We start from the raw sequence: 57671 nt of genomic DNA, 5'->3' as shown, positions 1-57671 counted from the left end.
GAAGGGGGGATATTTCATTTTGGTAATTGAGAGCGTTATGTTTATGTGATTATAGTAGTTTGAGAAATGATTGTAAATGGTAAGTAGAAAAGGAGATATAAGTATATGAAATGGGAATCATATTCGCATCCGATTTCGGATGTACGTGATTGGGCGGACAATGAACGTCTTGAATTAAGACCAGATTTTCAGAGGAATGAAGTATGGACACAGGCGGCACAAATAATGTTGATTGATACAATTTTGAAAGGAATACCCATTCCAAAGATATATATTAAATCAATTGTGAAGAATGAAAAGACATATAGGATTGTGGTGGATGGACAACAGCGTTTGACAGCTATTTTAAAGTTTATTCGCGATGATCTTCCATTAAAAAAGCCATACAAAGGCGAATTTCTTAATATGAGATATAGTGATTTGCCAGAAAGTGTCCATGATGATTTTATTCGTTATAAGATTGATATTAACGAGATATTTAATCCATCAGACGAAGAAATCAGGGATCTTTACTCAAGAGTAAATAAATATACGGTTCAATTGAATAAGCAGGAACTTAGAAAAGCAGATTTTCCAGGTGACTTTATTTCACTTGCAGAAAAAATATCTGAGAATTTGTTTTTTGATAATTCGAAAATTTTTAGTGTAAAACAAAGAAGAAGAATGTTGGATGTTGAATTTATTGAAGAACTATTAGCGATAATATTAGAAGGAGTGCAGGATAAAAAGGACTATTTAGATAAAGTATGCGAAAAATATATTATTTTGGATAATAAGGAAGATGTTGAACAAAAATTCCTTGGAGTAATAGAAGATATTTCGCGGATTTTTGATTTGGAAAAATTCCCGATATGCGATACCAGATTCAAACAGAAATCAGATTTTTACTCTCTCTTTGCATGTGTTTTGCTACTGAGAGAAGTAGGAGAACTGCAGACTGACAAACTAGAAGAAATACGTGATGAATTAAGAGTAATGGACGAATACATCGGTCCTCAATCAGATGATGAAGAGTATAGAGAATATGCTACACGTTGTCTAAGTGATGCCAATTCTATTGCTAATAGAAATTGGAGAACGGAGTTTATGAAAAAAAGAATGGATATTCTTTACGAGGGATGATTATGGAACTTTACTTAAAGAAAAATCGAGTGTTCTATTTTGACGGAGAAGAAGTTGTAGCAAATTCAGGACATAGCTATGAAATTAGTGATAGATTAGGTGCGGGTGGGAATGGGGTCGTTTATGAATGTATTGACCAAAATGGTTCACTCTATGCAATAAAATTTCTACTTCATTTTACTGAAAAAAGTAAAAAGCGATTTGGGCAAGAAATTTCATTGATGAAAAGATTACATCATCCACATATTATTAAATATATTGATGATGGATTCATAAAACTGAGAGAAAATAGACGGTCTTTCCAAGAACAACAAGCATTGTTTGTAATCATGGAAAAGGCAGATTTAAATTTAAAAGATTTATTGTCTCAAACATCTAAAATACCGTATGATATCTATGCGCCACAGTTTCGTGGATTATGTGAAGCTTTAACGGAAATACACCAATTTGCTATACATAGAGACATTAAGCCGGAAAATATTCTGGTAAAAGGTGAAACATGGGTTTTAAGTGATTTTGGATTGTGCGAGTTTTTGAATGCGGATGAGCATTGTGATATAACAGGAGAAAATGAAAAAATTGGTCCTGTTTTTTGGATTAGTCCAGAGGCTGTAAATAAATATTATTTTGGGATGAATGATATAGGAACATATTCAGATGTTTTTCAATTGGGAATGATATTTGCGTTTGTATTAATGAAGAGGTTCCCGGGGGGCATATTGAGTGAGAATGATTTTATAGGGACAGATGAATTTATTGGAAGCGTTATTTTAAAGACTTTAGCTAATGACTATACAAAAAGACCAGAGAATGGTAAAGAATTATTGGAATTGATAAACGATGCAACAATTAATAAATAGTCGTTGAATTGCTTTACCTAAAAGAGCACACAAGTCCCTTTATCTGTATATACAATTTGAATAAGTGTACGGCTTAGCTTGTGAGAAATTTGGTTTCCTTAGACAAAAAATACTATTTTCCGGAAATTATCAGAATAACTTTGAGTTTTAGATATGAAAAGGGGGCGCGGCTCAAGATACTTTCATTTTTGCAGGCTAAGGCCCTGTTGGTGTATGAATTTTATAAAATTGCTAAATGTATTAAAGGGATGTGATACAGGAGTCAATATGGACAAGAAAAAAGTAACGAACATGGAAGTGAAAAAACAGAATCGGAACCGGGTGTTCCGCTACATATACAGACACGGCACGGTTTCTAACCCGGACATTGCCCATGAGATGAACATGAGCCTGCCGACGGTGACGCAGATCACAAAGGAGCTGATCGAAAAAGGGCTGGTAGAAGAAAAGGGCGAGCTGCAGTCCACCGGAGGCCGCCGGGCCAAGGCGCTGTCTGCGGCTGTGAATATCAAACAGGCGGTGGGGCTGGACATCACAAAGAACCATATCAGCCTGGTACTGACCAACCTTGCCGGTGAAATTTTAAATTACGAACGGATCTACCAGCCCTATGCATCGGAGGATCTGTATTATCGGGAGGTCAATAAAAAGCTGGAACGCTTTTTAGATGAAAGCGGCGCGGTCCGGGAGCGGATACTGGGGATTGGGATCGCTTTTCCGGGAATTATTGACCTGGACAAGAGGATTGCCGAATCGCATGTACTCGGTGTGGAATCTGTGTCATTTGATCTGGTAAGCCGTTTTTTCTCCTATCCCTGCTTTTTCCTGAATGACGCGAATGCTGGGGCCTATGCGGAGGGGATCCGCCCGGATGGGCCGGACAGATTCTTTTATCTGTCATTGAGCAACACGGTGGGAGGCGCCGTATTCTACCGCAATGAGCTCATGCAGGGGGATCATTTCCGATGCGGAGAGGTGGGGCATATGACGGTGGTTGCGGACGGAGAACCCTGTTACTGCGGGAAAAAGGGATGCCTGGACGCTTACTGCTCTGCGTCGCGCTTATCCGATGCGGCGGGTGGAAAGCTGGAAAGATTTTTTGCGGCACTGGAACGAAAAGAAGAGGAGGCCGTGCGGCTTTGGGATCGATATACGTCCTATCTGGCAATTGCGGTTAACAATATCCATATGGTCCTGGACTGCGATATCATCCTGGGCGGATATGTGGGAAGCTACGCAGAGGCTCACATTCAGGATATCTGGAAAAAGGTATCGGAAAGAAATACATTTGCGGAAAGCGGTCCGTTTGTAAAGGCATGCAGCTATGAGCTGGGGGCGGCGGCACTTGGGGCGGCATTGCAGGTGACAGAAGATTTTGTGAAACAGATTTAAATAGAGCCAGGAAATGTATTTTTGTGAAGAGACTTCAGAGATGGAGTCTCTTTTTTTGACGCTATAGGACTCTTGGCTTGCCTGAATTTTTAGACATTGTGTTGTTTCCAATTGGCGCATGTACATTTTGAACAAAAAGCAGAGATCTGTTTTGTGTATATTACCGAAAATCAGATTTCGATATAGAATCTGTTGACAAAATAGATCTTCCGATATAAAATTAAAAACATAATAAAACTATTTAATAAAGTATACAACAAAGAAAGAAGGAGGACACTATCATGGAAGGAACAATGAAAACCGCAGTGATGCTGGGAATCGGCAAGATGGGATTTGAGGAGAGGGAGATTCCGAAGGCAAAGGACAACGAGGTACTGGTCAAATTGGAATACGTAGGGATCTGCGGAAGTGACCTGCATTACTACGAGACAGGAGCTATCGGCGACTATGTAGTAAAACCGCCCTTTGTACTCGGACATGAACCGGGAGGCACTGTGGTAGAGGTGGGAAAGGACGTGAAGCATCTGAAAGTGGGAGACCGGGTGGCACTGGAGCCGGGCAAGACCTGCGGACACTGCGAATTCTGCAAGACCGGACGCTATAACCTCTGCCCGGATGTGGTATTTTTCGCAACGCCTCCGGTGGACGGCGTATTCCAGGAATATGTGGCCCATGAAGCAGATCTGTGCTTTAAGCTGCCGGACAATGTGAGCACACTGGAAGGGGCTTTGATCGAGCCTCTGGCGGTAGGCTTTCATGCGGCAATGCAGGGCGGCGCAAGAGCGGGACAGACGGCAGTTGTCATGGGGGCAGGCTGTATTGGCCTGGTCACGATGATGGCACTCAAAGCCATGGGCGTGTCCAAGGTTTATGTAGTAGACATTATGGAAAAGCGTCTGGAAAAGGCACTGGAGCTGGGAGCGGACGGTGTGATCAACGGAAGCAAAACCGATGCGGTAGAAGAGGTGATGAGGCTGACGGAAGGAAAGGGATGCGACTTGGCAGTGGAGACCGCAGGAACACAGATCACTACGGTACAGACCATCCATATGACCAAAAAGGGTTCCACGATCGTACTGGTAGGCTACAGCAAGAGCGGTGAGATGACCCTGCCCATGAGCCTGGCGCTGGATAAAGAGCTGACCTTCAAGACTGTATTCCGCTACCGTCACATTTATCCGATGGCAATTGACGCGGTTGCTTCTGGAAAAGTGAATCTGAAAGGGATCGTGACAGATATATTCGGGCTGGATGAAGCGCAGAAGGCAATGGACTACAGTGTAAACAATAAGGCGGATATCGTGAAGGCTGTTATCCGTATCAGAGAAGAATAAATTATCGGATTCAGGTGTATTCAGGTACTGCGCTCAGAGCCGGAATCAGCAGGCTCTGAGCAGTCAAAACAATGAATGTCAATGAGGACAGGGAGGACCATGATGGAACAGAAGGAAACGGATGTAAAAGTACCATTGATCAGCAAGATCGCTTACGGTATGGGCGACGTGGGGTGTAATTTCAGCTGGATGTTTGTAGGAAACTTTTTGATGATATTCTATACGGATGTATTTGGAATCGGAATGGGAGCAGTTGCGGGGCTGATGCTGTTTTCCAGATTCTGGGACGCCATCAATGATCCTGTGATCGGCGGGCTGAGTGATAAGACTCATACCCGTTGGGGAAGATACCGTCCCTGGCTGCTGATTGCGGCGCCCTTGACCGCCGTCGTATTGATGTTGACCTTCTGGGCGCATCCGGACTGGCCGTCTAACGTAAAAATTGTGTATATGGCGATTACTTACTGCATTCTCGTACTGGGCTATACCTGCGTCAACATTCCCTATGGAACCCTGTGCGGCGCTATGACGCAGAACATCGAAGAGCGGGCCAAGATCAATACCTTCCGTTCCGTCAGCGCCATGATCGCGATCGGCATCATCAATATCGTCACAGTTCCGCTGATCGCGGCCCTTGGAAATGGAGATGACAAGAGAGGATACCTTCTGATCGCGGTCCTATACGGATGTATCTTTGCGGCATGCCATATCTTCTGCTTTGCAAAGACAAAAGAGGTGGTAGAGGTGCCGGAAAAGGAAAAGACCTCCTTGAAGATCCAACTGTCTGCCGTTGCGAAGAATAAGCCCTATATGATCGCGGTTGCGGGGCAGTTCCTGTTCGGAGTCACTCTCTATGGAAGAAATGCGGATGCATTGTATTATTTCACCTATGTGGAAGGCAATCAGGCATTATTCAGTACATATTCACTTTTCATCATTGTTCCGGCTATCATCGGAGCTGCCTGCTTTCCGCTTGTGTTCCGTCTGACCAATAATAAAGGCCGATCCGCTTCAATCTTTGCGCTCCTGACAGGGATCAGCATGTTCTGTATGTATTTTTTCACGGTTGGAAGCTCACCGGTTCCGTTTTACCTGTTCTCCTGCCTGGCACAATTTTTCTTCTCCGGGTTCAATACGGCTATTTATGCGATCGTACCGGACTGCGTGGAATATGGGGAATGGAAGACCGGACTTCGGAATGACGGATTCCAGTATGCATTTATCTCTCTGGGAAATAAGATTGGAATGGCAATCGGCACCTCCGCCCTTGCGGGCGTCCTAGGAGCTTTTGGATATGCGGCGAACCAGCAGCAGAATCCGGCTGTACTTGCCGTGATCAAGCATTCCTTTACCACGGTTCCGGGAATCCTCTGGATCATAACGGCTGCGGTCCTGTATTTCTACCGACTGAGCCGGAAAGCGTACAATGAGATCGTAAAAGAGATCCAGGAGAGGAAGGAAAAAGGAATCGTTCCTGGTCACACCTTAACCGGGCGTGCCCAGTAACTCAGGCCGTCATTTGAAATGTCTACGCTCCGCTTCGGTCTGCGCTAAGCGAATGTCCACTGGATGTTCAGTGCCCTGCGGCTATAATCAAATTAATGGGTTCACATCTGCTTTGTGATATGATACACTAAAAACAGTCATTCGGAAGAAATGTATGAAAATATAGACTGGACATGGAAAATATATAGATAATTTCCATATTTAAACTATGATTTTAAATGAAAGAAGGTTTTTTCATGTACATAGCAGATTTACATATCCATTCCCGTTATTCCCGGGCGACCAGCAAGGACTGTACGCCGGAATATCTGGATCTTTGGGCAAGGCGTAAGGGCATCGGGATCGTAGGAAGCGGGGATTTTACACATCCGGCATGGCGTGAGGAGCTTGCCGAAAAGCTGGAGCCTGCGGGAAACGGCCTTTACGTATTAAAAAAGGAGTACCGGATCGAAGATAATACGGCTGCAGACACCATGCAGCCGCATTTTGTCATTACCGGGGAGATCAGCTCGATCTACAAGAAATATGACCGGGTACGGAAGGTACACAGCCTGATCCTCCTGCCCGGGCTGGAAGAGGCAGAGGTAATCTCACGGAAGCTGGAAGCCATCGGAAATATTCATTCAGACGGAAGGCCCATCCTGGGACTGGACTGCCATGATCTGCTGGAGATCCTTCTGGAATTATGCCCAGAGTCGGTGTATGTCCCGGCCCACATCTGGACACCGCATTTTTCCCTGTTCGGCGCGTTTTCCGGCTTTGACACGGTGGAAGAATGCTATGGCGACCTGTCCTCCCATATCCATGCCATGGAGACCGGGCTGTCCTCTGATCCGCCCATGAACTGGCGTGTATCTGCCCTGGACCGCTACCAGCTGATCTCCAACTCAGACGCCCACTCTCCGGCAAAGCTGGGGCGGGAGGCGAATCTGCTGGATATCGGTTTATCCTATGGAGAGTTAAAGGATGCGGTCCAGACCGGAAAAGGACTGGAAGGCACCATTGAGTTTTTCCCGGAGGAGGGCAAGTATCATTATGACGGGCATCGGAAATGCGGTCTCTGCCTGGCGCCTACGGAAACGGAAAAGTACGGGGGGATCTGCCCGGTCTGCGGGCGGAAGCTGACGATCGGGGTATCCCATCGGGTGGAGCAGCTCTCCGACAGGCCGGAGGGGTATCAAAAGGAGCACGCCGCGCGCTTCGAAAGCCTGGTTCCGCTGCCGGAGATCATCGGCGCTTCGGTAGGACTCTCTTCCGCCAGCGCCAGGGTAGAGCGGGAATACCGAAATCTGCTCCAAAAGCTGGGACCGGAATTCCCCATACTTCGGGAGATCCCGTTGGAAGAGATCCGAAGCGTGTCCGGAATCCTAATCTCGGAAGGGATCGGAAGATTGAGAAAAGGCGAGGTTACAAGACTGCCCGGATTCGATGGAGAATATGGTATCATACGGCTGTTTACTCAGGGGGAGCTGGATGAGCTGGAAGGACAGCTGAGCCTGTTCGAAATGGTTGGGACATTGCCGGATGGAACGAAGTCCGGGCAGAGGTTCCCCGAGGAAGCCGGTAAGAGTACCGGTGACAACGTGCAGAAAATGGCAGAGCAAATGCAGGCTTCAGATACAGGAATCAACTGCGAGCAAATGCGGGAGCTTTCGCAAGGATCTGTAGAACCGCGGAAACGTGCTTCGGAAGTGTCGGAGAAAGGAAGGACAGCCGGAATCTCTGCGGGAATTGCAGGAACAGCGGAGCCAGCCAGATATACATGGAACGAAAACCAGCGTAAGGCCATTGAGTCGATCGACCGGGTCGCTGCGGTCACCGCCGGTCCGGGGACTGGAAAGACGGGCACGTTGGCGGCTCATATCCTTTATCTTCTGGAGACAAGGCGGGTAAAGCCTTCCTGTATTACCGCAGTGACATTCACCAACCAGGCGGCGGGAGAGATGCGGGAGCGGATACGCAGGCAGCTGGGGAAGGGGACAGCCGCGAGAAAACTGCAGATCGGTACATTCCATTCGATTGCCTGGAAGGTATTGAAAGAAAATGGGGTAGAGTTTTCCCTTGCGGGAGATATGGAGATGCGGGATCTGGCAGGCAGGATCATAAAGGCGTATGGTCTGGATATGTCAGTCTCCCGGTTTCTGATGTGGATTTCTAACTATAAGACGGGGTTGAATCCATTAGTGGATGCACGGAGAGAAACAGAATCAACGCATGACATGCCTGATGACACGGAAAAGCTGAAAACTGCATTCCACGTATATCAGAGGAGCCTTCGGGACTGGAATGCTCTCGACTTTGACGATATCCTTTTGGAAGCCTTACGGCTTGTGCGGGAGAAGGCGGAAGAAAACAGAAAACATGCGGATGCGGGGCAGTTTTCCTATCTCATGGTGGATGAATTTCAGGATATCAGCCCCCTGCAGTACGAGCTGATGAAGGCATGGAACGAGGGAGGAAAGGAACTATTTGTGATCGGGGATCAGGATCAAGCGATTTACGGCTTCCGCGGAGCCGATGCCGGGTGCTTCCAAAGGCTTTCGGAAGAATTTCCTCAGACCAGCCGGATCACCCTGGAAGAAAATTATCGTTCTGCTCCTCAGATTCTGTCAGCGGCCTCCGAAGTGATTTCCCGGAATCCGGGAGGAAAAAGGCTGCTGAGGCCAAACAGGCCGGAGGGTGTCCCGGTTCGGATCGTGGAAGCAGACAGCGAGATTTCCGAAGCGATTTTCGCGGCAAAGGAGATCAACCGTCTGGCCGGGGGAATCGGGATGCTGGAGGCACAGGAGATATTCCCGGAGAGCGAGGGGCGTGCGAGGAGCCTTGAGGATATTGCGGTATTGTACCGGACCCGGCGTCAGGCAGATCTTTTGGAGAACTGCCTGAGAAAAGAAGGGATCCCCTATGTGGTGGCCGGCCGGGATGATTATCTTATGGAGTCTGCCGTGCGGGGGACAGTGAGCTTCTTCAAGAGTCTGACACAGCCGGACAACCGCCTGGCCGGGCAGACGGCATTGAAGCTCCTGTGGAACCTGGAAGCCGGCGACATGACCGAGAGCATTTATCAAAATATGGCTGAAAAGTACCGGCCCTTTATGAAAAAGAAAAAGCCCCAGAAAATCCTGGATGAATGGATGAAAGACCTGAATCTGGAAGAGAAGAAAGGCATGGGAAAGCTGTACCGGACAGCCGTCTTTTACCAGACGATGCCGGAATTTACGGAGGCGCTGGATCTGGGAGTGGAGAGTGACCTGAAACGCTGCGGGGAGAAACGGTACACGTCGGGCGCGGTGACGCTCATGACCCTGCATGGTTCGAAGGGGCTGGAGTTTCCGGTGGTGATGATCTATGGAGCGCGAAAGGGAATGCTTCCCTTTGAAAGTGAAAAATACAGTTCGGATGAAGAGGAAGAACGCCGCCTGTTTTACGTTGGACTTACCCGGGCAAAAGAGGAATTGATCCTTACCACATCAAAAGAAGAATCTGCCTTTTTGAAAGATATTCCAAAGGAAATAGTGAGCAGGGAAAAAGCTCGTTCGCATAAGAATATGGGAAATGGCAGACAGATGAGCCTGTTTGACTTTATGAAATAAAAAGCTGCCGGGGAAGGAAATTTGCACAGAGAGTCTTGTGGAAATGCCTGCTTCCGGCGGACTCTTTTACACATCAGTTTTTTTCACAGTATCATTTTTTACGAATGTTGGATTTCAAAGTTTTTTCCAGATCCTGTCCAAGCGCTAATTCTGGAAAGTTTTGAATACAGTAATCTTTTATATTTTTAGCAATATCAGAAAAACCATCTCCAAAATCAGAAAGATTTTTCACCAGATCAAAATTTATCTGGTCTATACTAAAATAATCATGAACCAGATTATTTCGTTTCGTTAAAAAATCTACGGCTTTTTTTTCATTTTCTGTTTTCGGAATGCCTCTCTTAAAGTATTGGCGTACATAATACCGGAGAGATTCTTCGTATGCCGTTCCTTTTTCCGCTATTTCGATAAATGCCATAATGTCACGGAACGCCTGCTTTGCTGATGGATGATCACAAGGTTATTGTATACTGTTTTTTCAACACTTTCCGGTTTTATCTGCACATGAAACCCCAGCTCCTGGATCTCATTCGGAATGTCTACCATGCGCCCGTTCCTCCTCTTTTTCTAATCTTGCTTTATTGATCAGATAATCCCATCTCAAATATTTTTTTCTGATCTCCTGGCGTTCCAGATACCGCTGATAATTTCTCGTGATGACATACAATTCATCCCGCAATGCTTTTGGATAATAATCTGTCATGGGGAAGGCGTTCAAGATACCTGTTGCGAAGATATAACCTTCCGGCATGTAAGAATATTCCAGAATATCACACGGCAGTTGCTCCTGTTCGAAAAATTGGCTGCAGAAATCATAAATATCGCAGCGCTTCAAAAAATCATTACAATATATGATCAGATCAATATCACTGATTCCAGGTTTGAAATCCCGGCGTATAAAGCTGCCGAATACATATACATTGTAATCACTTTCATCAGGAAACGCCTGAATCAGTTCTGATTGAAAACGTACCAGAAGTTCCCGCCGTTTCTCCCAGGAATCCAGTTTCATTCTATCACCTCGCCGCAGTCCAGTTCCTATTAATATTGTGCCTGTTTTACGAAAGGATGTCAATAGAAAAAACTAAAGGTCAGAAATTTGGAAAAAAAGCCGTTTTTGTTCATGCATGCAAAAAATCGTGTACTATATCCAAAGGAAACAATACCAGGTCTGATAAAGGATTCTGGAACTGGACAGAGTGCCGGTACAGGAATATTACAGTGCATCTCTGATGGCAGGGATATCGGGGGTGGCTTTGGCTCTGTGCGGGGGAGATGGGGAGCTGCTACAGTTCTAAAGAGTTTTGGATACATCGAGAGGGTAGGATCGAATAAGTCAGGATATTGGAATGCAATAAAGTAAGTCCCTTACAAAAAAAGCTGCCCTACCGCCGGCAGCTTTTTTTGTTCGATCAGATATCTTCAGTCCTTCTTCATCTTCATCCTTTTGATGACCTTCAGCCGTGTAAATTCTTCTCTGTCCTTTTCCTCCAATGCATTCGTGATGCTGCTGACCAGCTCAGTATACATGGGGATCGTGATGTTCTGCAGCGCGTTGGCGCGCTTCTGTGTCTTTTTGATATTGGAAGCCAGCCGGTAGGCCGCATTTTCCACCATGGACAGCTTTACGGTCAGATCCTTTACCTTCTGGAATGCCTTGGTCGCCTGATCAATGGATTCCCGGGTGGTACTGAATGCGTACGTGGGCAGGTCATGGACCGGGGTGTACTTCACATGGGGAATCTCGGTTCCCATGATGCTTCGGGTACGGATCGAAATGGAATTTTCGATCGGAACCGTATAGGCGAGCTGAGAGACCATATTGATCCCGTGCTCGATATTGGCACGCTGCAGGCACTGGTAGGCATAGGTAAAGGTGCTGTCGATCTCATCCTGGATATCCCGGGCTTCGTCGATCAGCGACATCAGCTCGCGGATCAGGATATTCCGCTTCTTATCCATCAGGTCATAGCCCTGTCTTGCAAGCGCCAGTGAGTTCTTCGCCAGCATTAGATTTCCTTTGGTTGGAAATGTTCGTGGATCCATAGGGCACAGCCTCCTTTACTCGTCTTCCTCCGGCATCGGCTTGTAGTATTTATCCAGGATCTTCGTGTCCACACGGTCCAGTTCTTCCCTGGGAAGGCGGCCCAACAGCTCCCAGCCAAGATCCAGAGTCGCTTCCATGCTCCGGTTTTCGTTCACGCCCTGCCCGATGTAGCGGGTTTCAAAATCCTTTCCGAATGCCAGGTATTTCTTGTCTGTAGGCGACAGCTCGTCTTCGCCGATTACAGAGGCCAGATTCCGGGCGTCACCTACCTTCGCGTAAGCGGAGAACAGCTGGTTGGCCAGATCCTGGTGGTCCTCCCTGGTGTAGCCGGCCCCGATGCCGTCCTTCATCAGACGGGACAGGGAAGGCAGGATATTGATGGGCGGATAGATGGACTGCCCGTGGAGCGTCCGATCCAGTACGATCTGCCCCTCCGTGATGTACCCGGTCAGATCCGGGATCGGATGGGTGATATCGTCATTGGGCATGGTCAGGATGGGCAGCTGTGTTACGGAGCCGCTCACGCCCTGGACGATGCCGGCGCGCTCATACAGGGTCGCCAGCTCACTGTACAGATATCCCGGGTATCCCTTTCGGCTTGGGATCTCTCCCTTGGAGGAGGACACCTCACGCATGGCCTCGGCAAAGGAAGTCATATCCGTCAGGATGACCAGGATATGCATATTTTCTTCAAATGCCAGATACTCCGCAACCGTCAGCGCCACCTTGGGCGTGATCAGACGTTCCACCACCGGGTCATTTGCCATATTCAGGAACATGGCTACATGATCGGCCACGCCGCTGTCCTCGAAGGCACGACGGAAGAAATCTGCCACATCATGCTTGACGCCCATAGCGGCAAATACGATGGCGAACTGTTCGTCCGACCCCTCTCCCAGGGAGGCCTGCTTTACGATCTGCGCCGCAAGCTGGTCGTGGGGAAGGCCGTTTCCGGAGAAGATCGGCAGCTTCTGGCCGCGGATCAGGGTGGTTAGTCCGTCGATGGCGGAGATTCCGGTATGGATATAGTTTCTTGGATATTCCCGTTTTACCGGGTTCAGGGGCAGGCCGTTCACATCCCGCCGCAGAGCGGAGGTGATGGGGCCCAGGTCATCGATGGGCTGGCCGATGCCGTTAAAAGTACGTCCCAGCATATCCGGGGAGAGCGTGATCTCCATCGGATGCCCGGTAAGCCGGGTGTGGGTATTTTTCAGGGACATATTTTCAGAACCCTCGAATACCTGGATGACCGCGCGGTCCTCGTAGATCTCCACGATACGCCCGATCTTGCGCTCCTTGCCGCCGATCACAAATTCCACGATCTCGTCATAGAACGCACCCTGCACGCCCTCCAGGACGATCAGAGGGCCGTTGATACTGCTTAAGCCTAAATATTCAATTGACATGGCATCATTCCCTCCTTATGCATTCTTTTCCAGGACGCGCTGGTAAAATTCGTCGATATCGCGATGGTACTGAGTGAACATTTCCAGGCGGTCATTGGGTACATCATACTTGATGGAAATGACCCGGTCGAAGATGTTCTCCGACTTCAGCACGGACATCGGATGCCCCATGGTCACAAGCGCACGGGACTTTTTATACAGGTACAAAATGGTTTCCATCATCAGGAACTGCTTTTCCATGGACACGCAGGTATCGTCCTTGTGGAAGGCGTTCTGCTGCAGGAATCCCAGACGGATGACACGGGCGATCTCCAGGATCAGCTTCTGGTCGTCGGGAAGCACGTCGCTTCCGATCAGCTTTACGATCTCCAGCAGGCTGCTCTCGGAGTTCAGAAGGGCCATCAGCCGGTTCCGGTAGTCTACGAACTTCGGTGACACCCGGTCCTGATACCAGGGCGCCAGGTCGGTCAGGTATTCGCTGTAGCTGGTGAGCCAGTGGATGGCCGGGAAATGTCTTGCATAGGCCAGGCTCTTATCCAGCCCCCAGAAGCAGCGGACAAATCGTTTGGTGTTCTGGGTGACGGGCTCGGAGAAGTCTCCGCCCTGGGGGGAGACCGCGCCGATGATGGTCACGGATCCGTCCGTATCGTTCAGGTTGTGCATCATGCCGGCCCGCTCATAGAATGCGGACAGCTTGGATGCCAGGTAAGCCGGGAAGCCTTCCTCGGCGGGCATCTCCTCCAGACGTCCGGAGAGCTCTCTTAAAGCCTCCGCCCAACGGGAGGTGGAATCCGCCATGATGGCTACGTCATAGCCCATATCCCGGTAATATTCCGCCAGCGTCAGTCCGGTGTAGATGCTGGCCTCACGGGCAGCCACCGGCATGTTGGACGTATTGGCGATCAGGGTGGTCCGGTCCATCAGAGGATTGCCGGACCGGGGGTCGGTCAGCTCGGAGAATTCCTCCAGAACCTGCGTCATCTCATTTCCGCGCTCGCCGCAGCCGATATAGATAATGATATCTGCGTCAGACCACTTTGCGATCTGATGCTGGGACATGGTCTTACCGGTTCCGAATCCGCCGGGAATGGCGGCTGTACCGCCCTTGGCGATGGGAAACATGGTATCAATGATTCGCTGTCCGGTCACCAGCGGAACCGATGCCGGGAAACGGTTGTTGGTGGGTCTTGGCACACGGATGGGCCAGTGCTGGGTCATGGTCAGTTCCTTCGTGGAGCCGTCTGCCAGCTGCAGGGTGACCAGTGTCTCGTCAATGGTATATTCGCCGTCTGAAACGACGCTGATCACGTCTCCCTCCACGTCCGGGGGAACCATACATTTGTGTACGATGGCACGGGTCTCCGGCACCAGGGCAATGATCTCGCCCGGGGTCAGATGATCGCCGACGGAAGCGACGATATGCGCGCGCCACTTTTTCGCGCGGTCCAGAGAATCCACGCTGACACCGCGGGTAATGAATGCGCCGCCTGTCTCGGAAATCTTTTCCAGGGGACGCTCAATCCCGTCGAAGATATTGTTCAGAATGCCGGGAGCCAGGGTCACGGACACGGCGCTTCCGGTCGCAATGACCTGGTCGCCCGGACGGAGCCCGGTGGTTTCCTCATATACCTGGATCGTGGTCATGTCCTTATCCAATGCAATGACCTCGCCTACCAGCTTTTCCTTTCCGACGTATACCATTTCCTGCATATGGAAGCCTGTATTGCCCTTCAGATAGATGACGGGGCCGTTGACACCATAGATTGTTCCGATATTATCCAATTCCGTCACCTCCTGTAAAGATAAATCTGTCATACTCGTTGCGGAGCAGGGTGGAAAATGAGTTGTCGATCAGGATATTGCGATCCCGGATGACAGCCCGTGTCCCGCCGATAAAATCCTCTGAGCTCAACGTCAGCCGTGTGCCGGTTGCCGCCTCCAGTGCGGCCTGCCGCGGCTCGTCAGAGGGATTGATATAGATGGTCATCTCTTCGCCCGGGGCAAATGCGGTTGCCTTGCGGATCGATTTGATGAGATAGTCCTCATAGGCGTCTGTCTGCATATATTCTTCCGCCAGCTCATGCGCTTCTTTAAAAATCTTGTCTTTCAGCTCGACCTGTACCTTGCCGGTCTTTCTTTTCAGCTCAAGCTGTGTCCTGGCGTTTGCCTGATTCAGCATATGCCTGGCGTTGGACTGCTCCGCCTTGATACGCGTCTCAGACTGCCAGCGCATTTCCTCTTTATGGTCCTTCAATACCTTTTCCAGGGCTTCGCGGTAGTTGTCAATGATCGCATTGCCTTCCGCCCGCGCCTCTTCCATGGAGGATGCCTGTAAATGTGAGAGTTTTTCTTCCAGAGTCAAGAGGGGTACCTCCTTTTATATATGTTCTTGCTGCTGCCGTTTGGGGCCCCTGCCGTGTATTCACAGGGAACCGGCTGTTTACTGTGAGCATCCGGCCGGGGTGCGGACAGTAACACAAACGGCTCACTTATAGCTTTAGTCCGATTGCTTCGGTTACATAGGATGTGATAAAGTCTTTCTTACGGCCGGTTCCGTGCCTGTCAGGAATCTCGATCAGCAGGGGCATCTGCCGTTCCAGACGGAACTGGTCCAGGATCTCGGGAAATTCCTGCCCGAACTTTTCCGTCAGAAGAACGATGCCGATGGATTTATCCGTCAATGTTTTTTCCAGTGCCTCCCGGAGCTCGTCGCGTTCATGCACCACGACGCCGTCCACGCCTGCCAGACGCATTCCTGTATAGGTATCGACATTATCACTGATCAGATACATCTTCATCTTACAGACTTCCCAGGATCATGAAGGAGATGATCAGTCCGTACAGACATACACCTTCTGCCAGACCTACGAAGATCAGGGACTTACCAAGAACACTGGAATCCTCGCTGATCGCGCCCAGCGCCGCACTTGCCGCGCTTGCTACGGCGATACCGCCGCCGATACAGGATAAACCGGTAACCAGTGCGGCTGCGATATAGCCAAGGCCCGTTGCCATAGCTGCCTGAGATGCCGCGTCCTCTGCCGCGTGTACCTGCGGGCCGCCCAGCAGCATGATGGACGCGATGGCAAATGCTCCGAAGAAAAAGAAGGCATTGACTCCGATGGCTGTCTTATAGCGGTTCTTGTTCTTTTCACCGATCAGATAATATCCGAAAGGAATGATGATGCTCAGAATCAATGCAGCGATAAATACGATTTTTGTTGCGGTTGTCATAATAAAATCCTCCTAAATATCAAATAAATTTTTTAATGTGTATTTTTCTTTTTGCTTGTCTTTGTATATGGATCAAATGCACGTCCGGAACCTTTGTAGAACCGGCTGAACATCTCATAATATTCCAGTCGGAGCACCTGGATTCCGACGATCAGTCCTTCCATGCCGCATACGAACAGGTTGCCCAGGATCACAACGATCCAGTTGGGATTGCCTTTTTCCACGCCTGCCAGCATCAGGACGACCTCCATCATGGCCGCGTGGCTCACTGCAAACGCGCCGATACGCACGAAGGAGAGGGTGTTGGAAAAGTAGCTCAGCATCGTCTCGAACAATTCGAAGAAGCCCTGTACCAGGAACATGGCCTTGCTCTCTTCCATTTTTTCCGCCCGCTTCTCGATCTTTTTGGTCAGGGGTTCCTTGAACAGGATCACAAGCAGCGGCACTCCGAACATCACAGCCATGACGATACCGCCCGGTGTCTTGTGTCCGGTCATGAATAATACAATGGTCACAACAATGGACGCATAAAATACGAGTCCTGCCACGCCGTTCACGTCAAACCAGGCATCGCCCAGATCATGGCACCGGAACGCGTTGATGATATGCAGGATCATGGCCAGTATGATGATCCCCATACCAAAGGCGACGGCGACAACGAATACGGTGTTCAGCTTGCCGACGAAGGGCAGCATGGTCATATGCTCGATGGGCCTCAGCCAGACCGCGTCAATGATATCCTCAAATCCGAAGATGCTTCCGAACATAAAACCGAATATCGTGGAAAAGATACCTGCCGTGGCCACGATGCCTGCCAGCGGGATCCTTTTGAACCAGTACAGCAGTCCGCCTCCGATGAGCAGCAGAAGCCCCTGCCCCACATCTCCGAACATGGCGCCGAAGATGAAGGAATAGGTCAGGCCCACAAACACCGTCGGGTCCATCTCGTCATGGGACGGAAGCCCGTACATCTGGACATACATCTCAAAGGGCTTGAACAGCTTCGGATTTTTCAGTTTGGTCGGAGGCGCGCCGAAGTGGGTCTCACGGTCGTCTACGACCACAACAAAGACCTTGTCGTCGTTTGCGATATCCTTCTGGAACTTTTCCAGATCCCCCTCGGACATCCATCCGCACAGGATATAGTAGTCTTCCTGATTGTCCTCCATCCGTGCGGCCATCTTGCGGACATCAAAGTTATTGGACAGCTCTTCCAGACGCTTTTTCGCTGCCACAAGCTGGGGTGCCCGCGCGGAAAGCAGCTGCGCGGCTTCCTTTTCCAGCTCTTCGATCTGGTTCATATTTTTGCTGACCTCACGCTGCAGCTTGTGGTAGGCATCAGCCGGAGTTCCCTCAAAGATATCCGTCAGCGTGATCCGTTCAAAGTGCAGGGAACGGAAAATGGCATCGGACTTCTGCGCGTCCCTGGGAGAGACGAAGTAGGCGCCGTATACATAGCTTTCATCCCGTTCACCTTCCACGAAGATGGACTCCAGGTCCTCCATCAGATATTTCTGCATCTTATAATAATATTCTACCGGGATCTTTCCGAAGCGGTAGGTAATGTACTTGTAGTTCAGCACCTCGCTCAGATTACAGTCCAGCGGCCGGAAAGGAGCGATGACCAGCTGGCGGTTATGAAGCTCTTCGATCTTCTTTTTTAACTTTTCTTTTTTCTCCTGCAGGCTTTGATAGTCCGTGCTTGTATTTCGGATCAGCTCAAACATGCCGTCCAGTCCCAGCTTGGTGTCCGGTGTGATCTGGTCCGGGTCTTCCAAAAGGGCGGTAAACTGTTCTGCCTGTCCCAATGCCTCCCGGTACGGATTGATCTCCATAAAGGGCCTCAGATTATCGACGGTCTTCAGCTCGGAAAGCGCGGATTCCAGCTGGATCTCGTACTTGGAGAGATAGAGATCAATCACGCGGTCGATATCATCGCGGGGGCCGGAGATATTGATGAATTTCATTTTTACAATCATTGCGTCTTACCTCCAATATAAGCCAGCGTCTCACTGGATGATAAGCCGTAGCGGATACATTCCAGGGCGGTCGTCAGCTTTCGTAGTTCTTCCTCTTTTAAAAACAGATAAGTAGTGATCGCGGCGATGGAATACGGGTTCTGCCGCCGTTCCCCCCTGTACAGGCGGTCCAGGCATTCGGAGTACATCTGCTCGATGGTAAGCTTCTGCCCGAAGTCATAATGCCGCGCGTAGGATGTCTTCCGGAGCAATGCCTCATATTCCTCGATGCCTGGGGCCTCGATCATCTCCTTGATCCCCTCGGCCGATACCTTGTAGTGGATCGGGACGAGAAGGGTGTAGATGTTGGCGGGTTCCATATTGTAATACTTTTTGGCCCTGTAGATCCACTGCAGATTCAGCAGGTCGATCTTGGAACCGCATATTTTTGTATAGAACGCCAGCTCTTTTTTTCGTAATATTTTTTTTCGCTTTTTCCACAGTGTGGAAAGATTGTATTGGCTCAGTGTCAGGTCGTAATCATAGAGCGTGACCGCCGGATTGTCCAAAAGCCTGTGCAGAGGCTCATAGTACTCGGTATCCTTCAGATTTTCGATCAGCTCATTGGTGGTCCTTGAGGTGATCAGCTTCTCGATGGAGATCTGGGTATACCGGTCAAAAAACTCCTTTTTGTAGTTCAGGTCAAAGGGCTCGGCATAGCGGTTAATCACGATACGCAGGCAGTAGTTGATCAGATCGATCTCGTAGCGCTTCACGTAAAGTGAAAGAAATTCCCGCTGCTTTAACCCACAGAAGCGGTAGATCTTGGAGTATTCGTGGTAAAGCTGCCGGGTCAATATCTTTTCGATATCGCCGCGGTGCAGCCGGCTTTCGTCCAGCAGATTCAATACGTAGGCGTAGGAGGAATTATCGCGCAGATAATTGACTGCGTCCGGTACGCTCTGCAGTGAGGCGATCTCTTCAAAATTCTCCGTTGTCAGAAGCCTTGCTTCCATGGCTTTCAGCTTGGTTACGATTCCACTGTAGGCTAGTAGATTTCCCATGCTTTTATACCTCTGTGATCCGTTTTAAAATTGTCTGTGCATACCATGTGTGCCGTTCCTCGTATTCCTTTTCGAGAGCAGCGATGGTATCGTTGCGGCCGCCGATCTGCGCCTTTAACAGCGCGCTGGTCTTCTCGGCAAGGTCATGCTGGATCTCCAGGATTTTTTGGTTCGTCCTCGTTTCCAAATCCGTGTCAAAGCGGTTTCGCTTTTCGCGGTACTCGTGGTCGAGGATTTCCTTTTGCGCTTCCGCATGCTCAACAATTGCAGAAGCGGCAGATTCTATCTCAGATAGCTTTTTTACAATAGATTCCATAGTAGCCTCCCCATGTAGTTTGTGAGTGTGAAAAAGTTTATAGTTTCTTTCTTGTTTTTTCATTATTATCATACTCTTTTTTTCGAAAAAAGCAATGTTATTTTTTACAAGGTTAAACAGAATTTTAAATTCTTTTTTGTTTAAAATGCGAAAAGATATTTTAATAGGTAGAAACAGGGGCGGGAAGAATTGTGGTTTTGGGGAGGGGATGGTATAATAGATTCCGTCCCAAAATGATTCAGATTGTGTCGGGATGGCAGCCTGCTCCAAGAAGCGAAAGAGCTGTCGATGATAAGAGAAGGAGAAATGCTATGAGACTTCGAAATATACCCCATGCGGACAGTGTGGTGCAGTCCCATGAGGCTGTGATTATGGATGCGGAGAGCCGGAGGGGCCGCTGGCAGCAGGTGTTTGGGAATGACCGTCCCATTCGGATTGAGATCGGTATGGGAAAAGGGCGGTTTTTGCTGGGAATGGCACAGGAGCATCCGGAGATCAATTATATAGGAATGGAACGGTATTCCAGCGTGCTTCTGCGGGCGCTTGAAAAATATGACAGATACGGACAGAAGGGAGCGTGTGAGGAACCGAAAGAGTCTGACGGAAAAGGCTTCCATGCCCTGGACAATGTACGCTTCCTTTGTATGGATGCCTGTGAGCTGGAACAGGTCTTTGCGCCCAGAGAGGTGGACAGGATCTATCTGAATTTTTCAGATCCATGGCCCAAGGCGCGGCATGCGCGGCGGCGTCTCACCTCATCCGGTTTTCTGGAAAGATACGCCCGGGTGCTTGTGCCAGGCGGAGAGCTGGAATTTAAGACGGATAACAGGGCGCTCTTTGACTTTTCGCTGGATCAGGTGGAAGGAACGGCCGGATGGGAGCTGAAAATGCATACACGGGATCTGCATCATAATGAAGTGATGAACGCGGGAAATATCATGACGGAGTATGAAGAAAAATTTTCTGCAATGGGGAACCCGATCTTTAAGCTGATCGCTGCCGTAAGCTGCTGATATCGGATGCATAAAGTGAGGAATGGATGCATTTAATAAGTATCGGGAATGAATTTGCAAAGTTACGGATCCGCGCTTTCCTGCATATAATAAGCATGGGAAGAAAATTTTATTAGAAGTGGGAAGGGATGTGGATGAAAAGAAGAAAAGGATGGCAGAACTGCATTTGCGAAAAGCTGTACTGCAGGCCGGAGTGGAACCGGAAGCTGATGTGCCTGAAACGCTCGCTTGACGAGGTTTACAGGATCTTGAATATGGACAGCTGCCATGGAAGCTGAGAGGAAAAAGCAGGTGATGTCGATGAAAATAAGAGTGACCTCAGAAAATTACCGGCAGGAGGTCCTGGAGTCAGACATACCGGTCCTTGTAGAGTTTTTTGCCGACTGGTGCTCAAAATGCGCCATGATGGAGGACACGGTGGATCTGGCTGCCGCAAACTGCGGAGGCTGCTTCAAGGTCTGCCAAATCGAGATCGAGGATTCGGCGGACTTAGCGGAGCAGTTCCAGGTAGAGATCGTGCCGACCTTTGTCATATTCCGGAACGGAGAGCCGGTATCGGCCGCGGCCGGGGTTCTGAACCGGGAGGTGGTCCTGGATATGATACGGGACGAGATTGGACTGGAAATTTCCGGGTGAGCTGGAAAAAATTATTCTGTGTTTTTTTCGTGACCTCCGGCAATATGGGTTGACAAATATTTTCAAAATGTTAAGATGTATTATGTATGAGCTATATGCTGACAGAGGGTTCACGCCCGGGCAGGGCGTGGACCATAACTATAAATTTATACGGCAGAAAGAAGGGGAACAGACATGGGTGAATGGAAAAACCGATTCAGACGCGGTATGGTCATGGCTCTAACGCTTGCTGTGGCCGGCGGCGGAACGGCTTCCGCAGTTTCATCAATGCCAGGGGGAGAGCTTCCCGGTAATGAGGATGCGCTGGTCGGGGTATCGCTGGAGGATATCGAGGATGCCGTGCAGGGCGAGAGGAACGTCTCCCAGGAACGCTCGGAAGCTGTGGCATACTCTGCGGACGGGAAGGGCTTAAAGAGTGCGGACGCGGCGATCTATAATGCGCTCAAGCTTTCGATAGGGGAAGTGGCAAGGGGAGAAGAGACTTCGACTGCGTTTGCGCTGAAGACAAGGTATTCCGCTTCGACTCTGGCTCAGGTGGATGTCAACACGATCGTGACATACCTTCTGAATGACTGTCCGTTCGACCTCTACTGGCATGACAAGACCAAGACGATCGAGAACGGCAAAGAGACTGACGGTGTTTACTGCAAATACTATGACGACGGGACGATCGTGTTCAGCTTCAAGGTTTCCGCGCCTTACCGGGTGAGCGACGCGGAGCTTTATAAGGTGAACAGCGCATATATGGGCACGGTGGACGCGGCGAGGCAGAAGGCCCAGTCCATTGTGGATACGAACCAGAACTGTACGGATTATGACAAGCTGCTGAACTACCGCAACGCGATCTGCGATCTGGTCACCTATGATTATGAGGCTCAGCAGAGTCCGCTCTATGGGAATTCCTACCAGGTGATCAATGTATTTGATGATGATATGTACTCGAATGTGGTATGCGAGGGCTATGCGAAGGCGTTTCAATATCTGTGCGACCTGTCGGACTTTGATAACGACGTGGAATGCCATACGGTGACCGGTGTCACGGACGCGGGTGCGGGGGCCGGCGAACATATGTGGAACATTGTCAAGGTCGGCGGCAGTGACGGCGAGAGCTATCTGGTGGATGTGACCAACTGTGACGCAGGGACGATCGGTGAAGGCACCGGACTGTTCATGACGGATGAGCTGTCAGGCAGTGTGGATTCCGGTTATACATATAACAATGGGTGGTCGTCGATCACATACCAGTACGGCGGCGAATCGAGAAAGGTATACGGCAGTCAGATCCTTTCTCTGGCAAATGAAGATAATAATGAGGAAGCGAAGCTCTTTGTGAAGGGCAGCGGCAGCACCGAAACACCGGATCAGGAGGATCCGGAAGGGATCATGAGGGTGGATGTGCCGGAAGACGAAGAGGAAGAAAAGACGCCGGGGCAGTCCGACGAAGTGAAGACAGAGGGTGAAGATAAGGAGAAGACGACGGAAACTGCGTCGGAGTTTAAGTTTAATGTCACGGAACCGGTGGAAAAGGTTTACGGGGATGATTCCTTTATAGAAGCTGTGGCCGGTTATGAGGAAAGCAATAAAGTCAAGTATTCCAGCAGCGATACAACGGTTGCAACGGTAAGCAAACGCGGAAAGGTGACGATACAGGGAGCGGGTACGGCTGTGATCACGGCGGAAAGTACCGGCGGAGATAAAGCTTCTTATACGCTGAATGTCGGCAAGAAACAGTTGGCTTGGGATACAAGCGGGCTGTACGCGATAGACCGGGCAGACCGGATTACGGACAAGAATGCGACGCTTTACGGAGAGATCAAGCTGGAAGGAATCCTGCCAAATGACAAGGACCGAAATTCCGAGTTCAGCTTTGGCAGTGAAAATCTGACCGGCACATATTCGGAAATCGTGCCGGGAAGGCAGACGGTGACCCTGAACTGGAAGAAAGACAAGGAGGTTCGCCTGAGCAAGAGCGAGAAGGCTGATAATTATGAGATGCCCGAGAAGCTTCCGGAGCTGAACGGTAAGATCACATCCATCACCAGGCTTCCGGATCCGCAGATTGAGACTTCGGAGCCGGAAGACGGGTTAAAGTATAAGCTGGAGATGGAAGACGGCGTTTCTTCGGTGCCTGAGACGTTGCAGAAGGACAGGAATCTGAACACACCGCCGAAGATTGAGTCGGCGCTGAGGGAGGATCTCAGCCAGGAAGGGATTCCGGAAGAAAACGTTGCGGTTTATGATGTATCGCTGTATTGGCAGGACAAGGCAACGGATCCGGCGGAGAGCGAAGACGAAGAGAGCCTGAGTGAGGACGGCGCGGACGAGGAGAATGCAGATGCAGGAAGCCTGAGTGATGAGAGTGCTTCCGATTGGGTCAAAGTGACGGATGAAACCTTCCCGGAGGGAGGACTGACGGTTACGCTGCCGTATCCGGGCGGTATGCCGAGAAATGTGAAGGATATTGTTATAAGCCATATGTTTGTGGAAGATATGTATACATCTTCACCGGGAGAGATTGAGCATCCGGCGGATATCGAGGAAACGGTAGACGGAATCAAGTTCACGGTATATGGATTGTCTCCGATCGCCATCGGGTGGTCCTCAGAGACGACAGATACACCGAAACAGAATCCTCAGGATACGACAACTTCCGGAACGACAGGTTCGCAGAATAACCAAAATAACAATAATCAGAACAACCAGACCAATACGAATAACCAGACGAACACCAATACGAATATGAACAGGAGTCCTGTGACCGGTGACACGATGCAGATCCTGATCTATGCGGTTCTCGTCATTCTGTGCGGCGCGACGATAAAAGGGATACAGGTTTTACGCCGTACCGGAAAGAAGAACGAAAGGTGATTTTGACAGGTTCGGGCGAATAGGATGGCAGATTCAAAAATCCCCGCGGTTTCCGCGGGGATTTTTTTCTAAAGACAAGCAGGAAACTTTTGGCGAAAGGAAAACAGAATTGGAGTGGGTCATATGCCAGAAACAGCCATTTTGTGCATGTCCCGACAGGGAATTCAGAGGGATTTCAACGAACTGTTACAAATAATTTAGAAAAATTTCAAAAAAATAAAAAAAGTACTTGATTTTTTTGTCGTCATCGGATATAATAATTTTTGTGCTGTTGAGGAAACAGTACAAGATAAGAAAAATCACATATATGCGCGATTAGCTCAGTTGGAAGAGCACCTGACTCTTAATCAGGGTGTCCAGGGTTCGAGCCCCTGATCGCGCATTAGAAATCACTGTTTTTGCAGACAATAGAAGCTGTGGGGACGGTGGTTTTTTTTACCCAAGAGCCTTGAAAACACTGGGGTGGTGAGAGAGCGAAGTGAAATGCTCAGGAAAAATCCAGAAGGGATAGAAAGGAATGATACGGCAGGAATTTTTTGGGGGAATCCGGATGCTGCCGCCAAAATGGCCGCCGAAGAAATCCAGAATACGATATTGCGTTCGTATATACAGAAAAAAAGCCTTGGAAACATCAAGTTCCCAGGCTTTTTTGAGAGGCGCAGACCGGATTTGAACCGGTGAATCAGGGTGTTGCAGACCCACGCCTTACCACTTGGCTACTGCGCCTTAATCTAAAATATGCAATTGTCTCACAAACGTGCATCAATGACTCCGACGGGAATCGAACCCGTGTTACCGCCGTGAAAGGGCGATGTCTTAACCGCTTGACCACGGAGCCTTAATCATAAACAACCGCCGCCTTCATGGTGACCGATAATTATACTAGCACATAATCACCTGTTTTGCAAGCATTTTATTTATTTAATTTTGGATTTTTTTTGTGAGGCAGATTTTCCGCTTGAATTCATGCGATTTTCAGGACAAAAATTTTTTACTTTACAGTCTTTTTCTGTTATAATGAATTGCGCCGATGCGCAAGCAGGTCATCAATTTCTTAGCAGAAATTGGTGACAAATTATAATGAATTGCGCCGATGCGCAAGCAGGTCATCAATTTCCTGGCGGAAATTGGTGACAAATTATTACGAGGAGGGACACATGCAGAGGATTTTGATTGTGGAGGACGATGCGGAGAATAATCAGATCATCCGGGATTATCTGGAGGGGCATGGATATTCCTGCGCACAGGCCTATTCTGGCAGCGAGGGGAAGCTTCTGTTTTTGATGGAAAACTTTGATCTGGTGCTCCTGGATCTGATGCTTCCCGGGATTCCGGGGGAGGAGCTGGTCTCCCTGTTTTCCAAAACCGTTCCGGTCATCGTACTGTCCGCGAAGAGCGGACTGGACAGCAAGGTAGATGTGCTGTCTGCCGGGGCGGAGGACTATATCTGCAAGCCCTTTGACCTGCCGGAGCTTCTCGTGCGGATCCAGATCCGCCTGCGCAGCCGGAACCGGGACCGGAATGGGACAGAAGCGGGAGCGGCGGCAGCAGAGCAGAGGAAAAAAGCGTCCGGGAAGGAAGGCGCGGAATATGAGCGGCATGCTTACACCTACCGGGACTGGACACTGAATCCGGATACCTGGGAAATGACGGCAGACGGGCAGCTGGTGGAGCTGACCAGACATGAATTTCTGATCATGGAGCTGCTGATCCGCAATCCGCGGCGTGTCTTTACCAAACAGATGATCTACGAATACGCGTGGGGAGAGGAGTATCTTGCCGAGGACAAAACGATCAACGTACATATCAGCAATATCCGTTCCAAACTAAAAAAGAGCGGTACGGATTCCTACATCCAGACGGTGTGGGGAATGGGCTTTAAACTTTCTTAAACTTTTCTGAGCACTTTTTAAAACCTGGAGGATTATACTTGCTTTTGTAAGGAATCAGTATAGCGGAAGGGAGAAGCATTGATGAAGGAGCAGGAAAAGGGGCTGGCCGTGGAAGCGGTCTGCCTGACGAAAATGTATCAGAAAAAGGCCGCGGTGAATCGGCTTGACATGTCTGTACGGGAGGGAGAGATCTACGGATTTATCGGCAAAAACGGGGCTGGAAAATCGACCACTATGAAAATGCTCTGCGGGCTTGCAAGACCTGCGGAAGGAGAGATCCGCCTTTTCGGAAAGCCGGTCAGCGATCCGGCAGTCCGCAGGCGGATGGGCGTGCTGATCGAGGCGCCGGGACTGTACCCCAATATGACGGCAAGGCAGAACGCGGTGATGAAGGCAAGGTGTATGGGCCTTGCGGATGAAAGGAGCGTGGATGAAGCACTGCTCCTGGCAGGGCTTGCGGATACCGGGAAAAAGAAGGTAAAGCATTTTTCCATGGGGATGAAGCAGAGACTGGGAGTTGCGCTGGCAATGCTGGGGAATCCGGATCTCCTGATCCTGGATGAACCCATCAACGGCCTGGACCCGGAGGGAATCCGAGAACTGCGCCGGCTCGTGCTGCGGCTCCATGAGACGGGAAAGACCATTTTGATCAGTTCCCACATCCTGGGGGAATTGAGCAAGATCTCCACTGTCTACGGGATCATCAAGGACGGGCAGATGATCGAGCAGATCACCAGTGAGGCTCTAGAAGAAAAATGCATGGACTATTTTCAGATTGAGGCAGATGACGTCAGCCGGGCCCTGGTATTGATCGGGGAGGCATTTCCGAAGGTCCGGGCAGAGGTGGCAGACAGCCGCCTGGTACGCGTCTATGGGCTGTCAGAAGGGGCAGGACTGATCCGGCTCCTGGTAGAAAAACAGGTTCAGGTGTATGCTTCGGGTTTCCACCATATGGACTTGGAGGAATATTTTATCAGCCGTATGGAAGGGGGAAGGGCAGATGTTTAATTTATTTCGTATGGATCTGTACAGGATGAAACGAAGCAGATCGGTGTATGTCTGCCTGGGGCTGCTGCTCCTGGCATCTGCCTTTGTATATACCATGATGTGGCTGCTGGCTGTGCCCCAGGGACAGAAGACGGCGATCCGCATCGGGATGCTCACGGCTGCAGAGGCGCAGGATTATCAGATGATACTGGATGGTGTGGATACGCTGGAGATGTTCCGGCAGATCAGCCTGGACGGCGGAGCGTATTGCGCGATATTCGGGATCTGCGTGATCCTGTTTGTATGCATGGACTATAAGAACGGTTTTGTGAAAAATATCATGGCACTCTACCAGAACCGCTGGGTATATGTGGGGAGCAAACTCTTGGCGGCAGCGACCCTGAATATTCTGTATCTGCTCCTGAACTATCTGTTTGTATTGCTACTGAATGGTTTGTTTGGAAAGATGATTCCCTTGGCAGATCTGAGAGCTGTGTTGTTTTATATGGCCTGGATATGGCTTTTGACCACGGCATTTGCAGGGCTCCTGCTCCTGATCTGTGTGTGCGCCCGGAGCACTGCGGCAGGGGTGCTTGCGGCTATCCTGCTGGGAAGCGGGACGATTGTGGATATTCTGAATCAGATCTTCGCCCTCTTCCATCTGGGAGACTGGATGAAATACAGCATTTATATGACAATCTCTGCGGGGCCGTCCAAGTATACGTCCCTGCAGGATCTGCGGGTGTTCGCTCTGGGCGCGGGATTCCTGATCCTGTATTCTCTGCTTGCGGGGATCGTGCTGCAAAAGCGGGATATCTGACCGGATTCGCCTGCAGCAATCTGTGAAGGGAGGCGTTTTGTTATGATCGCTGCACTGATAATATTCATGATCCTGTGCGTGTGGCTTCTGGCGCAGCATATCCGCAGTATTCTGGAGCTTCGTTCGATCTGTGGACAACTGGAGGAAATGGAACGGGGAAGCCATATGGAGCTGGGAGTGTACAGCCGCCGGAGAGAAGTGCTGAAGCTGTGCAGAACCTTGAACAGACTGCAGAGGAAGCAGGAGCGGGACCGGATTCTATATGAAAAGGCGGAAAAACAGCTCAAGCGGAATATTACCGCCCTGGCCCACGATATCCGGACTCCCCTTGCCGGAGCTTCCGGTTATGTACAGCTTGCCGGGGAATGCGGGGAGGAGGACAGGAGGGCATATTATCTGCAGGCTGCGCAGGGCAGGCTGAAAGAGCTTGGAGACATGCTGGAGGAACTTTTCCTGTTTACAAAACTGACCGGCGGTGATTTTGAACTGTCGGTTCAGGAGGTGCAGGTGCTTCCCCTGCTCAGCGACTGTCTGGTGGGGATGTATCAGCAGTTTGAGGAAAAGGGGATCTCGCCGGAGGTTCTGTTTACATCAGAGGAACTCCGCGTATGGGCGGATGAAGAATGTCTGAGACGCATTTTCCATAACCTGATCCGCAACGCCCTGTTGCATGGTACGGGAAATCTCGTGATCACTCAAAATAGCCGGCGCCTGATTTTCGAAAATACCGTATCGGAAACCAGCAGGCCGGATCCAAAACAGATTTTTGAACGGTTTTATAAGGCAGATTCAGCCCGGAGGAAAGGATCCTCCGGGCTTGGGCTGTTTATCGTAAAAGAACTGATGGAAAGAATGGGCGGGAGCGCGGCGGCGGAGCTGGAAAGGGAAAAACTGCGCGTTATACTGGAATTCTCGAAATAATTTGTGGCTGAAAAAGGATTAAGTGTATTTGAGTCTGGACATTTTTCTTTGGTATGGTATAATATAAACGGGTTTTTATAGATGAATGGACAGATGACCCTAAAGTATTTATTTTTCAGGGCGATATTACATACGCGAAACTGACAGGTCAGAAATCATGGTTATGGAGGATGATTGATTTATGAATGAGAAAAGTAAAAACAAAGAAAGGATTTTGATCGTCGATGATTCTGAGATGAATCGTATGATCCTGGCGGATATGCTGGAGGATCAGTATGAGATTTTAGAAGCGGCGGACGGTGCACAGGGAATTTCAATCCTGCAGCAGATGAGTTCTCAGATTTCACTGGTCCTTCTGGACATTGTGATGCCTGAGATGGACGGATTCGAAGTCCTGGCGGTCATGAATCAAAAGAAGTGGATCGAAGATGTGCCTGTGATCATGATTTCCGCAGAGAGCATGCCTTCCTATGTACAGAGGGCTTATGAGCTGGGCGTTACGGACTATATCAGCCGTCCGTTTGATTCGTTGGTTGTACAGCGAAGGGTGATCAATACCATCATGCTTTACGCAAAGCAGAGGAAGCTCATCAAGATGGTCACGAACCAGATGTTTGAGAAAGAGAAGAATGCCAGCCTTATGGTTACGATCCTGAGCCATATCGTGGAATTCCGGAATGGGGAAAGCGGCCTTCACGTGCTGCATATCCAGACGATTACGGAACTTCTGCTGAAAAGCCTGCTTGGGAAAACGGACAAATATCAACTGTCCCACGAGGATATCAATATGATCACCATGGCCTCTGCGCTGCACGATATCGGTAAGATCGCCATTCCTTCCGAAGTCCTGAACAAGCCGGGACGGTTTACGGCAGAGGAGTACGAGGTGATGAAGACCCACTCCGCAGTGGGCGCCTCCATGCTGAAGGATCTGCCGTTCCATCAGGATGAGCTGCTGGTCAAGGTGGCTTACCAGATCTGCCGGTGGCATCATGAGCGGTATGATGGCCGAGGATATCCGGACGGCCTGAAAGGGGAGGAGATCCCGATCAGCGCCCAGGTTGTTTCCATGGCGGATGTCTACGACGCGCTGACCAGCGAACGGGTGTACAAAAAAGCATTTTCACACGAGACGGCCCTGCAGATGATCCAGAACGGAGAATGCGGTACGTTCAATCCGCTTTTGATAGAATGCCTGCTGGATGTGGCGGACAGCCTTCTGGAAGAGATGAAGGCTGCTTCTCTGACCAGTAAAAATGAGAAGGAGATCCGTAGCATTGTAGACGAGATCCTTCATCATGAAGAGCTGGATGATTCCAACAGCGCGCTGCAGTATCTGGAAGAGGAAAGGATGAAATATCAGTTCTATGCGTCGATTTCGAGAGAGATTCAGTTCGAGTATACGGTTTCCCCGTCCGTGCTGACGCTGACGGAGTGGAGCGCGCAGTGTCTGGGGCTCGACGAGATCACGATGGACCCGCTTAATAAAGAGAAGGTTCTGGAATCTATGAGCAGCCAGGACCGGCAGAACCTTCAGGAGCTTCTTCACAATGCGACGCCGGAAGAGCCGGATGTGCGCTTCAAATGTAAGACAAGTGTGGGCGGAAAGGTACGCGCCCGTGAGATCGTCTGCCGTTCGATCTGGTCTGACGATGAAAAGCCGCAGTATCTCGGCGTGATCGGCAAGGTGCTCGCCGACCATGATGAATAGCAGTTCATGAAAAGGCAGAATCTGACAAAAGTGGTTGGAAGAGGAAGCTTTTATATAAAAGAATTTTTTTAACAAATAGTTTTTTTGGAAGGAGTAATAATAGAGATGACAGTAAAAGAGTGTTATGAACAGATCAATGGAGACTACGAAGGCGTATTTGGCCGCTTCCGTGGAGACGAGAGGATCAAAAAGTTTGCGTTAAAGTTTCTTGCCGACGGAAGCTATGACAGTCTGTGCAGGACCCTGGAGGCCGAAGACTACAGCGAGGCCTTCCGTGCCGCGCATACGTTGAAGGGAGTCAGCCAGAACCTGGGATTCACCGGACTTTATATGGCCAGCGAGACATTGACGGAGATGCTGCGCAGCCATCCGGAGGATTATACTCCCTCCATGCTGGACGGACTGAAAGCAGAATATGAAAAGACATTCGCGGCAGTTCGGAAATTACAGGCAGAATAAAGAGGAATAGTCTATGTACCAAAAAACGAAAAAGAAGCTGTGGGTTAGTTTCTTATGCCTGATCGTGATCTGTATCGTTATTTTTGCATGGATGTACCAGTTCCTGGGTGAAAAAAATGAACAGACAGTCAACGAGATCGGAATGATCTACATGTCAGAGATGAACAGGCAGCTGGAGCAGAAGTATTCCACGATCATTGATCTGCGGAAGTCGCAGGTGGAAGGGATCCTGAAGCGTACCTATCCGGAAACTGTCAGCTACGATGAGCAGATGCTGGAGGAGATGCGTCTCAATGCCAGTGTCCGCAGTGCCGTATATATGGGCTTTTATACGGAAAACGGAGCGAATGAGGTGATCTACGGAGAGCCGGTGGAGATGGAGAATACGGAGGAGTTCCAGAGATTTCTGAATGGGGAGATTCAGATCACCTCCGGTCTGTCCGCGGACGGGGAAAAGATACTCATTCTGGGGGTGGAAGCGGAATATCCGATGAAAGACGGCGGAAAAAGCGAGCTTCTGGTTGTAGGATTCAGTATGGAGGATCTGGAAAAAGTACTCGTCACACAGGAAGAGAATGCGTTGGTATATACGCATATCATTGAGGAAGACGGAAGCTTTGTCGTAAGAACAGGATATGACGGATGGTCCAACTATTACGACTACATTCAGGACAACATCGGAGAATTCAATGGGAAGACACCGGACGCATATGTGACGGAGCTTCAGAATTCAGTCGGGAGAAATGAACCATTTTCGGAACTGGTAGTCGTGGGGAAGAGCCACAGGCATCTGTATTGTACGCCCCTTCCCGGTTCCGGCTGGTATCTGGTAAGTGTCATGCCCTATGATGTGCTGGACAAGATCATAAGCAGCTTGGGTGAGCAGCGTATCGGGCTTGTATTGGGAGCTTGCGGAACGCTGATATTCGTAGTGCTGATTGTTTTTGCGGTCTATCTGCGTGTGATTCATCAGCAGATGGAAGAGCTGGACAGGGCAAGGAAGGACGCAATCCATGCCAATCATGCGAAGAGCGAGTTCCTGTCTAACATGAGCCATGATATCCGGACTCCGATGAACGGGATCGTAGGGATGACGGCCATCGCCATGGCGAACATTCAGGATCCGGTCCGGGTTCAGGACTGTCTGAAAAAGGTTACATTATCCAGCAAGCATCTGCTCGGGCTGATCAATGACGTGCTGGATATGTCGAAGATTGAGGACGGCAAGCTGTCTCTGAATATGGACGCCCTTTCCCTGCGCGATACGATGGACAGCATTGTAAATATCGTGCAGCCGCAGATCCACAGCAAGAAGCAGCATTTTGATATTTTTGTGCAGAAGATACAGACGGAGGAGGTATACTGCGACGGAGTGCGCCTGAACCAGGTGCTTCTGAACCTCCTGTCAAATGCAATCAAGTTCACGCCGGAGGACGGCAGGATCAATATCTATCTTTCCCAGGAGGACTCTCCGGCAGGAAAGGACTATGTCAGATGCCATTTCCGGGTAAAGGATACCGGCATCGGAATGTCGCCGGAGTTTGTGGAAAAGGTTTTTGACAGCTTTACCAGAGACGAGGAGCAGGTCCGCAAGATTGAGGGGACTGGCCTTGGAATGGCGATCACGAAGTGCATCGTAGAGGCAATGAAGGGAACCATTGAAGTTCAGAGCAAGCAGAATCAGGGTACGGAATTCCATGTGACGCTGGATCTGGAGAAGGCGGAGACCCGGGTGGAGGATATGCTGCTCCCCGATTGGAATATGCTGGTTGTGGATAATAACGAAGACCTCTGTCAGAGTGCGGTGCATGCTCTCGGTGAGATCGGGGTCAACGCGGAATGGTCAGTGAACGGCAGACAGGCGCTTCGGATGGTGGAGGAACGTCATGCCAGACATGACGATTATCAGGTCATTCTTCTGGACTGGAGGATGCCGGGAATGGACGGGCTGGAGATGACCCGTGAGATCCGCAAGCTCGTGGGAGATGAGATTCCGATCCTGATCGTATCGGCGTATGACTGGAGCGATATCGAGGAAGAAGCGCTTGCGGCGGGGGCGCATGGATTCATTTCCAAGCCGCTGTTCAAGTCGAACCTATATGTCGGCCTCAGCAAATTTGCCGGAGAGACTTCCGCGCCGGAAGAGAAGACCCATGATACCCATAACTTTACAGGAAAGCGCATCCTTCTTGCGGAGGACAACGACCTGAATTGGGAGATCGCGGAGGATCTTTTGCTGGAGGTTGGATTTAAAGTAAACAGGGCGGAGAACGGGCAGATCTGTGTTGAGATGTTCGAACAGTCGGAGATCGGAGAATACGACGTGATCCTGATGGACATCCGGATGCCTGTGAAGAACGGATATGAAGCGGCGAGGGCGATCCGTGCTCTGGACCGTCCAGATGTAAACCTGCCGATCATCGCAATGACGGCGGATGCGTTTTCGGATGATGTACAGCATTGTTTGGACAGCGGCATGAATGCGCATATTGCAAAGCCGATCGATATGGACAAGCTTCTCGTCCAGTTGGAAAAGTATATAGAGTGGGGCGAATCTGCGCAGTAAGACGGACGGCGATATACTGAGCGGCAGATAAAATCTGACGCTCAGTATATTTTTGCCGTCCCTGTTGATTGGAAATAAGAAAGGGAGACGTGCATTTATGGAAATGGTACAGGCACGGGAGCTGATCTATGAATATGAAAAGCGCGACGATGAAGGCAATGTCATCGGCATGAACCGCGCGGTGGACGGGATAGATATTGACATCAGCCCGGGACAGTTTGCTGCAATCCTGGGGCACAACGGTTCGGGAAAGTCCACGCTTGCCAAGCACATGAATGCGATCCTGGTGCCGACCGGCGGAACCATGTGGGTGAACGGAAGGGATACAAAGGATCCGCGGGAGCTGATGCAGGTGCGCCAGTCGGCGGGAATGGTGTTCCAGAATCCGGATAACCAGATCATCGGTACGGTGGTGGAGGAGGATGTAGGGTTTGGGCCTGAGAATCTTGGAGTTCCCACAGATGAGATCTGGAAACGGGTGGAGGACAGTCTGAGAGCAGTAGGAATGCTGGAATACCGGACACATTCTCCCAACAAGCTTTCCGGCGGGCAGAAGCAACGGGTGGCAATTGCAGGGGTGATCGCCATGGAGCCCCAGTGTATCGTATTGGATGAGCCGACCGCAATGCTGGATCCTAACGGAAGGAAGGAAGTCATCCGCACTGTGCAGGAGCTTAGAAAGCGTCGGCATGTGACGGTGATCCTGATCACCCACTATATGGAGGAGGTCATTGACGCGGATCAGGTGTATGTGATGGACAACGGCCATATTGTGATGAACGGAACACCCAGGGAGATATTCAGCCGAGTGGAGGAATTGAAAAAATATCGTCTGGATGTGCCCCAGGCAACCATGCTGGCGGAGGAGCTTAAGAAACGGGGGCTTCCGATTCCCAGAGGGATCCTTCGGAAGGAAGAACTGGTAGAAGCAGTTGCGGGCCTCGCGCGATACGGACGGCAGGAGAACGGATAGACGCGGCGGCGGGACCGCCGCGGATCTGCGGTTTTAGATACCATCGTATGCAGAAAAGCTGCCAGTGGCAGGTTTTCTGTATGAAGCTTGGAAACAGGGGGATATGATGTCGATTCGATTGGAGCATATCAATTATATATACAGTGAAGGTACTGCCTATGAAAAGCACGCATTGAAGGATGTGTCTCTGGAGATCCCCCAGGGGCAGTTTGTGGGCGTGATCGGGCATACCGGTTCCGGGAAGTCCACGCTGATCCAGCATTTGAACGGATTGATCCGGGCATCCTCGGGGACACTCTACTATGAAGAAAAAAATGTCTATGACAGCGGATATCCGATGAAGGAGCTGCGTAGCCAGGTGGGTCTGGTCTTTCAATATCCAGAGCACCAGCTGTTTGAGGTGGACGTATTTACGGATGTCTGCTTTGGCCCGAAGAACCAGGGGCTCTCTGCGCGGGAATGTGAAGAGCGGGCAAGAGAAGCACTGGAGCTGGTTGGATTTCCGGAAAAGTATTACCGGCAGTCGCCCTTTGAACTGTCCGGCGGTCAGAAGCGGCGGGCGGCCATCGCCGGGGTACTGGCAATGCGCCCCAAGGTTCTGGTGCTGGATGAGCCGACGGCAGGCCTGGATCCGAAGGGACGGGACGATATCCTGGATCAGGTGGCGCACCTTCATGCACAGACCGGGATGACGGTGATCCTGGTATCCCACAGTATGGAGGACATTGCAAGGTATGTGGAGCGGATCATTGTGATGAATCACGGGCAGAAGATGCTGGATGATACGCCGAAGAATGTATTTTCTCACTATAGGGAGCTGGAGCAGGTCGGGCTGGCGGCTCCCCAGGTTACGTATATCATGCATGATTTAAAAGAAAAGGGGCTTGGCGTGCGGACCGATGCCACGACGGTGGAAGAGGCGGCGGATGAGATCATGCGGGCTCTGAAGCGTGTTTGAAAAACGCAGCCATGAGCATCAATGAAAAATCTTACAGCTTTGATGTTCTGAACAATATTTGAGAATGAAAAAGGAGTTTCCATGATCAGAGATATTACAATCGGGCAGTATTATCCTGCAAAAAGCTGCATACACCGGCTGGATCCCCGGGTGAAGATCGTCTGTACGCTGCTGTTCCTGGTTTCCCTGTTTGTGCAGAACAGTGTGCTGGGATACGGCATCGCGACGTTGTTTCTGGCAATGGTCATCAAGACCAGCAGAGTGCCGCTGAAATTTATCGTGAAAGGGCTGAAAGCGATCGTAGTGCTACTTTTATTTACCGTGTGCATGAACCTGTTTCTGACAAAGGGCGGTAAGGAACTGGTTCATTTCTGGATCTTCCATATCACGGAGAACGGCCTGCGGACCTCTGTATTTATGGCGGCGCGTCTGATCTATCTGATCATGGGCTCATCAATTATGACATTTACCACAACACCTAACGGTCTGACAGACGGGATTGAAAGCCTGCTGCGTCCGCTGAACCGATTCCGGGTTCCGGTGCATGAGGTGGCGATGATGATGTCCATTGCCCTGCGTTTTATCCCGATCCTGCTGGAAGAAACGGACAAGATCATGAAGGCGCAGATTGCCCGCGGAGCCGACCTGGAAAGCGGAAATATCATACAGAGGACAAAGGCCATGGTGCCGATCCTGATCCCGTTGTTTGTCTCCGCCTTCCGGCGGGCCAACGATCTGGCCATGGCGATGGAAGCGCGCTGCTATAACGGGGGGGAGAACCGGACGAAGATGAAGCCTCTGATCTATAAGACAAGGGATCATATGGCATATTTGATCACGGCGTTCTACATGGCAGCAGTGTTCGGTCTGGGAAGATTTGTACCCTTCCATTTGTGGATATTCTGAGCACCAGATAAATCTGCCGCCCAGTATAACATGACGCGCACGGCCGCATGAGGAATTATGCCGCCTTGCGGTTGCGGCTGGCGCGATACTTATGGCAGACTTCATCGGCTGTGAGTATATTAAAAAAACAGTTACGGAGGTTTTTATGAAGCGGATCAGGATCACCGTCGCCTATGACGGCACGGACTACTGCGGCTGGCAGATACAGCCCAACGGGATCACGGTGGAAAAGGTGCTCAACCGTGAACTGTCCAGGCTCCTGGGGGAGAAGATCCGGATCATCGGCGCGAGCCGTACCGATTCCGGAGTCCACGCACTGGGAAACGCGGCGGTTTTTGATACGGAGACGCGGATCCCGCCGGAGCGCATCTCCTATGCGCTGAATCAGCGGCTTCCGGAGGATATCGTGATCGTCCGGTCGGAGGAGGTGCCTGCGGACTGGCATCCGAGATACCAGAGCTGCGTCAAGACCTATGAATATCATATCTTCAATGCCGATGTACCGGATCCAACCAGACGCCGGAACACATATTTTGTATCATATCCTCTGAATCTGGAGGATATGCGCCGGGCGGCAGGATATCTCACGGGAACTCATGATTTCGTCAGCTTCTGCAATATCAGGACCAGCGTGGAGGATACGGTGAGGACAATTTATGATCTGGAGATCTCCAGGCAGGAGGTATATGGAGCAGGCAGCGGCCGGGACGGAAGGGAGATTACGATTCGGATCCGCGGAAACGGATTTCTCTATAATATGGTCCGGATTATCGTGGGTACGCTTCTGCGGGTCGGGCGCGGGTTCTATACGCCGGAACAGGTGAAGGATATCCTGGAAGCAGAGAACCGCCAGGCGGCAGGAGTAACGGCGCCTCCTCAGGGGCTGGTGCTGGTGGGGATTGAATATTTGCCACCTGTACGGTTGGATGCTCTTTGAGCATCCAACCCACCTCATTCATTCGTAAAATCCGTGCTTCGCACTTTTGTGCCTGCTAACGCAGTCACATTTTACTCATTAATGAGGTAGGCTGCTAATCCGCAGTCGCATTTTCATTGCAATAAATTGCATAAAAATGTGACTTCGGATTGCAACCGTACAGGTGGAATATTTGTAATTTCTGTGACTATTCAGGACAGCGGCAGACGGATCTGCGGTCTTTCGTTCTGAACAGCGATTGAATTCTATAGAATATATGGATCAGGAGTGTTTGCCGTACGGCAGTCATCAGTCAGGGTGACTGCCTTTTTTCAAACATAAAGGAGGGCGGACGCATTACATTTCTATTCTCAGCTATTTTATATTGTAAAAATGCACAAAAAACCGCTGGTTGACGATGGAAAAAAGATGCATATTTGTTGCATTTGCCGTATTTTTAAAATACCGCAAATTCAGGTCATTCGTCCTTTTTATTTTCAAGGCGGATTCTGTATAATAAGTAAAAAGAGGTGAGGCCTATGGACGTATTTAAAGAGCTGCCGCTGAAAAAGCAGACGTACATGGAAATGCTGTTCCAGAACTGCACGGAGGAAGTCAAGTACTATATGAGAGTCATGGAGGTGGCGGAAAATGAGACGCTGATCAAAGCCGGGGAAAGGTGCAGCAATATTTACATCATTTTATCCGGAAAGGTGACCGGAATCGAATGGCCCATGAATGAAAGGCCTTACTATTTTAAGGACTATGGGCCCGGGGATTTTTTCGGAGAGATCGAGTACTTTGCGGATCTTACCAACTACCGGATCGGGGTGATCACGGCAACAAAGTGCCGGGTACTGGTGATTCCGATGGCGCCTTATATGGATTGGCTCTGCAGCGATGTGGACGCGCTGTACCTTCGGACGAAGGAAAACATGAGCAGGCTGATCTCCCAGACGGCAGATGCCCGGAAGTATCTGTTCATTGAAGGCCGGGAACGGCTGATGATGCATCTGATTCGAAAATACGAGCAGAAGCAGCCGCTGAAACAGGTGCTGGAGCTTAAGGAAAGCCGGGACCAGCTTTCAGAGGAGATCGGCTTTTCCGTTAAGACGCTGAACCGCAATATCAAAAAGTTGAAGGAGATTGATCTGATTGATATCCAAAAGGGGAAGATCGTGATCACAGAAGCTGGATATCAGGAAATGAAGCGGCATATCGGACAATACATTTATGGTGAGATCTGAAAATGTTAGAAAGCATAAGGAGGGAGAAACGATGTATGTAGGAAAAAAAGTAACCCGTGTGGATGCCTATGACAAGGTGATCGGGCGTACCAAGTATACGGATGACCTGTGCGACAAAAGCGCGTATATTGCACAGGTACTGCATTCCACGATTGCTCATGGAAGGGTGGTATCCATAGATACGAGCGAAGCGGAAAAAATACCCGGCGTGATCAGGGTATTCACTTGTTTCGACGTGAAGGAGAAGCATTATTTTCCGACGGCAGGCCATCCATGGTCCACGGATCCGGGGCATCAGGATGTGGCGGACCGTCTGGTCCTGACGGAAGAGGTCCGCTTCTATGGAGACGACATCGCCGCGGTGGTGGCGGAGGATGAAGTGTCCGCCGCACAGGCGATCCGCGCGATCAAGGTGGAGTATGAAGAGTATCCGTTTGTTCTGGATGTACAGGAGGCCATGAAGGACGGGGCGCCTCAGATCCATGAGAAGTACCCGAACAATATTTTGAAGCATACGACCATCCGAAAGGGGAATTATGAGGAAGCGATTCAGGAACCGGGACTGACCAGGGTGGAAGGCTGGTATGAGACGCCGACCGTGCAGCACTGCCATATCGAGAACTTCATCTGCTACGCGGAGATGGAGGGAGAACGCATTACGGTGGTTGCCTCTACTCAGATCCCGCATATTGTCCGCCGCGTGGTCGGCCAGGCGCTGGGCATCGGCTGGGGGCAGGTCCGGATTATCAAGCCTTATATCGGCGGCGGATTCGGCAATAAGCAGGATATCCTCTATGAGCCGCTCTGTGCATGGCTCTGTATGCAGGTGGGAGGACATCTGGTGAAGCTGGATGTTCCCAGGGAGGACACCTTTGTATCCAACCGGGTGCGACATTCCATCCGCAGCCATATCATTTCCTGGGTACGGCCGGACGGCACCTACGCGGCCCGGAAGCTGGAAGCCTTTTCCGACCAGGGGGCATATGCTTCCCACGGCCACAGCATCGTGGCAAAAGGGGCCGGCGCATTCCCGCAGCTGTATCCCTGCGACAATGTAGAGGTTGACGCATATACGATATTTACGAATAAATCCGTGGCAGGAGCCATGCGCGGCTACGGAATCCCGCAGGCTATGTGGGCGGTGGAATGCCATACCGAGGACGTGGCGGCCAAGATGGGCATGGATCCGCTGGAATTCCGGCGGAAGAATCTGATGCCGGTGGGGTATATGGATCCGTTTTCCAAAAATGAACTGTATTCCGATACCTTTAACCAGTGTCTTGACAAGGCCATGGAAGCCATTGATTATGAGCGAAAGTTCAAGGAGTATCAGAACCAGACCGGAGATATCCGGCGGGGGATCGGCATGTCCGTATTCTGGTACAATACGGCGGTGTGGCCCATTTCCCTGGAAACCTCGTCCTGTCGGATGGTATTGAACCAGGACGGCTCCCTGCAGGTGCAGCTTGGAGAGACCGAGATCGGCCAGGGGGCGGACACGGCATATACACAGATGACAGCAGATGTGCTGGGTGTGCCGCTGGAGAGTGTCCATGTGGTATCCTGCCAGGATACGGACGTGACGCCGTTCGGAACCGGGGCTTATGCGTCCAGGCAGACCTATACGGCAGGCTTTGCGATCCGCCAGACCGCGCTGCTTCTGCGGGAGCGGATTTTGAAATACGCCCAGGAGCTGACCCGGATGCCTCCTTACAATCTGGATATCGTGGACGGGAATATCGTCCGCACGACAGACGGAAGGGAACTGATGACATTGGGAGAGCTGGCCACCGAAGCACTGTACAGCCTGACGAACAGCCAGCATCTGTCGGCGGAAAGCACGTCCCAGATCAAGTCCAACGCGTATTCCTTCGGATGCACCATGGCGGAAGTGGAAGTGGATATCCCCATGTGCAGGGTGAAGCTTTTGGATATCGTCAATGTGCATGACGCCGGAAAGCTGATCAATCCGGCACTGGCAGAGGCCCAGGTACACGGCGGCATGAGCATGGGGATCGGCTTCGGGCTGTCGGAACGGCTGATGTTTGATCCGAAGACAGGGCGCGCGCTGAACAATAACCTGCTGGATTATAAGCTTTCCACCTTTATGGATCATCCGCGGCTGAAAGCGCTGTTCGTAGAGAATCCGGAGCCTACCAGTGCATTCGGGACGAAAGCGCTTGGAGAGCCGCCGACCTGTTCCGTAGCACCCGCGATCCGGAATGCGGTGTATCAGGCAACCGGGGTCGGAGTCAATGAGGCACCTGTGAATCCGCATAACCTGTTCCGCAGATTTACGGAGGAAGGTATTTTCGAGAGTGAAGGGAGGTAAAACATTATGTATGATATAAAGGCACTTTACGAGGCGGAAAGTGTGGAGCATGCGATCCGTCTTCTCATAGAACATCCGGAGGCGCAGATCATTGCGGGCGGAAGCGATGTTCTGGTACAGATGCGGGAAGGAAAGCGCGCGGGCAAGGAGCTGGTCAGCATCTACGGTCTGGATGAGATGCGCGGCGTCAGCTATGAAGCGGACGGAGCCATCCGCATCGGTTCCCTTACCAGCTTTTCACATATCACCAGAGATCCGATCATCCAGAAGCATATCAATGTGCTGGGTGAGGCGGTGGATATGGTAGGCGGTCCTCAGATCCGCAACATCGGGACCATCGGAGGAAATACCTGCAACGGCGTGACCTCCGCAGATTCGGCTTCTACGCTCCATGCGTGGGACGCGGTGGTGGAGATCACCGGACCGGACGGGGCGCGCAGGATTCCGATCCATGACTTTTACATAAAGGCAGGCGTGGTGGATCTGCGGCCGGGAGAAATACAGACGGCGATCATCATTCCGAAGGAAGCCTATGAGGGCTATTACGGGCATTATATTAAATATGCCATGAGAAATGCCATGGATATTGCGACTACAGGATGCTCGGTCAATGTCAGGCTGTCCGCAGATAAAAAGACCATCGAGGACGCGCGGATCGCATACGGCGTTGCAGGCCCGGTGCCCATGCGGGCGCCGTCGGCGGAAAAAGCGGCTGAGGGAAAGCCGGTGTCTGAGGAAACGGTGAAGGCATTTGCAGAGACGGTCCTGGAGGATATCAATCCCAGGGACAGCTGGCGCGCTTCCAAGGCGTTCCGGCAGCACATCGCGGTGGTACTTGCCAAACGGGCGCTGAAAGAGTCTATTCGTCTTGCGGGAGGTGAGGTCAATGAGTAAACAGTATAAGCTGGTTTCCTGCACCATCAATGGGAAGCAGGTGGAAAAAATGGTGGATGTCCGTGCCTCTCTTACGGATATGCTTCGGGACGATTATCGGCTTACCAGTGTGAAAAAGGGCTGCGAGGTCGGAGAGTGCGGCGCGTGCAACGTGATCATAGACGGGGAATGCTTCAACTCCTGCATCTATCTTGCGGTATGGGCCGAGGGCAAGGAAATATTGACTCTGGAAGGTTTGGCCGGACCCAATGGAGAGATCTCCGATATCCAGCAGGCGTTTATCGATGAGGCGGCGGTGCAGTGCGGATTCTGCAGCCCCGGATTTATCATGAGCGCGGTGGAGATCCTGGAAGCAAAACGGGAATTTTCGGATGACGAGATCCGCAAGCTGATGTCCGGACACCTGTGCAGGTGTACGGGATATGAAAATATCTTCCGGGCAGTGAAGAAGACCATGCTCCGCAGACTGGGAAAAGAGAAGGAAGCGGACGAGGTTTAAAAATGTATCCAAGGCAAAGAGCCGGATGTTGAGAATCGCTGGGAGAAGCGGTCATTGACAGACCGCTTCTCCCTTTTTGACTTTTTTTCGGGAAAATCGTCATTGTCCGGCATGAGGCAGACATAAAATAAGATAGGAAAAAGGTAAAAGACCATAAGAGCTTGAGAGAGGAAAAATCTATGGAGAATAAAGAAGAAATCATCACCACCGTAAGTGAAGAAAATATTTATAAGTTAAACGGAAGGGTGCCGCTGACGAAGGCGATCCCCTTCGGACTCCAGCATGTGCTTGCCATGTTCGTGTCAAATCTGGCGCCGGTGCTGATCGTGTGCGGCGCCGCGGTTGTCCGGGGAACGGGAGAATCCCTGACCGCGGTGGAGATCACAAGGCTTTTGCAGTGTGCCATGTTTGTGGCCGGCATCGGAACCTGTCTGCAGCTGTACCCGGTCTGGAAGATCGGCTCGAAGCTGCCGATCGTTATGGGTGTCAGCTTTACCTTCCTGGGAAGCCTGCTGATGATCTGCACCAATCCGAATCTGGGTTATGAAGGCATGGTAGGAGCCGTCATCCTCGGCGGTATCTTTGAGGGCGTAGTGGGACTGAGCGCAAAGTACTGGAAGCGGTATCTGACGCCGGTGGTCTCTGCCTGTGTGGTCATTGCGATCGGACTTTCTCTCCTGCCGGTGGGAATGAATTCCTGGGGCGGCGGCAGCGGCGCGGATACCTTCGGATCCTGGTATCATCTGTTTGTGGGAGCGTTTACCCTGGTGGTATGCCTTGTATCCCGCTATTTATTGAAGGGTGTGTATAAAAATCTGAATATCCTGGTGGGGCTGATCCTGGGATATATCCTGTCCGGAATCTTCACGATCGCGGGGATCGCGCCTATGATCGATTTTTCCGGAATTACAAAGACGATCGGTGAGGTCGGATTTTTCAGTATCCCGAGACTGGTATTTTTCACAAGCCACAAGCCGGTCTTTGATATCGGCGCGTTCTTTACGATCGCCATTGTATTCCTGGTGTCTGCGGCAGAGACGACAGGGGCGACGACAGCCGTATGTACGGGGACTTTAGGGCGTGACATTAAGATCGAGGAGCTGCAGGGCTCTCTGGCTGTGGACGGATTTTCCAGTACCATTTCCGGGTGCTTCGGCTGCCTTCCGCTGACCTCTTTCAGTCAGAATGTAGGCCTGGTGACCATGACAGGAGTCATTAACCGATTCACGATCCTGATGGGGGCTATGATCCTGATCCTGGCATCCCTGTTCCCGCCGCTGGGGGCGTTCTTCAACTCATTGCCTCAATCGGTGCTGGGCGGATGTACGGTCATGATGTTTGGGTCTATCATGTACGAAGGGATGAAGATGCTAAAGGAATGTGAGTTTGATGACCGGACCATGATCCTGGTGTCCCTGGCATTCTGCATCGGCGTGGGACTGACACAGACGGACGGCAACTTTTTTGCGGCATTCCCTCAGGCTGTGGGAGACATCTTTAATGGAAACGCGGTAGCAGGCGTGTTTGTCGTATCGCTGTTGCTGAGCTTCGTTCTGCCGAAGGAGAAGAAAGAAACAAATAACGAATCATGAAATATTGTAAAGTGCGTATCCAGGTGGTGCGCGCTTTATTTATGGTGTGCTCGGCGGGTTTACGATCTAAGGGGTGAAAGTCCTTAATCCGCTCGGCAGAGGGATTGACAACGCAGAAAAAACACAATATACTGAAAAAAATGGAATTGCAAATCTGCGAATTCAATTTTAAGCCTTAAAGAGCACTCTAATAGATCAACCCAAAGTTCCAAAGAATTAGGGTGATATTTTGGAGAATGGAACGATAGAACCTATCAGAAAAAGCAAGTATTAAGAACTGTGATTTGAGAAAAGAAAGGATGTGAGATTTTATGAATTATTCGGAACAGGAAGGGAAACAGTATCATATCCAGGTGGGAAAAGGTGATGTGGGAAAATATGTGATCCTGCCGGGAGACCCGAAGCGCTGCGCGAAGATCGCGAAGTATTTTGACCGGGCGGAGCTGGTGGCGGACAGCAGGGAATATGTGACCTATACCGGTTATCTGGACGGGGTGAAGGTGAGTGTGACCTCCACAGGTATCGGCGGCCCTTCGGCAGCGATCGCAATGGAGGAGCTTGTCATGTCCGGGGCGGATACCTTTATTCGGATCGGAACCTGCGGCGGCATGCAGACGGATGTGAGAAGCGGAGATGTGGTGATCGCAAGCGGCGCGATCCGAATGGAAGGGACGAGCCGGGAATATGCGCCCATCGAATTTCCGGCAGTGGCGGATGTAGAGATCGTAAATTCTCTGATTAAAGCAGCGAAGAAGCTGGAACAGGATTATCATGTTGGCGTCGTACAGTGCAAGGATTCCTTTTACGGACAGCATTCTCCGGAATTGAAGCCTGTGAGCTATGAGCTTCTGGATAAATGGGAGGCGTGGAAACGGCTGGGATGCCTGGCATCGGAAATGGAATCGGCGGCATTGTTCGTTGTGGCCAGCAGTCTGGGCGTCAGGATCGGCTCCTGCTTCCTGGTCATGGCCAATCAGGAGCGGGAAAAAGCCGGGCTGGATAATCCGGTGGTGCATGATACGGATATGGCAATCCGCATTGCGGTGGAAGCGATCCGGAATCTGATCCGGGAGGATCAGGAGTGATTCTAAATGAAAAGCGGAGAGAAATTGCTATCTGTGAAGCAGATTGGTTTGTAAAAGGAGGACATCGTATGAAGCATGAGCAGATCATGGAACTGATCGAGACAGCGGCGGACCAGCTTCAATATTCCTATGTGCCGTACTCCGGTTTCAGAGTCGGCGCAGCTCTCCTTGCACAGGATGGGAGCCTGTATACAGGCTGTAATATTGAAAACGCGGCGTATACTCCGACAAACTGTGCGGAGAGGACCGCGTTTTTCAAGGCGGTCAGCGAAGGGGTCAGGAGCTTTCGGGCAATCTGCATTGTAGGCGGCCCGGATGGGAGACTGGAATCCTATACGCCGCCCTGCGGAGTCTGCAGGCAGGTGATGATGGAATTCTGTGATCCGGAGGAATTTGAGATCATACTGGCTACCGGAAAGGAAGACTATAAAATATATAAGTTAAGAGAGCTGATTCCGTTGGGCTTCGGGCCTGAAAATCTGGCATAGGAGATGCTTTTGGCTTGGCGGGACTGCCTGAAAATGGCTGTATCCCTGCGATATATCACAGTGCTATATCGCAGGGATACAGCCATTTTCAGGCAGTTTTTTTGTGAAACGGTTGCCGGAGCAGGCTTTCCTGTTTACTCCTGCGATGCGTCAGGCAGCCATGCCTGTGTGGATATTCGTCGGCTGACGTGAGGGCCACAAGTATCCAGCGGCTTACTGAGCAAGTATTTTGAGGCTGCCTCATCCTGCATCCTGGATTTAAAGATGCAACAACGATGTAAGAGATTACATTATTGAAGTGAATTGAATTATGAAATAAATAGGTATAATTGCACAAAAAACAGGATCAAATCGAGCAATATAAGAGCCAAAAATAAGCAGATTGATGAAAAATATTTTGGATATTGACTTTTGAATATACTATACTTACAATAAAAGTGTAAGTGCTTACATCATGAGGAATGGTTCACCTGATGATGTGAAAAATGGAGACGAAAAACATAGAAAAAAGAAAGGAAAGAGAAAGATGAGTCGTATGAAAAGATGGTTATCTGCAGCCTTATGTATCTGTATGGCGGCGGGGCTGGCGGGATGTGCTTCATCGGGCACCGGCGGGACATCAGGGCGCAGGAGGATTGTGCGGATCTCACATGCGCAGTCGGAGACCCACCCGGAGCATCTTGGACTGCTTGCGTTTAAGGAATACGTGGAGGATAATCTGGGAGATCGGTATGAGGTGCAGATTTTTCCAAATGAGATCCTGGGGGCGGCCCAGAGGGCGATCGAGCTGACCCAGACGGGCGCCATTGATTTTGTTGTGGCCGGCACGGCCAACCTGGAGACCTTTGCCAGTGTCTATGAGATATTCAGTATGCCTTACTTATTTGACTCTGTGGAAGCTTATCATGAGACGATGATGGACACGGATTATATGGAGCAGATCTATGAATCCACGGACGAGGCAGGCTTCCGTGTTATGACCTGGTACAATGCGGGGACCAGGAGCTTCTACGCCAAGACACCTATCGAGACGCCGGATGACCTGAAGGGCAAGAAGATCCGTGTACAGCAGTCGCCGGCCAGCGTGGCCATGACACAGGCATTCGGCGCGGCAGCGTCCCCCATGAGCTTTGGAGAGGTCTATACGGCAATCCAGCAGGGGGTGATCGACGGGGCGGAGAACAATGAGCTTGCACTGACCAACAATAAGCACGGCGAGGTCGCGAAATATTATGCCTACAACAACCATCAGATGGTGCCGGATATGCTGATCGCAAATCTGAAATTCCTGGAAGGGCTGTCGGATGAGGAACGGGAAGTATTTACAGAGGCAGCAAGGATTTCTACAGAAGTAGAGATGGAGAACTGGGATGAGCAGGTAGCAGAGGCGAAGCGGATCGCGGAAGAGGACATGGGAGTCCAGTTCTCGGAGGTCGATGTGGAGGCATTTAAAGAGAAGGTGCTGCCTCTGCACGAGGAGATGCTGGAGGAGAATCCGAAGATCAGGGATTTTTACGACCATATCCAGGAGGTCAACAAGGAAGCAGGTCAGGATAAGGAGGCAGATGAGTCATGAATGCATTGAAAACACTCCGGAAGGGGATGGATTGGGTATTAAGCTCCGCATGTTTTGTCATATTTGCGTTTATGGTAAGTATCGGGACATACCAGATCGTAGTACGTTATTTCTTCAACAGTCCCAGCACGGTCTCAGAAGAGCTGCTGACATACAGTTTCACCTGGATGGCCCTGCTGTCATCCGCCTATGTATTTGGAAAAAGAGACCATATGCGTATGGGATTTTTGGCGGATAAGCTGACTGGGAAAAAGAGGCTGGCGCTGGAAGTCGTGATCGAAGCGTTGATCCTGGCATTTGCCGTGATCGTACTGATCTTCGGCGGAATCCGTATTATGAACCTGACCATGACACAGGTGACGGCATCCCTGGGAATCCCTATGGGAACCGTCTATACGGTGGTGCCGCTGAGCGGCGTCCTGATCGTGATTTATACGGTTCTCAACATCATTGACCTGTGTGCGGGAAGGATAGAGCTGGGCGATACGGAGGAGGCCCAGGAATAAAGAAAAGGAGGATTTCTCTATGGATATAGCAGTATTATCCGGACTGATTATTTTAGTAATGCTTGTGATCATGCTTGTAGCCGGTATGCCGATCGCGGTGGCTCTCGGAGTTTCATCCATCTGCGCGATCCTGCCGATCCTGAATTTTGAGGCAACGGTTGTAACAGGGGCGCAGAGGATATTCTCGGGAATCTCGGTGTTCTCACTTCTGGCGATTCCTTTCTTTATCCTTGCGGGAAATATTATGAACAAGGGTGGGATCGCCGTTCGGCTGATCAACCTGGCAAAGCTGGTGACCGGACGCGCGCCGGGAGCCCTTGCCCAGACAAATGTAGTGGCAAATATGCTGTTTGGCTCCATATCTGGTTCCGGCACGGCTGCCGCGTCCGCTATGGGCTCTATCATCGGACCGATTGAAAAGGAAGAAGGGTATGACCCCAACTTTTCCGCGGCTGCCAATATTGCCACCGCGCCAACCGGGCTTTTGATCCCGCCCAGCAATGTGATGATCACATTTTCTCTGGTCAGCGGGGGAACATCCGTAGCCGCGCTCTTTATGGCGGGATATGTGCCGGGATTTCTCTGGGGGCTTGCGTGTATGCTGGTGATCTATGTACTGGCAAAGAAAAAAGGATATCAGAGTACCTCCCGGTTTACCGGAAAGGAAGCGATGCAGGTGCTGCTCCAGGCGATACCATGCCTGCTGCTGATCGTAATCGTGATCGGCGGGATCATATTCGGGATCTTTACGGCTACGGAGGGGTCGGTCGTGGCAGTCGTATACAGCCTGATCCTGTCCCTGTTTTTCTACAAATCCATCAAGCTGAAAGAGCTGCCGCAGCTTTTTAAGGACAGTGCGGAGATGACGGGGATCATCATTTTCCTGATCGGTGTTTCCAGTATCATGTCATGGGTCATGGCATTTACCGGAATCCCGACAGCGATCTCCAATGGCCTGCTGGGACTGACAGACAATAAGTTTATTATCCTGCTGATCATCAATATTCTGCTGCTGGTGGTAGGCACATTTATGGATATGACTCCGGCATGTCTGATCTTTACACCGATTTTCCTGCCCGTGTGTACGGCACTGGGAATGAATACGATTCATTTCGGTATCATGATGATCTTCAATCTGTGTATCGGAACGATCACGCCTCCGGTGGGGACCACGCTGTTTGTGGGCGTCCGTGTGGGAAATGTAAAGATCGAGACGGTGTTCAGGCAGCTGCTGATTTACTTTGCCGCGATCTTTATCGTGCTGCTGCTGGTAACTTATATCCCGCAGATCTCGCTGTGGCTGCCGGGCCTGATGGGATATGTATAAGTATTGATTGGATAGAACTACAGACAAAAGTGCTCCGGCAGGCTGCAGTTTGAAAGCCGATATGCCGAAGGGGAATCCTGCCGGAGGTCGGTCCCGCCGGAGCATGTCCGAATGATGGAAAAGAATTATTTTAGTTTTGGAAAGAAAGAGAGGGATTAGAATGAAGCAATTTATGGATCAGGATTTTTTGTTAAGTACGGACACTGCAAAGACATTATTTCATGAGCATGCGGCAAAGATGCCGATTCTGGATTACCACTGTCACATCAATCCGGAGGAGATCGCGAAGGACAGGAAGTTTGAGAATATCACCCAGGTATGGCTGGGCGGGGATCATTACAAATGGCGGCAGATGCGTTCGAACGGAGTAGACGAAAAGTATATCACCGGGGATGCCTCTGACCGGGAAAAGTTCCAGAAATGGGCGGAAACTCTGGAGAAGGCCATCGGCAATCCGCTGTATCACTGGAGTCATCTGGAGCTGCAGAGATATTTCGGCTATCACGGGTATCTCAATGGAAAGACAGCGGAAGAGGTGTGGAACCTCTGCAACGCAAAGCTGCAGGAGGACGGGATGAGCGTGCGCAACTTGATCCGTCAGTCCAATGTGACGCTGCTGTGTACTACGGATGATCCGGCGGATTCCCTGGAATGGCATAAAGTGATCGCAGAAGATGCCACATTTGATGTCCAGGTGCTTCCGGCATGGAGACCGGATAAAGCGATGAATATCGAGAAGCCGGATTATGCGGAGTATCTCGTAAAACTGGGGGATGCGGCAGGCATGGAGATCAGGAGCTTCGGGGATTTGAAGACAGCTCTGAAAAAGAGGATGGAATTTTTTGACAGCATGGGATGCAAGGTGTCGGATCATGCTCTGGAATATGTGATGTACGCTCCGGCGGAGGAGAGCCGGATCGAGGAGCTTTTCTCGAAGCGTCTGGAAGGCAAGGCTCTGACAAAGGAAGAGGTATTGCAGTTTAAAACAGCATACATGATCTTCGTGGGAAAGGAATATCACCGCCTGGGATGGGCGATGCAGCTTCATTACGGATGCAAGCGGGATAATAATGTGTTCCGCTTCGGACAGCTTGGGCCGGATACGGGGTATGATTGTATCGATAATTATGCGCCGTCCGCGCAGATGGCAGATTTTCTGAATGCGCTGAATGCGACGGACCAGCTGCCGAAGACCATCATTTACAGTCTGAATCCCAATGACAATGCGGCCATCGGAACTATCCTGGGATGCTTTCAGGACGCAGGGACCGTGGGGAAGATCCAGCAGGGCTCCGCGTGGTGGTTCAATGACCATAAGACCGGCATGACGGAACAGATGACTTCTCTGGCAAACTTAGGACTGCTGGGGAACTTTATTGGGATGCTGACGGATTCCAGGAGCTTCCTGTCCTATACCAGACACGAATATTTCCGGAGGATCCTGTGCGAATTGATCGGCGGATGGGTTGAGAACGGGGAATATCCGGCAGATATGGGAGTGCTGGGAGGCATGGTGGAGGATATTTCTTACCGGAATGCGGTACGGTATTTCGGATTTGATCTGTAAAGAAAAACGGCATTTGATAAAACTGCAGCACCGGTGGCTCGGGTGCTGCAGTTTTTTTATAAAAAAGGAAGAAAAATATGTTGCGTATATTCTCCAAAAGCGGTTGTAATAAAAATGCGCATAATCATGTTTTGACAATAATGTAGGTGCGTATAATCAGAATGAGGGGATGCTGTACTAGTACAGCATTGCATTGTACGAGGCAGATGCAGTACAGCAATTTGCAAAAAGCGAACGGCTGGAAATGATTCATTACTATTCACGGCCATGAATTGTAACGATTATTTTGCCAGACAGCCCTTCATAACTTCATAAGCGCCCTTTGTCCGGATCTCTTCCAGATATCCGGCAACCGCAGACTCGAATCCATCCAGCCGGCTTAAGTCCTCGCCCCAGAAACTCTCATTGGCGCATACGGCATGTGCCAGCTCTGCGGAACTGTCATCCCTGTGTGCTTCAAAAAATTCTAAAACATAGCGGTCATCCTTGATCGGATATTCTTCCGCACCCCGGTGTCCCATCAAGGCATCCTCCGTCAGATGGTTCCCATTGAAAAATGCAATGTAAAACGCGAGGGATGCGGTGATGCATGCCGGAAGCTTTCCTGTTTTTTCTAAATATCCTTTCAGAGAAGGCATGACGCGCGCTTTCCATTTTGAGGTGGAATTGAGAGAGATTGCCAGCAGCGCATGATCAATAAACGGATTTTTAAACCGCTCTGTCACGGACGCGGCGAAGTCCTCCAATTCTTTCTTTGGAAGCGTCAGTGTGGGGATGATCTCCTCATAAATAGTCTTATTCATGAATCCCTGGATCACATCATCATTCATGCAGTCACGCACGATATTCTGCCCGGCCAGATAAGCCCCCAGTACAAAAGAGGTATGCGCCCCGTTCAGGATACGAACCTTGCGCTGCTTATAGGGCTTGTGGTCATCAGTGATCAGCACCGGAAGCCCGGCCTCTTCAAAGGGAAGCTCTGTTTTCAGGGACTGCGGGCCTTCGATCACCCAGAAGCCGAAGATTTCTCCGGTATCGATCAGCTGGTCGATATATCCGTTCTCTTCGTTGATGGATTCGGCCTCGGCGCGGGGGTATCCTGTAACGATCCGGTCTACCAGTGTGGAACAGAAGATATTTTCACTTTGGATCCAGGCTGTAAAATCCTCGCCCAGGTTCCATTGCTCCGCATATTGGAGGACACATTTTTCCAGTTCTTTCCCATTGTTGTCGATCAGCTCACAGGAAAGGATCACGAATCCTTTTCCGGTTTTCTTTCCGAATGTCTGGAAACGGCGATAGAGGAACTGTGTCAGCTTGCCGGGATAGCTGTCTGCCGGGGTATCGGTAAACCGGCAGGATGGATCATACACGATCCCGGCCTCGGTCGTATTGCATGCGATGTATCTCAAATCCGGATTTTCCGCGCATGCCAGCAGTTCGTCGAATTCTATATAAGGGTTCAGGCATCTGCTGACACAGGAAATGATCCGCTTCCGATTCACCTTCTGTCCATTCTGAAAGCCGCGCAGATAAAGGGTATAGAGTCCTTCCTGCTCATTGATCATATCGGCAAGCCCCGGCGCGATGGGCTGGCACAGGACGACCTTGGAGTTGAAGCCTGTCTTTTCATTTAATACATCGATAAAATAATCTACAAAGGCACGGAGAAAGTTGCCTTCTCCGAACTGCAGTACCCGCTCCGGTGCTTCGTGAAGCAGGTAGCCGTCATAGTTTATATCTTTTAAGGTCTGATAGCATAATTTTTTCATGATGATTCCTTTCTTTCAATAAGTAAATTAAAAAGCAGAATATGTTACTGTCTGCACGGTCTGTCTGCTGTGGCGTGAGGGCGGCAGTACAGGCAATTCACGCAGTTCGCTTTATAAGGTCACACCCTGCTTGAAGATCGCAAAATCATGGAAGCCTGCTTCCTCAGATTTTACCTTTTCCCCGGAAGCGGTTCGGATCACCTTGTCAAAAAGCCGCTCCGCCAGTACATTCAGCGGTGTCCCCTCTACCATAGTCCCGCAATTGAAGTCGATCCAGTTGGACTTCCGCTCATAGAGCGCGGAATTGGTGGAGATTTTCATGGTCGGCACCGGGCAGGCAAAGGGAGTGCCCCGTCCGGTCGTAAACAGGACGATATGCGCTCCGGATGCCGCCAGAGCCGTGGATGCCACCAGGTCATTTCCCGGGGCGCTTAACAGATGCAGTCCTTTGCCGCGGATCGGCTCCCCGTAGGAGAGGACTCCGCATACAGGCGCACTTCCGGACTTCTGTGTACATCCCAGAGACTTATCCTCCAGGGTGGAGATGCCGCCCTTCTTATTTCCGGGGGATGGATTCTCATAAATCGTCTGATTATGGCTTTTAAAATAATCTTTAAAATCGTTGATCAGGTCCACGGTCTCTTGAAACAGTTCTTCCGTCTCGCAGCGGTTCATGAGCTGAGTTTCCGCTCCGAACATTTCCGGAACCTCGGTCAGGACGGTGGTGCCGCCCTTGGAGATTAAAAGGTCGGAAAACGCGCCCACGACAGGGTTCGCCGTGATGCCGGACAGACCGTCGGAGCCGCCGCACTTCATGCCGATGACAAGCTCGCTGCAGGGGATGGACTCCCTACGGAACTGCCCGGCATATTCCGCAAGCTCCCGGATGATATCAAGAGCATCCGCAATCTCATCCTGGGATTCCTGGCAGACAAGGAAACGAACACGCTGAGGGTCATAGTCTCCAATGTATTTTTTCAGTTCTTCAATATTGCTGTTCTCGCATCCCAGGCCGAGGACCAGTACGCCTCCTGCGTTGGGGTGGCAAATCAGGTCGGCAAGAATCTGCCGGGTATGCTCCTGATCATCGCCCATTTGGGAGCAGCCGTAGGGATGAGGAAATGCGGAGATCTCGTCAATCTGTTCCGTAAGGTAGGCCTGGGCCTGCCGCTCAATAGACGTGGCTATATTATTGACACAGCCTACGGTCGGGATGATCCAGATATTGTTGCGGACACCGACCTTTCCGTCTGCCCTGCGGTAGCCCTGGAAGAAGGTTGGCGCGGAAGGCGTAAGGGAAGAAGCCTGCGGTTCATAATGATAAGTCAGTACATCACCCAGACCGGTCCTCAGATTATGAGTATGGATCCAGGAGCCGGCTCCTACCGATTCTTTGGCAAATCCGATGGGACTTCCGTACTTGATGACCTGTTCACCCTCCGAAAGGGGCGTCAGAGTAAACTTATGTCCCTGGGGAATGTCTTCGGCCAGTATAACGGTCTGCGAGTCCACCTGGAACGTACTGCCCGCGGACAGGGGACACAGGGCAACCGCTACGTTATCCTGGGGATGAATTTTGATAAATTCCTGCATAAAGATTCCTTTCTGAAATAGAGAGCTTCTGTTAATATGTGATAATTGGTTCGGTTCGTTTCTTACTTAATGTAAGCGCTTACATTAAGTTTACTATAAAACAGGAAAGGAGTCAATAGAAAAAGCAAAAAAGTTGAAAAAATGTGAAAAATCTAGAGATAAGGTTTGCTTTTTTGTGAAAAATATTATAAAATTTAGAGTAGTGATGGAATCAAAAATGAAAGAACTTACAACCATAGCGTTTGCGAGTGCCGGAAAGGATGGAATGTTAAGCAGGTGTTTTGAACTGTGCGATCGGAGAGATTGACCAGTCAAGATGTATAAGCTATTTCCATACAGTGCCTAAGAGGTGACAGGATGAATATTTACGATATAGCAAAGCTGTCGGGGGTTTCGATCGCTACCGTTTCCAGGGTTGTGAACGGAAGTCCCCGTGTCAGTGAAAAAACAAAGCAAAAGGTTCTTGCGGTGATGGAAGAATCGGAATATACGCCGAATGTATTTGCGCGGGGACTGGGGCTGAACTCCATGAAGACCATCGGCATCCTCTGCCCGGATATCTCCGATCAGTACATGGCGGAGGCGGTTTCGCATCTGGAAAAACGTCTCCACGAATGCGGATACGACTGCATCCTGGGCTGCAGCGGGAGCATGCAGGAGGCCAGGGAACACCATACCAGGCTGCTACTCTCCAAGCGGATCGATGCACTGATCCTCGTGGGGTCTCTGTATGCAGGATCGGGAAAGGACCCAGAAGAGACGGAGTATGTCCGTGCGGCAGCACAGCAGGTTCCGGTATTCATGATCAACGGATATGTGGAGGGGGAAAACATCTACTGCTCCTATGGGGATGACCGGCAGGGGGCATACGATGTGACCCGGGCGCTGATCCGCCGGGGGAAAAAAAGGATTCTCTTTTTATACGATTCGCAGACATACAGCGCTCGGCAGAAGATGGAAGGATATGAGAGCGCGCTGACGGACGCGGGATATCCCATACTCGGGGATCTGAAGTATTATATCCGTCCATTCGGCATGCATCAGCCGGAGGAAGCCGGTTTTGCTGAATTTTCAGAAAATTCGGCGGGCTATGTGCAGAACAAAGTGCTGTATGTAAAGGAAATGCTGCTGGCGCACCGGACACTGGAATTTGACAGTGCATTTGCATGCAATGACGGCCTGGCTGTCGGAGTGCTCAAATATGCCAGGGCAAAAGGGCTGGCCGTGCCGGAGGAGCTCAGCGTGGCAGGATATAACAATTCCACGATGGCTGTCTGCTGTGAGCCGGAGCTGACATCGGTGGATAATCAGGTGAAGCGGCTCTGCAACGACGCGGTTGACCGGATGCTGGAGGTGCTCCAGGGAAAAGAGGATGTGGAGCAGGATCATAAGGTGCGGTGTGAGATCGTAAGAAGATGCTCTACGGATTTTTGAGTGTCATTTAAAATTGGTTGTAATTTACAATTAAATTCACATAAGGAGGTACATCACATGTTACACGAAGTAAAATTCCAGTCATTCAACGAGCGCGACGAGGTCTACGGATGGATCTATGTTCCGGCGGCAAAGCCGAAGGGCATCGTTCAGGTGATCCACGGCTACGGCGAGCATTCCAGGCGGTATCTGCATATGATCGTGAGGTTCATGGACGCCGGATTCATCGTGGCGGCCGACGACCACGTAGGCCATGGCAAGACCGCCCTGGAGAATGACACTTGGGGCGACTGGGGAGACAAGGGCTGTCATACGATGATGGAGGACGAGCATAAGCTGAAAGAATTGGTATGTGAGAAATATCCGGAGCTTCCCTATTTCCTGTTCGGCCACAGCATGGGCTCCTTTATCGTAAGGGACTACATCGCAAAATACGGAAGCGAGCTTGCGGGCGCGACCATCTGCGGGACATCCGGTGTATTTCCGGGAGCGGAGGACGTGGCAAAGGAACTGGAAAAGGCAGTTGCCGACGGAAAAGGAAAGGAATCCGACCCGGCGTACGCGGGCAGCCTGCTTGGATGGATGTGCGAACGGTGCGGGGAGGTCAGCATCGGAAATGAATGGATCTGCGCGGATCCCTACGTACAGAGAGACCATGCGGAGGATCCTTTCGACGCGTTTACAAAGCCTACATCGAACCAGTCTCTGCTTTACTTTGTACAGATGATGCATGTGATCAACGGTACGGAATGGGCCGAACAGGTTCCAAAGGACCTGCCCATCTACAACATCGGCGGCGACCAGGATCCGGTAGGACAGTACGGGAAGGGAATCTATGAGGTCAGCAACTGGCTGTACGAGACCGGGCATACCGTGGATACAAAGATATATTCCGGCTTCCGCCACGAGATCCACAACTACGCAGAGATCAAGGATGAAGTAGAATATGGTGTCATTGCATTTATGAACCGACATCTGTAGAATGCTCTGTGGTCTCCCGCCGGAACAATATGGGGGGGACCACTTTGTGAACCGGCTTGTCTAAAGGAACCGGTTTTCTTTTTTTCTGTTCCGTCATCTGCTCTACAAGGAGGCGCACGGCTTCGTAGGCGAGTTGATCGATCTGCTGTCCGATCGTGCTGATGGGAAGGACAGCTTCACGGGATATGGGGGAATTGTCAAAACCAACCAGGAGATAATCATCAGGCAATGTGCCGTATTTCCTGATGAGCAGATTCAGCATCACATTGGCAAGCGTGTCGCTGGAGATGAAAATTCCCTTCTTCTGTCCCAGATAAAGACTTTCCAGTCCATCAAGGATTGTCTGGATCTGCGTCAGTGCACTTTTGTAGTCATGTCCAAATTCTTTTTGGATGATCTGGTAATTCAGGCCGTTTTCACGGCAGAAATCGGCAAAGCCCCTGAGGCGTCCATAAGCAGGAATATCTTCTGATGCAGGGGAGTTGATATGGATCAGGATGTCACATTTATGCCTGGCAAGAAGGGCAGCCGCCTGATATCCGCCCATGTGGTTATCCGTATTTACGCTGCATACATACCGGTCCTCACGCTCAATCGTAACGATGGGGATCGAGAGTCCGGCAAGCGCTTTCGATGATATCGTATGGCTTAAAATGATCATCCCCTCAATCTTATAGGCAAGAAGTTCCTGAATATAACGGCGTTCCGTTTCTTCACTTTTATTGCCGACAAATATCAGGAATTTATAATTGAAAACCTCATATGTGGACAAAATCTGATTCAGTATTTCCGAATAGAAATGGTAATACAGGTCCGGAATGATGATACCGATAAATTCTGTTTTGCCATTTGCAAGGATTCGCGCTACTTTATTCTCTTGATAGCCCAGTTTAACAAGAGCATCAGAAATAATCTGCTGGTTTTCCAGCGTAAGAGAGTCCGGGTTATTAAAATATCTGGAAATGGTAGTTTTCGAAAAGTTCGTGTAATTTGCGATATCGCTGAAGGTCACATTCTTTTTCTCTTTCATAGTGGTAATGCCTTTCTTTACGAGCAGATCCTGCTGTATGCTCCCTTGCGGAGCAGATGCAGGCTCTATACAGATCAGTATATCAAAAACAAAAATTACAGACAAGATGTAATCGGTAAAGTAACCGGTTTTGTGAAATGTGCATAAATACAGGCGGACAAAATCGTCGCTTTTCATAAAAAGGAAATTGCAGAATAAACGCATGAATGAACATGTAGGGATATTACAGAAAAAATTATGCATATTTACGAAGGTATATTTTTCCAATACTCTTTATCTGACATCGAAAA

The 57671-nt window shown here is 50.3% G+C and carries 50 protein-coding genes and 3 tRNA genes; 36 read left to right on the top strand and 17 right to left on the bottom strand.

Going from position 1 to position 57671, the window contains the following annotated elements; translation table 11 throughout:
• The first annotated feature begins 105 nt into the window (after positions 1-105).
• The 6 genes from ACTOY7_RS13040 (at position 106) to ACTOY7_RS13015 (ending at position 9807) form a co-directional block, all read left to right on the top strand.
• On the top strand, positions 106-1122 hold the full coding sequence (locus tag ACTOY7_RS13040; RefSeq protein WP_305182629.1) for a DUF262 domain-containing protein: 1017 nt from the start codon (positions 106-108) through the stop codon (positions 1120-1122).
• Between the two features lie 2 nt (positions 1123-1124).
• Complete coding sequence (locus ACTOY7_RS13035; RefSeq protein ID WP_305182630.1) at positions 1125-1982, top strand: serine/threonine-protein kinase; 858 nt, start codon at positions 1125-1127, stop codon at positions 1980-1982.
• A gap of 267 nt (positions 1983-2249) precedes the next feature.
• Complete coding sequence (locus ACTOY7_RS13030; RefSeq protein WP_300822205.1) at positions 2250-3374, top strand: ROK family transcriptional regulator; 1125 nt, start codon at positions 2250-2252, stop codon at positions 3372-3374.
• A 281-nt stretch (positions 3375-3655) separates the two neighbouring features.
• The gene (locus tag ACTOY7_RS13025; RefSeq protein ID WP_300822206.1) at positions 3656-4708 is read left to right on the top strand and encodes an NAD(P)-dependent alcohol dehydrogenase; all 1053 of its coding nucleotides are present in this window, start codon (positions 3656-3658) and stop codon (positions 4706-4708) included.
• Between the two features lie 102 nt (positions 4709-4810).
• Complete coding sequence (locus ACTOY7_RS13020) at positions 4811-6214, top strand: MFS transporter (RefSeq protein WP_482670712.1); 1404 nt, start codon at positions 4811-4813, stop codon at positions 6212-6214.
• Between the two features lie 236 nt (positions 6215-6450).
• Positions 6451-9807 (top strand): UvrD-helicase domain-containing protein, encoded by a 3357-nt coding sequence (locus tag ACTOY7_RS13015; RefSeq protein WP_482670700.1) that lies wholly within the window; start codon positions 6451-6453, stop codon positions 9805-9807.
• Positions 9808-9898: 91 nt separating this feature from the next.
• Here ACTOY7_RS13015 and ACTOY7_RS13010 read toward each other — a convergent pair whose 3' ends face one another.
• The 3 genes from ACTOY7_RS13010 to ACTOY7_RS13000 are packed head-to-tail and all read right to left on the bottom strand — an operon-like array spanning position 9899 to position 10819.
• On the bottom strand, positions 9899-10225 hold the full coding sequence (locus ACTOY7_RS13010) for a hypothetical protein (RefSeq protein ID WP_482670701.1): 327 nt from the start codon (positions 10223-10225) through the stop codon (positions 9899-9901).
• Entirely contained in the window at positions 10207-10353 is a 147-nt protein-coding gene (locus tag ACTOY7_RS13005) for a hypothetical protein (protein ID WP_482670702.1), read from the bottom strand. Before ACTOY7_RS13005 ends, ACTOY7_RS13010 begins: the two co-directional genes overlap by 19 nt.
• Positions 10334-10819, bottom strand: a complete 486-nt coding sequence (locus ACTOY7_RS13000) for a nucleotidyltransferase domain-containing protein (RefSeq protein WP_160280320.1) — start codon at positions 10817-10819, stop codon at positions 10334-10336. The genes ACTOY7_RS13005 and ACTOY7_RS13000 overlap by 20 nt, the downstream gene beginning before the upstream one ends.
• Before the next feature lie 87 nt (positions 10820-10906).
• On the opposite strand from ACTOY7_RS13000, the gene ACTOY7_RS12995 reads away from it, so the two are divergent.
• Entirely contained in the window at positions 10907-11170 is a 264-nt protein-coding gene (locus tag ACTOY7_RS12995) for a hypothetical protein (RefSeq protein WP_160280319.1), read from the top strand.
• A gap of 59 nt (positions 11171-11229) precedes the next feature.
• On the opposite strand, the gene ACTOY7_RS12990 is transcribed toward ACTOY7_RS12995, so the two are convergent.
• The 9 genes from ACTOY7_RS12990 to ACTOY7_RS12950 form a co-directional block, all read right to left on the bottom strand.
• On the bottom strand, positions 11230-11853 hold the full coding sequence (locus tag ACTOY7_RS12990; RefSeq protein ID WP_394683525.1) for a V-type ATP synthase subunit D: 624 nt from the start codon (positions 11851-11853) through the stop codon (positions 11230-11232).
• Between the two features lie 15 nt (positions 11854-11868).
• The gene (locus tag ACTOY7_RS12985; RefSeq protein WP_160280317.1) at positions 11869-13260 is read right to left on the bottom strand and encodes a V-type ATP synthase subunit B; all 1392 of its coding nucleotides are present in this window, start codon (positions 13258-13260) and stop codon (positions 11869-11871) included.
• A gap of 15 nt (positions 13261-13275) precedes the next feature.
• The gene (locus ACTOY7_RS12980) at positions 13276-15075 is read right to left on the bottom strand and encodes a V-type ATP synthase subunit A (protein ID WP_394683526.1); all 1800 of its coding nucleotides are present in this window, start codon (positions 15073-15075) and stop codon (positions 13276-13278) included.
• Positions 15035-15622 carry a V-type ATP synthase subunit E gene (locus ACTOY7_RS12975; RefSeq protein ID WP_300822217.1) on the bottom strand — a complete coding sequence of 196 codons (588 nt, stop codon included), beginning with the start codon at positions 15620-15622 and terminating at the stop codon, positions 15035-15037. Before ACTOY7_RS12975 ends, ACTOY7_RS12980 begins: the two co-directional genes overlap by 41 nt.
• Positions 15623-15749: 127 nt before the next feature.
• The gene (locus ACTOY7_RS12970; protein ID WP_016297594.1) at positions 15750-16058 is read right to left on the bottom strand and encodes a V-type ATP synthase subunit F; all 309 of its coding nucleotides are present in this window, start codon (positions 16056-16058) and stop codon (positions 15750-15752) included.
• 1 nt (position 16059) lies between these two features.
• Positions 16060-16494 (bottom strand): ATP synthase subunit C, encoded by a 435-nt coding sequence (locus tag ACTOY7_RS12965; protein ID WP_125128484.1) that lies wholly within the window; start codon positions 16492-16494, stop codon positions 16060-16062.
• 32 nt (positions 16495-16526) lie between these two features.
• Positions 16527-18473: a V-type ATP synthase subunit I gene (locus ACTOY7_RS12960; protein ID WP_482670703.1), complete on the bottom strand. Its 1947-nt coding sequence runs from the start codon at positions 18471-18473 to the stop codon at positions 16527-16529.
• On the bottom strand, positions 18470-19516 hold the full coding sequence (locus ACTOY7_RS12955) for a V0D/AC39 family V-type ATPase subunit (protein ID WP_300884239.1): 1047 nt from the start codon (positions 19514-19516) through the stop codon (positions 18470-18472). The genes ACTOY7_RS12960 and ACTOY7_RS12955 overlap by 4 nt, the downstream gene beginning before the upstream one ends.
• Positions 19517-19520: 4 nt before the next feature.
• Positions 19521-19832, bottom strand: a complete 312-nt coding sequence (locus ACTOY7_RS12950; RefSeq protein ID WP_394683527.1) for a hypothetical protein — start codon at positions 19830-19832, stop codon at positions 19521-19523.
• Positions 19833-20143: 311 nt separating this feature from the next.
• Here ACTOY7_RS12950 and trmB point away from each other — a divergent pair, with 311 nt between their 5' ends.
• From trmB to ACTOY7_RS12925, 5 genes are all read left to right on the top strand, one after another.
• Positions 20144-20845 carry a tRNA (guanosine(46)-N7)-methyltransferase TrmB gene (gene trmB / locus ACTOY7_RS12945; protein ID WP_160280311.1) on the top strand — a complete coding sequence of 234 codons (702 nt, stop codon included), beginning with the start codon at positions 20144-20146 and terminating at the stop codon, positions 20843-20845.
• A gap of 134 nt (positions 20846-20979) precedes the next feature.
• On the top strand, positions 20980-21123 hold the full coding sequence (locus tag ACTOY7_RS12940; protein ID WP_300822223.1) for a hypothetical protein: 144 nt from the start codon (positions 20980-20982) through the stop codon (positions 21121-21123).
• Positions 21124-21139: 16 nt separating this feature from the next.
• Positions 21140-21481, top strand: coding sequence for a thioredoxin family protein (locus ACTOY7_RS12935; RefSeq protein ID WP_300884241.1), 342 nt, complete (start codon positions 21140-21142; stop codon positions 21479-21481).
• Positions 21482-21655: 174 nt separating this feature from the next.
• Positions 21656-24349 (top strand): immunoglobulin-like domain-containing protein, encoded by a 2694-nt coding sequence (locus tag ACTOY7_RS12930; RefSeq protein ID WP_482670704.1) that lies wholly within the window; start codon positions 21656-21658, stop codon positions 24347-24349.
• Positions 24350-24658: 309 nt separating this feature from the next.
• Positions 24659-24731, top strand: a tRNA-Lys gene (locus tag ACTOY7_RS12925).
• A 272-nt stretch (positions 24732-25003) separates the two neighbouring features.
• Here the strand turns inward: ACTOY7_RS12925 and ACTOY7_RS12920 are convergent.
• Positions 25004-25075: transfer RNA gene (locus tag ACTOY7_RS12920), tRNA-Cys, on the bottom strand.
• A 40-nt stretch (positions 25076-25115) separates the two neighbouring features.
• A tRNA-Glu gene (locus tag ACTOY7_RS12915) sits at positions 25116-25187 on the bottom strand.
• A gap of 319 nt (positions 25188-25506) precedes the next feature.
• On the opposite strand from ACTOY7_RS12915, the gene ACTOY7_RS12910 reads away from it, so the two are divergent.
• The 22 genes from ACTOY7_RS12910 (at position 25507) to uxaC (ending at position 50571) form a co-directional block, all read left to right on the top strand.
• Positions 25507-26241: a response regulator transcription factor gene (locus ACTOY7_RS12910; RefSeq protein ID WP_300884244.1), complete on the top strand. Its 735-nt coding sequence runs from the start codon at positions 25507-25509 to the stop codon at positions 26239-26241.
• Between the two features lie 81 nt (positions 26242-26322).
• Positions 26323-27249, top strand: coding sequence for an ATP-binding cassette domain-containing protein (locus ACTOY7_RS12905; protein WP_160280308.1), 927 nt, complete (start codon positions 26323-26325; stop codon positions 27247-27249).
• Positions 27242-28048 carry an ABC transporter permease gene (locus ACTOY7_RS12900; protein ID WP_482670705.1) on the top strand — a complete coding sequence of 269 codons (807 nt, stop codon included), beginning with the start codon at positions 27242-27244 and terminating at the stop codon, positions 28046-28048. The genes ACTOY7_RS12905 and ACTOY7_RS12900 overlap by 8 nt, the downstream gene beginning before the upstream one ends.
• A 42-nt stretch (positions 28049-28090) precedes the next feature.
• Complete coding sequence (locus tag ACTOY7_RS12895) at positions 28091-28969, top strand: sensor histidine kinase (RefSeq protein WP_482670706.1); 879 nt, start codon at positions 28091-28093, stop codon at positions 28967-28969.
• 181 nt (positions 28970-29150) lie between these two features.
• Complete coding sequence (locus ACTOY7_RS12890; RefSeq protein WP_300824254.1) at positions 29151-30680, top strand: HD domain-containing phosphohydrolase; 1530 nt, start codon at positions 29151-29153, stop codon at positions 30678-30680.
• Positions 30681-30785: 105 nt separating this feature from the next.
• Complete coding sequence (locus ACTOY7_RS12885) at positions 30786-31139, top strand: Hpt domain-containing protein (RefSeq protein WP_394684622.1); 354 nt, start codon at positions 30786-30788, stop codon at positions 31137-31139.
• A gap of 13 nt (positions 31140-31152) precedes the next feature.
• The gene (locus ACTOY7_RS12880) at positions 31153-33705 is read left to right on the top strand and encodes a response regulator (protein WP_482670707.1); all 2553 of its coding nucleotides are present in this window, start codon (positions 31153-31155) and stop codon (positions 33703-33705) included.
• A 97-nt stretch (positions 33706-33802) separates the two neighbouring features.
• Positions 33803-34678: an energy-coupling factor transporter ATPase gene (locus tag ACTOY7_RS12875; protein ID WP_300884251.1), complete on the top strand. Its 876-nt coding sequence runs from the start codon at positions 33803-33805 to the stop codon at positions 34676-34678.
• 106 nt (positions 34679-34784) lie between these two features.
• A complete protein-coding gene (locus ACTOY7_RS12870; protein ID WP_300884267.1) occupies positions 34785-35636 on the top strand; it encodes an energy-coupling factor transporter ATPase in 852 nt (283 codons plus the stop codon).
• An 81-nt stretch (positions 35637-35717) separates the two neighbouring features.
• Entirely contained in the window at positions 35718-36542 is an 825-nt protein-coding gene (locus ACTOY7_RS12865) for an energy-coupling factor transporter transmembrane component T family protein (protein ID WP_394683913.1), read from the top strand.
• Positions 36543-36687: 145 nt separating this feature from the next.
• Complete coding sequence (gene truA, locus ACTOY7_RS12860; protein WP_482670708.1) at positions 36688-37479, top strand: tRNA pseudouridine(38-40) synthase TruA; 792 nt, start codon at positions 36688-36690, stop codon at positions 37477-37479.
• A gap of 518 nt (positions 37480-37997) precedes the next feature.
• The gene (locus ACTOY7_RS12855; RefSeq protein WP_160280299.1) at positions 37998-38705 is read left to right on the top strand and encodes a Crp/Fnr family transcriptional regulator; all 708 of its coding nucleotides are present in this window, start codon (positions 37998-38000) and stop codon (positions 38703-38705) included.
• 31 nt (positions 38706-38736) lie between these two features.
• The gene (gene xdhA, locus ACTOY7_RS12850; protein ID WP_160280298.1) at positions 38737-41037 is read left to right on the top strand and encodes a xanthine dehydrogenase subunit XdhA; all 2301 of its coding nucleotides are present in this window, start codon (positions 38737-38739) and stop codon (positions 41035-41037) included.
• A gap of 6 nt (positions 41038-41043) precedes the next feature.
• Positions 41044-41931: a xanthine dehydrogenase subunit XdhB gene (xdhB, locus tag ACTOY7_RS12845; protein ID WP_160280297.1), complete on the top strand. Its 888-nt coding sequence runs from the start codon at positions 41044-41046 to the stop codon at positions 41929-41931.
• The gene (gene xdhC, locus ACTOY7_RS12840) at positions 41924-42430 is read left to right on the top strand and encodes a xanthine dehydrogenase subunit XdhC (protein WP_160279282.1); all 507 of its coding nucleotides are present in this window, start codon (positions 41924-41926) and stop codon (positions 42428-42430) included. Before xdhB ends, xdhC begins: the two co-directional genes overlap by 8 nt.
• Before the next feature lie 179 nt (positions 42431-42609).
• Positions 42610-44022: a uracil-xanthine permease family protein gene (locus ACTOY7_RS12835; RefSeq protein ID WP_160280296.1), complete on the top strand. Its 1413-nt coding sequence runs from the start codon at positions 42610-42612 to the stop codon at positions 44020-44022.
• Positions 44023-44333: 311 nt separating this feature from the next.
• Positions 44334-45107 carry a uridine phosphorylase gene (udp, locus tag ACTOY7_RS12830; RefSeq protein WP_160280295.1) on the top strand — a complete coding sequence of 258 codons (774 nt, stop codon included), beginning with the start codon at positions 44334-44336 and terminating at the stop codon, positions 45105-45107.
• Positions 45108-45175: 68 nt separating this feature from the next.
• Positions 45176-45595 carry a cytidine deaminase gene (locus ACTOY7_RS12825; protein ID WP_160280294.1) on the top strand — a complete coding sequence of 140 codons (420 nt, stop codon included), beginning with the start codon at positions 45176-45178 and terminating at the stop codon, positions 45593-45595.
• Positions 45596-46130: 535 nt separating this feature from the next.
• The gene (locus ACTOY7_RS12820) at positions 46131-47171 is read left to right on the top strand and encodes a TRAP transporter substrate-binding protein (protein WP_394683915.1); all 1041 of its coding nucleotides are present in this window, start codon (positions 46131-46133) and stop codon (positions 47169-47171) included.
• Positions 47168-47677 (top strand): TRAP transporter small permease, encoded by a 510-nt coding sequence (locus ACTOY7_RS12815; RefSeq protein WP_482670709.1) that lies wholly within the window; start codon positions 47168-47170, stop codon positions 47675-47677. Before ACTOY7_RS12820 ends, ACTOY7_RS12815 begins: the two co-directional genes overlap by 4 nt.
• A gap of 19 nt (positions 47678-47696) precedes the next feature.
• The gene (locus ACTOY7_RS12810) at positions 47697-49004 is read left to right on the top strand and encodes a TRAP transporter large permease (RefSeq protein ID WP_300824248.1); all 1308 of its coding nucleotides are present in this window, start codon (positions 47697-47699) and stop codon (positions 49002-49004) included.
• A gap of 160 nt (positions 49005-49164) precedes the next feature.
• Positions 49165-50571 carry a glucuronate isomerase gene (uxaC, locus tag ACTOY7_RS12805; protein ID WP_160280290.1) on the top strand — a complete coding sequence of 469 codons (1407 nt, stop codon included), beginning with the start codon at positions 49165-49167 and terminating at the stop codon, positions 50569-50571.
• Between the two features lie 281 nt (positions 50572-50852).
• On the opposite strand, the gene ACTOY7_RS12800 is transcribed toward uxaC, so the two are convergent.
• Together ACTOY7_RS12800 and ACTOY7_RS12795 are read right to left on the bottom strand one after the other, a co-directional pair.
• Positions 50853-52343 carry a tagaturonate reductase gene (locus ACTOY7_RS12800; protein ID WP_482670710.1) on the bottom strand — a complete coding sequence of 497 codons (1491 nt, stop codon included), beginning with the start codon at positions 52341-52343 and terminating at the stop codon, positions 50853-50855.
• 111 nt (positions 52344-52454) lie between these two features.
• Entirely contained in the window at positions 52455-53936 is a 1482-nt protein-coding gene (locus ACTOY7_RS12795; protein WP_160280288.1) for a UxaA family hydrolase, read from the bottom strand.
• Positions 53937-54293: 357 nt separating this feature from the next.
• Between ACTOY7_RS12795 and ACTOY7_RS12790 the strand changes: the two genes are divergently transcribed.
• Both ACTOY7_RS12790 and ACTOY7_RS12785 read left to right on the top strand, forming a co-directional pair.
• Positions 54294-55370, top strand: a complete 1077-nt coding sequence (locus ACTOY7_RS12790) for a LacI family DNA-binding transcriptional regulator (RefSeq protein ID WP_300884260.1) — start codon at positions 54294-54296, stop codon at positions 55368-55370.
• A 57-nt stretch (positions 55371-55427) separates the two neighbouring features.
• Positions 55428-56351, top strand: a complete 924-nt coding sequence (locus tag ACTOY7_RS12785; RefSeq protein ID WP_160280286.1) for an alpha/beta fold hydrolase — start codon at positions 55428-55430, stop codon at positions 56349-56351.
• Here the strand turns inward: ACTOY7_RS12785 and ACTOY7_RS12780 are convergent.
• On the bottom strand, positions 56332-57381 hold the full coding sequence (locus ACTOY7_RS12780; RefSeq protein ID WP_482670711.1) for a LacI family DNA-binding transcriptional regulator: 1050 nt from the start codon (positions 57379-57381) through the stop codon (positions 56332-56334). The genes ACTOY7_RS12785 and ACTOY7_RS12780 overlap by 20 nt on opposite strands.
• Between the last annotated feature and the right edge of the window lie 290 nt (positions 57382-57671).

This window comes from Schaedlerella sp., from assembly GCF_056796775.1.
Note: the sequence above shows the minus strand (reverse complement) of the source record. Positions and strands in the feature narration are given on the sequence as shown.

What these genes read in the sequence shown, in the direction of transcription:
- ACTOY7_RS12820 (WP_394683915.1), top strand. Translation starts at nt 46,131, where the DNA reads ATGAAAAGATGGTTATCTGCAGCCTTATGTATCTGTATGGCGGCGGGG.
- ACTOY7_RS12905 (WP_160280308.1), top strand. Translation starts at nt 26,323, where the DNA reads ATGAAGGAGCAGGAAAAGGGGCTGGCCGTGGAAGCGGTCTGCCTGACG.
- ACTOY7_RS12890 (WP_300824254.1), top strand. Translation starts at nt 29,151, where the DNA reads ATGAATGAGAAAAGTAAAAACAAAGAAAGGATTTTGATCGTCGATGAT.
- xdhA (WP_160280298.1), top strand. Translation starts at nt 38,737, where the DNA reads ATGTATGTAGGAAAAAAAGTAACCCGTGTGGATGCCTATGACAAGGTG.
- ACTOY7_RS13010 (WP_482670701.1), bottom strand. Translation starts at nt 10,225, where the DNA reads ATGGCATTTATCGAAATAGCGGAAAAAGGAACGGCATACGAAGAATCT.
- ACTOY7_RS12795 (WP_160280288.1), bottom strand. Translation starts at nt 53,936, where the DNA reads ATGCAGGAATTTATCAAAATTCATCCCCAGGATAACGTAGCGGTTGCC.
- ACTOY7_RS12825 (WP_160280294.1), top strand. Translation starts at nt 45,176, where the DNA reads ATGAAGCATGAGCAGATCATGGAACTGATCGAGACAGCGGCGGACCAG.
- ACTOY7_RS12870 (WP_300884267.1), top strand. Translation starts at nt 34,785, where the DNA reads ATGTCGATTCGATTGGAGCATATCAATTATATATACAGTGAAGGTACT.
- ACTOY7_RS12910 (WP_300884244.1), top strand. Translation starts at nt 25,507, where the DNA reads ATGCAGAGGATTTTGATTGTGGAGGACGATGCGGAGAATAATCAGATC.
- uxaC (WP_160280290.1), top strand. Translation starts at nt 49,165, where the DNA reads ATGAAGCAATTTATGGATCAGGATTTTTTGTTAAGTACGGACACTGCA.
- ACTOY7_RS12960 (WP_482670703.1), bottom strand. Translation starts at nt 18,473, where the DNA reads ATGATTGTAAAAATGAAATTCATCAATATCTCCGGCCCCCGCGATGAT.
- ACTOY7_RS12810 (WP_300824248.1), top strand. Translation starts at nt 47,697, where the DNA reads ATGGATATAGCAGTATTATCCGGACTGATTATTTTAGTAATGCTTGTG.
- ACTOY7_RS12990 (WP_394683525.1), bottom strand. Translation starts at nt 11,853, where the DNA reads ATGGATCCACGAACATTTCCAACCAAAGGAAATCTAATGCTGGCGAAG.
- ACTOY7_RS12930 (WP_482670704.1), top strand. Translation starts at nt 21,656, where the DNA reads ATGGGTGAATGGAAAAACCGATTCAGACGCGGTATGGTCATGGCTCTA.
- ACTOY7_RS12985 (WP_160280317.1), bottom strand. Translation starts at nt 13,260, where the DNA reads ATGTCAATTGAATATTTAGGCTTAAGCAGTATCAACGGCCCTCTGATC.
- xdhB (WP_160280297.1), top strand. Translation starts at nt 41,044, where the DNA reads ATGTATGATATAAAGGCACTTTACGAGGCGGAAAGTGTGGAGCATGCG.
- ACTOY7_RS12965 (WP_125128484.1), bottom strand. Translation starts at nt 16,494, where the DNA reads ATGACAACCGCAACAAAAATCGTATTTATCGCTGCATTGATTCTGAGC.
- ACTOY7_RS12865 (WP_394683913.1), top strand. Translation starts at nt 35,718, where the DNA reads ATGATCAGAGATATTACAATCGGGCAGTATTATCCTGCAAAAAGCTGC.
- ACTOY7_RS12875 (WP_300884251.1), top strand. Translation starts at nt 33,803, where the DNA reads ATGGAAATGGTACAGGCACGGGAGCTGATCTATGAATATGAAAAGCGC.
- ACTOY7_RS13000 (WP_160280320.1), bottom strand. Translation starts at nt 10,819, where the DNA reads ATGAAACTGGATTCCTGGGAGAAACGGCGGGAACTTCTGGTACGTTTT.
- ACTOY7_RS12800 (WP_482670710.1), bottom strand. Translation starts at nt 52,343, where the DNA reads ATGAAAAAATTATGCTATCAGACCTTAAAAGATATAAACTATGACGGC.
- udp (WP_160280295.1), top strand. Translation starts at nt 44,334, where the DNA reads ATGAATTATTCGGAACAGGAAGGGAAACAGTATCATATCCAGGTGGGA.
- truA (WP_482670708.1), top strand. Translation starts at nt 36,688, where the DNA reads ATGAAGCGGATCAGGATCACCGTCGCCTATGACGGCACGGACTACTGC.
- ACTOY7_RS12950 (WP_394683527.1), bottom strand. Translation starts at nt 19,832, where the DNA reads ATGGAATCTATTGTAAAAAAGCTATCTGAGATAGAATCTGCCGCTTCT.
- ACTOY7_RS12790 (WP_300884260.1), top strand. Translation starts at nt 54,294, where the DNA reads ATGAATATTTACGATATAGCAAAGCTGTCGGGGGTTTCGATCGCTACC.
- ACTOY7_RS12785 (WP_160280286.1), top strand. Translation starts at nt 55,428, where the DNA reads ATGTTACACGAAGTAAAATTCCAGTCATTCAACGAGCGCGACGAGGTC.
- ACTOY7_RS12980 (WP_394683526.1), bottom strand. Translation starts at nt 15,075, where the DNA reads ATGACAGATTTATCTTTACAGGAGGTGACGGAATTGGATAATATCGGA.
- ACTOY7_RS13015 (WP_482670700.1), top strand. Translation starts at nt 6,451, where the DNA reads ATGTACATAGCAGATTTACATATCCATTCCCGTTATTCCCGGGCGACC.
- ACTOY7_RS12880 (WP_482670707.1), top strand. Translation starts at nt 31,153, where the DNA reads ATGTACCAAAAAACGAAAAAGAAGCTGTGGGTTAGTTTCTTATGCCTG.
- ACTOY7_RS12900 (WP_482670705.1), top strand. Translation starts at nt 27,242, where the DNA reads ATGTTTAATTTATTTCGTATGGATCTGTACAGGATGAAACGAAGCAGA.
- ACTOY7_RS12935 (WP_300884241.1), top strand. Translation starts at nt 21,140, where the DNA reads ATGTCGATGAAAATAAGAGTGACCTCAGAAAATTACCGGCAGGAGGTC.
- ACTOY7_RS12955 (WP_300884239.1), bottom strand. Translation starts at nt 19,516, where the DNA reads ATGGGAAATCTACTAGCCTACAGTGGAATCGTAACCAAGCTGAAAGCC.
- ACTOY7_RS12780 (WP_482670711.1), bottom strand. Translation starts at nt 57,381, where the DNA reads ATGAAAGAGAAAAAGAATGTGACCTTCAGCGATATCGCAAATTACACG.
- ACTOY7_RS13035 (WP_305182630.1), top strand. Translation starts at nt 1,125, where the DNA reads ATGGAACTTTACTTAAAGAAAAATCGAGTGTTCTATTTTGACGGAGAA.
- ACTOY7_RS13040 (WP_305182629.1), top strand. Translation starts at nt 106, where the DNA reads ATGAAATGGGAATCATATTCGCATCCGATTTCGGATGTACGTGATTGG.
- ACTOY7_RS13025 (WP_300822206.1), top strand. Translation starts at nt 3,656, where the DNA reads ATGGAAGGAACAATGAAAACCGCAGTGATGCTGGGAATCGGCAAGATG.
- trmB (WP_160280311.1), top strand. Translation starts at nt 20,144, where the DNA reads ATGAGACTTCGAAATATACCCCATGCGGACAGTGTGGTGCAGTCCCAT.
- ACTOY7_RS12835 (WP_160280296.1), top strand. Translation starts at nt 42,610, where the DNA reads ATGGAGAATAAAGAAGAAATCATCACCACCGTAAGTGAAGAAAATATT.
- ACTOY7_RS13005 (WP_482670702.1), bottom strand. Translation starts at nt 10,353, where the DNA reads ATGGTAGACATTCCGAATGAGATCCAGGAGCTGGGGTTTCATGTGCAG.
- ACTOY7_RS13020 (WP_482670712.1), top strand. Translation starts at nt 4,811, where the DNA reads ATGGAACAGAAGGAAACGGATGTAAAAGTACCATTGATCAGCAAGATC.
- ACTOY7_RS12895 (WP_482670706.1), top strand. Translation starts at nt 28,091, where the DNA reads ATGATCGCTGCACTGATAATATTCATGATCCTGTGCGTGTGGCTTCTG.
- ACTOY7_RS12970 (WP_016297594.1), bottom strand. Translation starts at nt 16,058, where the DNA reads ATGAAGATGTATCTGATCAGTGATAATGTCGATACCTATACAGGAATG.
- ACTOY7_RS13030 (WP_300822205.1), top strand. Translation starts at nt 2,250, where the DNA reads ATGGACAAGAAAAAAGTAACGAACATGGAAGTGAAAAAACAGAATCGG.
- ACTOY7_RS12940 (WP_300822223.1), top strand. Translation starts at nt 20,980, where the DNA reads ATGAAAAGAAGAAAAGGATGGCAGAACTGCATTTGCGAAAAGCTGTAC.
- ACTOY7_RS12885 (WP_394684622.1), top strand. Translation starts at nt 30,786, where the DNA reads ATGACAGTAAAAGAGTGTTATGAACAGATCAATGGAGACTACGAAGGC.
- ACTOY7_RS12815 (WP_482670709.1), top strand. Translation starts at nt 47,168, where the DNA reads ATGAATGCATTGAAAACACTCCGGAAGGGGATGGATTGGGTATTAAGC.
- ACTOY7_RS12855 (WP_160280299.1), top strand. Translation starts at nt 37,998, where the DNA reads ATGGACGTATTTAAAGAGCTGCCGCTGAAAAAGCAGACGTACATGGAA.
- xdhC (WP_160279282.1), top strand. Translation starts at nt 41,924, where the DNA reads ATGAGTAAACAGTATAAGCTGGTTTCCTGCACCATCAATGGGAAGCAG.